The 57,671-nt window shown below is 61.7% G+C and carries 51 protein-coding genes (2 of these 51 only partly in view); 20 read left to right on the top strand and 31 right to left on the bottom strand.

All coding sequences use genetic code 11. The features are described 5' to 3' along the window. Window positions 1-877, top strand: partial view of a 3-methyl-2-oxobutanoate hydroxymethyltransferase gene (gene panB / locus L7A15_RS04300; RefSeq protein WP_237208372.1) — the 3' portion only. It extends 11 nt beyond the left edge of the window; 877 of the gene's 888 nt are visible here — the last part of the coding sequence; the start codon falls outside the window, past its left edge; the stop codon is at window positions 875-877. 285 nt (window positions 878-1,162) lie between these two features. Here the strand turns inward: panB and L7A15_RS04305 are convergent, their stop codons facing one another. Next, window positions 1,163-1,363, bottom strand: coding sequence for an SPOR domain-containing protein (locus L7A15_RS04305; protein WP_135011355.1), 201 nt, complete (start codon window positions 1,361-1,363; stop codon window positions 1,163-1,165). Window positions 1,364-1,491: 128 nt separating this feature from the next. Here L7A15_RS04305 and map point away from each other — a divergent pair, with 128 nt between their 5' ends. The 9 genes from map to L7A15_RS04350 all read left to right on the top strand — a co-directional run bounded on the left by map (window position 1,492) and on the right by L7A15_RS04350 (window position 12,592). After that, window positions 1,492-2,397: a type I methionyl aminopeptidase gene (gene map / locus L7A15_RS04310; RefSeq protein WP_237208373.1), complete on the top strand. Its 906-nt coding sequence runs from the start codon at window positions 1,492-1,494 to the stop codon at window positions 2,395-2,397. A gap of 48 nt (window positions 2,398-2,445) precedes the next feature. Further along, window positions 2,446-3,261: a polyphosphate--glucose phosphotransferase gene (gene ppgK, locus L7A15_RS04315; protein WP_237189628.1), complete on the top strand. Its 816-nt coding sequence runs from the start codon at window positions 2,446-2,448 to the stop codon at window positions 3,259-3,261. Window positions 3,262-3,495: 234 nt separating this feature from the next. Beyond that, window positions 3,496-4,749 carry a glycosyltransferase family protein gene (locus L7A15_RS04320; protein ID WP_237208374.1) on the top strand — a complete coding sequence of 418 codons (1,254 nt, stop codon included), beginning with the start codon at window positions 3,496-3,498 and terminating at the stop codon, window positions 4,747-4,749. Then, window positions 4,746-5,954, top strand: a complete 1,209-nt coding sequence (locus tag L7A15_RS04325) for a glycosyltransferase family 4 protein (protein ID WP_237208375.1) — start codon at window positions 4,746-4,748, stop codon at window positions 5,952-5,954. The genes L7A15_RS04320 and L7A15_RS04325 overlap by 4 nt, the downstream gene beginning before the upstream one ends. Beyond that, entirely contained in the window at window positions 5,954-7,081 is a 1,128-nt protein-coding gene (locus L7A15_RS04330) for a glycosyltransferase family 4 protein (protein WP_237208376.1), read from the top strand. Before L7A15_RS04325 ends, L7A15_RS04330 begins: the two co-directional genes overlap by 1 nt. Further along, entirely contained in the window at window positions 7,074-8,873 is a 1,800-nt protein-coding gene (locus L7A15_RS04335; protein WP_237208377.1) for an ABC transporter ATP-binding protein, read from the top strand. The genes L7A15_RS04330 and L7A15_RS04335 overlap by 8 nt, the downstream gene beginning before the upstream one ends. Window position 8,874: 1 nt before the next feature. Continuing rightward, window positions 8,875-10,068, top strand: a complete 1,194-nt coding sequence (locus L7A15_RS04340) for an aminoglycoside phosphotransferase family protein (RefSeq protein ID WP_237208378.1) — start codon at window positions 8,875-8,877, stop codon at window positions 10,066-10,068. Further along, complete coding sequence (locus L7A15_RS04345; RefSeq protein ID WP_237208379.1) at window positions 10,065-11,150, top strand: phosphotransferase family protein; 1,086 nt, start codon at window positions 10,065-10,067, stop codon at window positions 11,148-11,150. Before L7A15_RS04340 ends, L7A15_RS04345 begins: the two co-directional genes overlap by 4 nt. A gap of 104 nt (window positions 11,151-11,254) precedes the next feature. After that, window positions 11,255-12,592: a UDP-glucose dehydrogenase family protein gene (locus L7A15_RS04350; protein WP_237208380.1), complete on the top strand. Its 1,338-nt coding sequence runs from the start codon at window positions 11,255-11,257 to the stop codon at window positions 12,590-12,592. 89 nt (window positions 12,593-12,681) lie between these two features. Here the strand turns inward: L7A15_RS04350 and nrdR are convergent, their stop codons facing one another. Both nrdR and hisD read right to left on the bottom strand, forming a co-directional pair. After that, complete coding sequence (gene nrdR, locus L7A15_RS04355) at window positions 12,682-13,158, bottom strand: transcriptional regulator NrdR (protein WP_237189620.1); 477 nt, start codon at window positions 13,156-13,158, stop codon at window positions 12,682-12,684. An 18-nt stretch (window positions 13,159-13,176) separates the two neighbouring features. Next, window positions 13,177-14,544 (bottom strand): histidinol dehydrogenase, encoded by a 1,368-nt coding sequence (gene hisD, locus L7A15_RS04360; protein WP_237208381.1) that lies wholly within the window; start codon window positions 14,542-14,544, stop codon window positions 13,177-13,179. 317 nt (window positions 14,545-14,861) lie between these two features. Between hisD and L7A15_RS04365 the strand changes: the two genes are divergently transcribed. From L7A15_RS04365 to L7A15_RS04385, 5 genes are all read left to right on the top strand, one after another. Further along, the gene (locus L7A15_RS04365) at window positions 14,862-15,464 is read left to right on the top strand and encodes an alternate-type signal peptide domain-containing protein (protein WP_237208382.1); all 603 of its coding nucleotides are present in this window, start codon (window positions 14,862-14,864) and stop codon (window positions 15,462-15,464) included. Between the two features lie 11 nt (window positions 15,465-15,475). Continuing rightward, complete coding sequence (locus L7A15_RS04370; protein WP_237208383.1) at window positions 15,476-16,222, top strand: hypothetical protein; 747 nt, start codon at window positions 15,476-15,478, stop codon at window positions 16,220-16,222. After that, window positions 16,219-17,565: a hypothetical protein gene (locus L7A15_RS04375; protein ID WP_237208384.1), complete on the top strand. Its 1,347-nt coding sequence runs from the start codon at window positions 16,219-16,221 to the stop codon at window positions 17,563-17,565. The genes L7A15_RS04370 and L7A15_RS04375 overlap by 4 nt, the downstream gene beginning before the upstream one ends. Beyond that, window positions 17,562-18,200 carry a signal peptidase I gene (locus tag L7A15_RS04380; RefSeq protein WP_237208385.1) on the top strand — a complete coding sequence of 213 codons (639 nt, stop codon included), beginning with the start codon at window positions 17,562-17,564 and terminating at the stop codon, window positions 18,198-18,200. Before L7A15_RS04375 ends, L7A15_RS04380 begins: the two co-directional genes overlap by 4 nt. A gap of 61 nt (window positions 18,201-18,261) precedes the next feature. Then, a complete protein-coding gene (locus L7A15_RS04385; RefSeq protein ID WP_237208386.1) occupies window positions 18,262-18,939 on the top strand; it encodes a hypothetical protein in 678 nt (225 codons plus the stop codon). Here the strand turns inward: L7A15_RS04385 and L7A15_RS04390 are convergent. Continuing rightward, complete coding sequence (locus L7A15_RS04390) at window positions 18,936-19,358, bottom strand: MmcQ/YjbR family DNA-binding protein (protein WP_237208387.1); 423 nt, start codon at window positions 19,356-19,358, stop codon at window positions 18,936-18,938. The genes L7A15_RS04385 and L7A15_RS04390 overlap by 4 nt on opposite strands. Before the next feature lie 197 nt (window positions 19,359-19,555). Here L7A15_RS04390 and L7A15_RS04395 point away from each other — a divergent pair, with 197 nt between their 5' ends. Further along, window positions 19,556-20,122 carry a DUF4126 domain-containing protein gene (locus tag L7A15_RS04395; RefSeq protein ID WP_237212314.1) on the top strand — a complete coding sequence of 189 codons (567 nt, stop codon included), beginning with the start codon at window positions 19,556-19,558 and terminating at the stop codon, window positions 20,120-20,122. A gap of 169 nt (window positions 20,123-20,291) precedes the next feature. Here L7A15_RS04395 and L7A15_RS04400 read toward each other — a convergent pair whose 3' ends face one another. Continuing rightward, window positions 20,292-20,900: an NAD(P)-dependent oxidoreductase gene (locus tag L7A15_RS04400; protein ID WP_237208389.1), complete on the bottom strand. Its 609-nt coding sequence runs from the start codon at window positions 20,898-20,900 to the stop codon at window positions 20,292-20,294. A gap of 120 nt (window positions 20,901-21,020) precedes the next feature. Here L7A15_RS04400 and L7A15_RS04405 point away from each other — a divergent pair, with 120 nt between their 5' ends. Beyond that, window positions 21,021-21,443: a winged helix-turn-helix transcriptional regulator gene (locus tag L7A15_RS04405; RefSeq protein WP_237208390.1), complete on the top strand. Its 423-nt coding sequence runs from the start codon at window positions 21,021-21,023 to the stop codon at window positions 21,441-21,443. Window positions 21,444-21,535: 92 nt separating this feature from the next. Here the strand turns inward: L7A15_RS04405 and dnaE are convergent, their stop codons facing one another. From dnaE to dinB, 23 genes are all read right to left on the bottom strand, one after another. Continuing rightward, window positions 21,536-25,024, bottom strand: coding sequence for a DNA polymerase III subunit alpha (gene dnaE, locus L7A15_RS04410; RefSeq protein WP_237208414.1), 3,489 nt, complete (start codon window positions 25,022-25,024; stop codon window positions 21,536-21,538). A gap of 128 nt (window positions 25,025-25,152) precedes the next feature. After that, the gene (locus L7A15_RS04415; RefSeq protein WP_237208391.1) at window positions 25,153-26,112 is read right to left on the bottom strand and encodes an RluA family pseudouridine synthase; all 960 of its coding nucleotides are present in this window, start codon (window positions 26,110-26,112) and stop codon (window positions 25,153-25,155) included. After that, window positions 26,112-26,675: a signal peptidase II gene (lspA, locus tag L7A15_RS04420; RefSeq protein ID WP_237208392.1), complete on the bottom strand. Its 564-nt coding sequence runs from the start codon at window positions 26,673-26,675 to the stop codon at window positions 26,112-26,114. The genes L7A15_RS04415 and lspA overlap by 1 nt, the downstream gene beginning before the upstream one ends. 147 nt (window positions 26,676-26,822) lie before the next feature. Further along, window positions 26,823-27,509, bottom strand: coding sequence for a DivIVA domain-containing protein (locus L7A15_RS04425; RefSeq protein WP_237188931.1), 687 nt, complete (start codon window positions 27,507-27,509; stop codon window positions 26,823-26,825). 359 nt (window positions 27,510-27,868) lie between these two features. Continuing rightward, window positions 27,869-28,171 carry a YggT family protein gene (locus tag L7A15_RS04430; RefSeq protein ID WP_336603491.1) on the bottom strand — a complete coding sequence of 101 codons (303 nt, stop codon included), beginning with the start codon at window positions 28,169-28,171 and terminating at the stop codon, window positions 27,869-27,871. Between the two features lie 11 nt (window positions 28,172-28,182). Continuing rightward, window positions 28,183-28,650 (bottom strand): cell division protein SepF, encoded by a 468-nt coding sequence (locus tag L7A15_RS10775; protein ID WP_423817284.1) that lies wholly within the window; start codon window positions 28,648-28,650, stop codon window positions 28,183-28,185. Window positions 28,651-29,078: 428 nt separating this feature from the next. Then, the gene (locus L7A15_RS04440) at window positions 29,079-29,891 is read right to left on the bottom strand and encodes a YggS family pyridoxal phosphate enzyme (RefSeq protein ID WP_237188929.1); all 813 of its coding nucleotides are present in this window, start codon (window positions 29,889-29,891) and stop codon (window positions 29,079-29,081) included. A 2-nt stretch (window positions 29,892-29,893) separates the two neighbouring features. Continuing rightward, window positions 29,894-30,700: a polyphenol oxidase family protein gene (locus tag L7A15_RS04445; protein ID WP_237208394.1), complete on the bottom strand. Its 807-nt coding sequence runs from the start codon at window positions 30,698-30,700 to the stop codon at window positions 29,894-29,896. Between the two features lie 99 nt (window positions 30,701-30,799). After that, complete coding sequence (gene ftsZ / locus L7A15_RS04450; RefSeq protein ID WP_237188927.1) at window positions 30,800-32,008, bottom strand: cell division protein FtsZ; 1,209 nt, start codon at window positions 32,006-32,008, stop codon at window positions 30,800-30,802. A gap of 193 nt (window positions 32,009-32,201) precedes the next feature. After that, window positions 32,202-33,116 carry a cell division protein FtsQ/DivIB gene (locus L7A15_RS04455; RefSeq protein WP_237208395.1) on the bottom strand — a complete coding sequence of 305 codons (915 nt, stop codon included), beginning with the start codon at window positions 33,114-33,116 and terminating at the stop codon, window positions 32,202-32,204. Next, window positions 33,116-34,606 carry a UDP-N-acetylmuramate--L-alanine ligase gene (gene murC / locus L7A15_RS04460; protein ID WP_237208396.1) on the bottom strand — a complete coding sequence of 497 codons (1,491 nt, stop codon included), beginning with the start codon at window positions 34,604-34,606 and terminating at the stop codon, window positions 33,116-33,118. The genes L7A15_RS04455 and murC overlap by 1 nt, the downstream gene beginning before the upstream one ends. Further along, a complete protein-coding gene (murG, locus tag L7A15_RS04465; protein WP_237208397.1) occupies window positions 34,603-35,700 on the bottom strand; it encodes an undecaprenyldiphospho-muramoylpentapeptide beta-N-acetylglucosaminyltransferase in 1,098 nt (365 codons plus the stop codon). Before murG ends, murC begins: the two co-directional genes overlap by 4 nt. A gap of 90 nt (window positions 35,701-35,790) precedes the next feature. Beyond that, window positions 35,791-37,560: an FtsW/RodA/SpoVE family cell cycle protein gene (locus L7A15_RS04470; protein ID WP_237208398.1), complete on the bottom strand. Its 1,770-nt coding sequence runs from the start codon at window positions 37,558-37,560 to the stop codon at window positions 35,791-35,793. A gap of 135 nt (window positions 37,561-37,695) precedes the next feature. Further along, window positions 37,696-39,231, bottom strand: a complete 1,536-nt coding sequence (gene murD / locus L7A15_RS04475; RefSeq protein WP_237200935.1) for a UDP-N-acetylmuramoyl-L-alanine--D-glutamate ligase — start codon at window positions 39,229-39,231, stop codon at window positions 37,696-37,698. Continuing rightward, a complete protein-coding gene (gene mraY, locus L7A15_RS04480; RefSeq protein ID WP_237208399.1) occupies window positions 39,231-40,349 on the bottom strand; it encodes a phospho-N-acetylmuramoyl-pentapeptide-transferase in 1,119 nt (372 codons plus the stop codon). Before mraY ends, murD begins: the two co-directional genes overlap by 1 nt. A 21-nt stretch (window positions 40,350-40,370) precedes the next feature. Beyond that, a complete protein-coding gene (locus L7A15_RS04485; RefSeq protein WP_237208400.1) occupies window positions 40,371-41,966 on the bottom strand; it encodes a UDP-N-acetylmuramoyl-tripeptide--D-alanyl-D-alanine ligase in 1,596 nt (531 codons plus the stop codon). A 14-nt stretch (window positions 41,967-41,980) separates the two neighbouring features. After that, window positions 41,981-43,678: a UDP-N-acetylmuramoyl-L-alanyl-D-glutamate--2,6-diaminopimelate ligase gene (locus tag L7A15_RS04490; RefSeq protein WP_237208401.1), complete on the bottom strand. Its 1,698-nt coding sequence runs from the start codon at window positions 43,676-43,678 to the stop codon at window positions 41,981-41,983. Window positions 43,679-43,824: 146 nt separating this feature from the next. After that, entirely contained in the window at window positions 43,825-45,675 is a 1,851-nt protein-coding gene (locus L7A15_RS04495; protein WP_237208402.1) for a peptidoglycan D,D-transpeptidase FtsI family protein, read from the bottom strand. Between the two features lie 116 nt (window positions 45,676-45,791). Then, a complete protein-coding gene (locus L7A15_RS04500) occupies window positions 45,792-46,430 on the bottom strand; it encodes a hypothetical protein (RefSeq protein ID WP_237208403.1) in 639 nt (212 codons plus the stop codon). After that, window positions 46,427-47,422 carry a 16S rRNA (cytosine(1402)-N(4))-methyltransferase RsmH gene (rsmH, locus tag L7A15_RS04505; RefSeq protein ID WP_272878643.1) on the bottom strand — a complete coding sequence of 332 codons (996 nt, stop codon included), beginning with the start codon at window positions 47,420-47,422 and terminating at the stop codon, window positions 46,427-46,429. Before rsmH ends, L7A15_RS04500 begins: the two co-directional genes overlap by 4 nt. 56 nt (window positions 47,423-47,478) lie before the next feature. Next, window positions 47,479-47,913, bottom strand: a complete 435-nt coding sequence (gene mraZ, locus L7A15_RS04510; RefSeq protein ID WP_237188916.1) for a division/cell wall cluster transcriptional repressor MraZ — start codon at window positions 47,911-47,913, stop codon at window positions 47,479-47,481. A 287-nt stretch (window positions 47,914-48,200) separates the two neighbouring features. Beyond that, window positions 48,201-48,605, bottom strand: a complete 405-nt coding sequence (locus tag L7A15_RS04515) for a DUF3040 domain-containing protein (protein ID WP_237188915.1) — start codon at window positions 48,603-48,605, stop codon at window positions 48,201-48,203. Window positions 48,606-48,762: 157 nt separating this feature from the next. Beyond that, window positions 48,763-49,989 carry a DNA polymerase IV gene (gene dinB, locus L7A15_RS04520; RefSeq protein WP_237208404.1) on the bottom strand — a complete coding sequence of 409 codons (1,227 nt, stop codon included), beginning with the start codon at window positions 49,987-49,989 and terminating at the stop codon, window positions 48,763-48,765. 199 nt (window positions 49,990-50,188) lie between these two features. Between dinB and L7A15_RS04525 the strand changes: the two genes are divergently transcribed. Beyond that, window positions 50,189-51,301 (top strand): polyprenyl synthetase family protein, encoded by a 1,113-nt coding sequence (locus L7A15_RS04525; RefSeq protein WP_237208405.1) that lies wholly within the window; start codon window positions 50,189-50,191, stop codon window positions 51,299-51,301. Window positions 51,302-51,385: 84 nt separating this feature from the next. Here L7A15_RS04525 and L7A15_RS04530 read toward each other — a convergent pair whose 3' ends face one another. Next, entirely contained in the window at window positions 51,386-51,727 is a 342-nt protein-coding gene (locus L7A15_RS04530) for an Rv2175c family DNA-binding protein (protein WP_237188690.1), read from the bottom strand. A 158-nt stretch (window positions 51,728-51,885) separates the two neighbouring features. Between L7A15_RS04530 and L7A15_RS04535 the strand changes: the two genes are divergently transcribed. Beyond that, on the top strand, window positions 51,886-53,283 hold the full coding sequence (locus tag L7A15_RS04535; RefSeq protein WP_237208406.1) for a serine/threonine protein kinase: 1,398 nt from the start codon (window positions 51,886-51,888) through the stop codon (window positions 53,281-53,283). Between the two features lie 108 nt (window positions 53,284-53,391). Here the strand turns inward: L7A15_RS04535 and L7A15_RS04540 are convergent, their stop codons facing one another. Together L7A15_RS04540 and L7A15_RS04545 are read right to left on the bottom strand one after the other, a co-directional pair. Next, window positions 53,392-54,753, bottom strand: coding sequence for a class II 3-deoxy-7-phosphoheptulonate synthase (locus tag L7A15_RS04540; protein ID WP_237208407.1), 1,362 nt, complete (start codon window positions 54,751-54,753; stop codon window positions 53,392-53,394). Window positions 54,754-54,937: 184 nt separating this feature from the next. Further along, window positions 54,938-55,714 (bottom strand): lysophospholipid acyltransferase family protein, encoded by a 777-nt coding sequence (locus L7A15_RS04545; RefSeq protein WP_237208408.1) that lies wholly within the window; start codon window positions 55,712-55,714, stop codon window positions 54,938-54,940. A gap of 201 nt (window positions 55,715-55,915) precedes the next feature. On the opposite strand from L7A15_RS04545, the gene L7A15_RS04550 reads away from it, so the two are divergent. Next, window positions 55,916-57,671, top strand: partial view of an AMP-dependent synthetase/ligase gene (locus L7A15_RS04550; RefSeq protein ID WP_237208409.1) — the 5' portion only. It continues 308 nt past the right edge of the window; 1,756 of the gene's 2,064 nt are visible here — the first part of the coding sequence; its start codon is at window positions 55,916-55,918; the stop codon falls past the right edge of the window.

Here is a 57,671-nt window from a genome sequence, read left to right on the forward strand (position 1 = left end):
AGAAACAGCGCCCTACGGCACCGCCGCCCCCGGGAACCCAGCCCCCGCCGCCCCGACCGAATCAGGGAGCGTCCTGGACGTCAAGAAGGTCCGCACCATCCACCTACAGCAGGCTAAGGAAGCCGGTGAGAAATTCGCCATGCTCACCTGCTACGACGCCCTGACCGCCGCCGTCTTTGACCAGGCCGGTATTGACCTGCTCCTCATTGGTGATTCGGCGGGCAATAACGTGCTGGGGCATGATTCCACCCTCACTATTACCGTCGATGAGATGATCCCTATGGTCAAGGCGGTGTCTTCTGCTGCCCGCCGGGCCCTGGTCGTCGCTGACCTGCCCTTTGGCTCCTATGAGCAGTCCCCCACCCAGGCTGTGGCGACGGCTATCCGCTTTATGAAGGAAGGCGGCGCTCACGCTATCAAGATGGAGGCTACCGCCTACCACACAGAGCATGTGCGTGCCATGGTGGCTGCCGGTATTCCCGTGATGGCCCATATTGGTTTTACGCCCCAGTCTGAGCACACCCTCGGGGGTTTTAGGGTGCAAGGACGCGACGGCGGGCAGGTTCTCAAAGACACCGCCCTGGCCCTGGAGGAGGCGGGGGCTTTCTGCCTGCTGATGGAGATGACCCGCTCGGATGTGGCTGCTGAGATTAACCGGGCTGTGCGGATCCCCGTGATTGGTATTGGCGCCGGTGGGGACGTGACCGGGCAGGTTTTGGTCTGGCAGGACGCCTTTGGGTTACGGCAGGGCAAGATGGCCCGCTTCGTCAAGCAGTACGCCAACCTTTTTGAGGTTCTGAGCGAGGGCGCAGCCGCCTACCGGGCAGACGTACGCTCAGGAGCCTACCCGGCAGCTGAACACCGATTCGACAGTTAAAAATTCTGCGTTGCCAAGAGCTAGAGGAGTCGCTAACCCGGGGCTCGCGCTCGCTGCCGACCCTCTCACGGGTTCTCTAGCCGGCTCGCAGGCTCGCCAGATTCGCACCAAGATTTATTTTCCTCGCGCGCTTGGAATCTCGGTGCTCATCACACGTGATTCACGCCCCGCCTTGCAGCGGATTACGTTCGCTCTTGCGTGCTTCGCACCCGCTCACTTCATCGAGCCAGCAGCTTCGCTGCGAGCCCGGGTTAGCTTTCTCGACGCTAGTGAAAAATTCCTTCCTTACCAGGCGTCCTTGCCTTCGTCCCATTCTTCGTTGCGCTTCTTCGCCTTTTCCATGGCCTGCTCTGCTTCTTCGCGGGTGGCAAAGGGGCCCCAGAGTTCGGTAATTTTTGACTGCTGGCCTTCTTCGACCTGGCCGGTACTCAGGTTGTACCAGTACTGGGTGTCGTGGGGGCCAGGGGTGTAGTCATTCAGTGACACAGATAGTCTCCTTAACCTATCCTCAATCATGTTGCACGCACCACTCTACGCCCCGATAGGCAAAAGATACAGGTTTTGGCACCGGGTGCAGGCCCCCGGCCCACAGGTAAGCCGATAAGCTAGAGAGCATGTCGACAACAACTGTAAGCCACAACCTCCCCGCCGAACCGGGCAAAGCCCCCGTAGGCAACCTGACGCCCGGCGTCGTCGCCCCCATGCGCCCGGTACCCGCGCACATCATCCGCCCCGAATACGTCGGAAAACCCGAAGCCAACGAAGGCCAAGGATCCAACTTCTACACCGCCGAAGAAATCGAGCGCGTCCGCGCCGCCGGAAAAATCGCAGCCGGCGCCATCGTCGAAGCCCAAAAAATCGCCGTCCCCGGCACCACCACCAACGACATCGACGTCTTGGTGCACGAATACATCTGCGACCACGGGGCCTACCCCTCCACCGTAGACTACCGCGGCTTCACCAAGAGCGTCTGCACCTCTCTCAACGAAGTCATCTGCCACGGAATCCCCGACACCACCGTGCTCGAAGACGGCGACATCCTCAACCTCGACGTCACCGCCTACCTCGACGGCATGCACGGCGACACCAACCGCACCCTGCTCGTCGGCGACGTCGACGAAGAATCCCGCCTGCTGGTCGAACGCACCGAAGAAGCCCTCAACCGGGCCATGAAAGCCGTGCGCCCCGGCCGCGAAATCAACGTCATCGGCCGCGTCATCGAAAAATACGCCGCCCGCTTCGGCTACGGCGTCGTGCGCGACTTCACCGGCCACGGGGTCGGCCGCGAATTCCACTCCGGCCTGATTATCCCCCACTACGACGCAGCCCCGGCCTACAATACCGTCATCGAAGAAGGCATGATCTTCACCATCGAACCCATGCTCACCCTCGGCACCATCGAATGGGACATGTGGGAAGACGACTGGACCGTCGTCACCCGCGACCGCAAGCGCACCGCCCAGTTCGAACACACCATGGTAGTCACCGCTGACGGCGTCGATATTCTGACCCTTCCCTAAAACACAATCCCCCGGCACACGCCGGGACGACCTCACAAGGAGCACCCCATGAGCGAGAGCACCGCAGCCCAGGTAGCCGCCCCCACCCCCGCCGACCTCCGGATCGGTATCGACATCGGTGGCACCGGCATGAAGGGCGGTATCGTCGATACCCGCACCGGTGAGCTGGTTGGCGAACGCTTCCGCATTCCCACCCCCCAGCCCGCCACCCCCGAAGCCTGCGCGGCTGTCGTGCGTGACATCGTGGACGAGCTCCAGGGCCGGGAAATCGCCCCGGAACCTACCTCCTCTGTGGGTATCGACTTCCCCGCCATCGTCAAGAACGGGGTCACCCTCTCAGCTGCTAACGTCGATGAATCCTGGATCGGCGCCGACCTGGAGGGAATCATGAGCGAGGCCCTGGGCGGGCGGGCCGTCCACGCCCTCAACGACGCGGACGCCGCCGGCCTGGCCGAAGCCGTCTTCGGCCAGGGCAAGGGCAAGGACGGCCTCATCGCCGTCATCACCCTGGGTACCGGTATCGGTTCAGCCCTGATCATGAACGGCCAGCTCATTCCCAACACCGAACTGGGCCACCTGGAAATCGACGGCCACAACGCCGAATCCCGCGCCTCAGCCCGCGCCCGGGAAATCCACGAACTCTCCTGGAAGAAGTACGGCAAGCGCCTGCAGCGCTACTTCTCCCATGTCGAGTTCCTCTTCTCCCCCGACCTCTTCGTCATCGGTGGCGGTATCTCCAAGAACCCGGAGAAGTTCATGCCCTACTTCGAAGATGAAATCCGCACACCCATGGTCATGGCAACCCTACGGAACAACGCCGGTATCGTCGGCGCTGCCCTCTGGGCAACCCAGCAGGAAAAATAACCCCTACATTCCTATGATGAACCCCACAACCTAGGTGGGGTTCCCCCTGAGTCACAGACGGCCCCGCACGTCAACCCGCCCTGTGCGGGTCTGATGGGCAGGGCCGTCCTTGCGTCTACCCGGCCTTTCCTTCAGCTTTCATTTTTCTTTAACAAAGCAACCATAAAGTAGAACCCTGATTCCAGATAGTTCTGCCCTGACCACCCGGCTGGGCCCTGCCAGAAACCTGAGCCCATGACTCACTCCCGCCCTGTAGATACCGCATATGAGCCGGTGCGTGTTGTGCTCTACAGCCATGATTCGCAAGGCTTAGGGCATGTGCGCCGCAACCTCTCTATTGCCCACCATATTGCCCAGACCGTCCCGGCCCTCACCGGGCGTCCTGTAGCTGGGCTGTTGGTTTCCGGCCTGCCCCACGCGGCAGCCTTCCCCCTCCCTGCCGGGTTTGACTGGGTCTTTATTCCGAGCGTGCATAAGTCCAAGGGCGAATACGCCTCCCGGTCCTTGGGCACCACCACCAAGCTCTTGGTCAAGCTCCGCTCCCAGCTCCTTGAGGCCTCCCTGCTGGGCTTCGCCCCGGACGTAGTAATTATCGACCGCCATATTTTTGGGGTCATGCGGGAGCTCCAGGGGCCCCTGGCCACCCTACGGCAGCAGCACCCCAAGGCCCACATCGTCCTGGGCCTGCGGGAAATCCTGGACGCCCCCGAGGTCGCCCACGCTGAATGGTACAAAAACGGGGACCCGCTCGACCTGCGGGAGGTCATTGACTCCCTCTGGATTTACGGCGACCCGGCTATCCACCACCCGGTCAGTAGCGGGGAGATTCCGGACGTTCTGGCCGATAAGGCCCGCTTTACCGGCTACCTGGCCCTGGGCCGGGAACTCACCGAACCTTCGGGCCAGGCCCACCCGGAGAACCCCTTTATCTTGACCACGGCAGGAGGCGGGGAGGACGGCTTTGCCCTGCTAGATACCATGGTTCAGGTTGAGCCCCCTGCCGGGTACGACCACCTGGTGGTAACCGGCCCCCAGCTGGCCGCTGAACGGTTCCACCACCTGGTGGAGCAGGCAGCCCCCGGGGTTCAGGTCATTCACTCCCTGCCCGGGCTCAGCCAGCTCATTGGGCAGGCCTCCGCCGTGGTCTGTATGGGCGGGTACAACACCACCAACGAGGTACTGGCCACCGACACCCCCGCCCTCATCGTGCCTAGGGAGACGCCCCGCACCGAGCAGCTGATCCGGGCCCGGGCCCTGGCAGCCGCCGGGGTAGCCGACTACTGCCGGACGGCAGACCTCACCGTAGAGCGGGCCCGCACCTGGGTTACCCAGGCCACCGGCCGGGTGGTAGACCGCACCCACATTGAACGAGATGGCCTCTGGCGCACCGCAACCCTGGTGGCCGAAATCCTTGCCGCCCAGTCCCACGACCAAGGGGTACCTACCCCGTCACTTACCGAACCGATTACCCTCCAGGAGGACGCATGACCCGCATAGGCTACATTCTCAAGGTCTACCCCCGTTTCTCAGAGACTTTTGTGGTCACTGAGATTTTGGCGCGGGAAGCTGCCGGTGAGGACCTTTCCATTTACGCCCTGCGTCCGACCACCGACACCCGCTTCCACCCCGAACTGGCCCGGGTGCAGGCCCCCGTCACCTGGATCCCCCGTTCCTCCCAGTCAGCCCGTTTCTGGGAGCAGGTCGCCGCCTCCCTGACGGACGAGGATATGCAGCAGCGGTTCGCAAGGATCCTACCCCAGCTCCTGGAGCTATCAGCCAGCGACGTGGCCCAAGGGGTGGCCCTGGCTGCCCGGGTTCGCAAGGACGGTATCACCCACCTGCACGCCCACTTCGCCTCCCTGGCAGGACGCATGGCCTGGGTCGCCTCCCAGCTGACCGGGATCCCCTACACTGTCACCACCCACGCCAAGGACATCTTCCACGAGTCCGTAGACATGACCTGGCTACGGCGAATCTGCGCGGACGCTAGGTCAGTCATTGCAATTTCTGACTACAACCGCGCCTACCTGGAGCGCGTCCTTGAGGGCACCGGGGCCAATATCGTCTTGCAGTACAACGCCCTGGAACTAGACCGCTTCCCCTTCCAGCTGCCCCCCGTTCCGTCTGCAGGCCAGCCCCTGCAGATCGCAGCCGTCGGCAGGCACGTCCCCAAGAAGGGCTTTGCCCAGCTACTGGACGCCCTGGCCCTGCTCGACCAGCGCGGGGTTGACTTTAGGCTAACCCTGGGCGGCTCCGGTGAACTCACCGGCCAGCTCAAGCGCCAGATCACCCAGCTAGGACTAGAGCACAAGGTCACCCTGCCCGGGCCCCTCACCCAGCAGGAAGTCCGCCACCTACTCGCTAACGCCCACGTCTTTGCTGCCCCCTGCGTCCCCGCCGAGGACGGCAACGTCGACGGCCTACCCACCGTCGTCCTCGAAGCCATGGCCTGCGGCACCCCCGTGATCGCCACCCGCGTCACCGGCCTGCCCGAGGTCATTCACGACGGCCGCACCGGCCTGCTCCTCGAACCCTACGACGTCGAAGCCCTGGCAACTGCCCTAGAAGATCTTGCCGCTGGCCGGGTTGCCAGCCGGGACCTAGCCACCGGGGCCCGAGCCCTCATCGAACAGAACTTTGACAGCCGCACCCAGGCTAAAGCCCTAGCGGCCCTGGAGAAAGAAGAAAACTAATGCGTATCGCCTACGTCTGTGTTGATCCCGGTATTCCGGTCTTTGGCACCAAGGGCGCCAGCGTCCACATCCAGGAGGTCGTGCGGGAGTTCCTGGCCCTGGGGCACGAGGTCAAGGTCTTTGCTGTGCGTTCCGGCAAGCAGGTTCCAGCCGACCTCGCCACCCTACCCACAGCCTTCTACCCCATCAGCACCAAGGAGGCCGCCGAACGGGAACTAGCCCAGCAGGAGGTAGCCCAGCGCATAGTGGATGACATCCAGGCCTGGGGGGCCAACCTCATCTACGAACGCTACTCCCTCTTCTCCACCGTCATCGCTGACTCCGCCACCCCCGGCGTCCTGGAAATCAACGCCCCCCTCATTGACGAGCAAATCCAGCACCGCGTCCTGGTCCACCGGCAGGCCGCCGAAGAAGCCCTGGTGGCCCAGCTGAAGGCAGCTACCCTGGCCTACGCGGTCTCCGAGCAGGTCGCTGCCTGGGCCCAGCAGAAAGCAGACGGGGTCACCGTCCCTGCCATTCCCAACGGGGTCAGCACCAGCCGGATCACTCCCTCCCCCGAAGAGGACGGAGCCCCGGTCGTCACCTTCGTCGGCACCCTCAAGCCCTGGCACGGGGTCACCGACCTGATCACCGCCGCCTCCCTGGCCCGCCAGCCCTGGCGGCTACGCATCCTAGGCGACGGACCCGAACGCGAGAACCTGCAGGCCCAGGCCGCCGAGCTCGGCCTGGACGTCGAATTCTCCGGGGCCCTAGCCCCCGAAGACATGCCCGCCGCCCTGGCAGGCTCCGCCCTGGGCGTGGCCCCCTACCCGGCCCCGTCCGCCAGCGACGACCACTACTTCTCCCCCCTCAAGGTCTACGAGTACCTGGCCGCTGGCCTACCCGTCGTCGCCACCGCCATCGGCCAAATCCCCGACATTATCGAAGGGGCCGGTACCCTGGTGCCCGGATCCGACGCCCCCGCCCTTGCAACCGCTATCGACGAGCTGGCAGCTAACCCCCAGCTCAGGGAAACCTACGGCAGGCAGGCCCGCCACCTGGCCGAAACCAAGCATTCCTGGGCCCAGGTTGTCGAACAGGTCTTTGCCCTAGCCCATGTACCGGACGGTGAGGTAGCCCGTGGCTAAACGCATTCACAAGAAAGCCCTGCGCCGCACCCTCGAACTCATCGGGCCCGACATCAAGCCCCAGCGCACCCTGGCCGCCAGCGGCACCCTGGCCCTCCTCTTCGAGGTAGCCTTCCGCGTGCTCGAACCCTGGCCCCTCAAAATCGTGGTGGACGCCCTCTCCGTCAGCCTGGGTGCCCAGCAAACCGGCCCAGCCGCCTCCTGGACCCTCCTGATCTGGTGTGCCCTGGCCCTGGTCGGAATCGTCGGCATGCGGGCCCTGTCCAACTACCTGGCCACCGTCGCCTTCACCCTGGTTGGCTCCCGGGCCTCCACCCTGCTGCGTGCCCGCGTCTTTAACCATGTGCAGGGCCTGCACCAGGGCTTCCACGCCCGCAACCGCTCCGCCGATACCGTCCAGCGAATCGTCGGTGACGTCGCCAAGCTCCAGGAAGTAGCCGTCACCGCCGGCCTGCCCCTGATCGCCAACATGCTGACCCTGGTGGTCATGCTGGTGGTCATGCTGGTGATCGACCCCATCCTCTCCCTGGTGGTGGTTATCGCCCTGGTCATCTTCCCCCTCATCTCCCGGGGGACGGCCAAGAAAATTGCCCAGGCCTCCCGCAAGACCCGCAAGGCCGAGGGCCAGCTAGCCAATACGGCCCAGGAATCCCTCTCCTCTATTAAGGTGGTGCAGGCCTACGGGCTGGAAGACCACATCGGCCAGCGGTTTGTCTCAGCCAATAAGAAGTCCCTCAAGGACGGCGTGCGGGCCAGGCGGCTGGCCGCCCGGCTTGAGCGCGGTACGGACGTGATCGTCGGTGTCGCCACGGCTGCCGTCATGCTGGGCGGGGCCTGGCGGGTCATGGAAAACCACATGACCATCGGCGATTTGGTGCTCTTTACCACCTACCTCAAAACCACCATGAAACCCCTGCGTGACATGGCCAAATACACTGGCCGTATTGCCCGGGCAACCGCTAGTGGCGAGCGCGTCGCTGACCTGATGGACATTGAAAACGACCTGGTGCAGCTGGCTGAGCCTGAGAAGCTGGGCCAGGTTGAGGGCCGACTGGTCTTTTCTGATGTCTATACCGAGTATGAGGGGCACCCGGTCTTGCGGGGGCTGAATCTGACGGTTGAGCCCGGTGAGTTTGTGGCTGTGATTGGCCCCTCGGGTGCGGGTAAGTCTACCTTGGTGAGCCTGTTGGGCCGGTCTCAGGATCCGGTGTGGGGTACGGTCAGTATTGACTCGACGACTATTGCCACTACGGATATGGAGGAGTTGCGGTCTAATATTTCGCTGCTGCACCAGGAGGCTGTGCTCTTTACTGCCTCGATCCGGGAGAATATCCGCTATGGCCGTTTTGACGCGACCGATGAGGAGATTGAGGCAGCTGCCCGGGCGGCCCATGCTGCCCCCTTCATTGAGAAGCTCCCTGATGGATATGACACCATGGTTGGTGAGCGGGGCGGTACCCTGTCGGGTGGTCAGCGTCAGCGTATTGCGATTGCCCGGGCCCTGCTGCGGAATACCCCGATTGTGGTGCTGGATGAGGCGACGACCGGCCTGGACCCTGAGTCTGCTGGCCTGGTCATGGACGCTATCGAGCAGCTGGTTGAGGGGAAGACGACCCTGGCGGTTACCCACGATACTGAGGTTGCCCTGCGGGCTGACCGGGTGGTCTGGTTGCAGGACGGCCGGGTTCAGCTCGATGGCTCCCCGGCTGAGTTGTTGAAGTCTTCGAAAGTGTTTAGGACCTGGGTGTCTGCTGGTGAGCAGAACCCTCATGAGTTGCGAGTGGAGGTCTAAAGTGGGTGTTTCTGCTACTGTTGCAGCCCTCGATGCCCTGCTGGATCCTGGTTTCCTGGCTGAGCTCTTGGGCCAGTCTGTGGAGCTGACCAGCCTGCGGGTCAAGCCCGGCACCTCCCTGCTTGCTGGGCTGCGTCCCGTCCCTGCCTCCTTGGGGTCTGCCGGGGCGGACGGCGTCGGGCAGACTGGTGCTGGCCAGGACGGGCCTGCCCCGGCCTGGGTGCGTCTGATGTGGCCTGCTGGGGCCGGTAAAACCTCCCGGCACCAGGCCAAGGCTGAGGCCCTGGGGCTGGCTGCCCCGGTCTTTACCCCGCCCCTCCCCTTCCTACCAGGGGCCCTGCTGCAGGTGGGCCCCCTCGCGGCTGACCCCAAGCTGATGAAGCCCCTGGCTGACACCGGCGTCCTGGCCCAGCCTGAGGCCCGGGTTCTGCGCTATAACCCTGCCCGCCGGGCCGTCGTTGCCTACCAGGACCAGGAAACCGGGGGCACCCGGGTGGTGCGGGTCCTGGCCGGGGGTAAGCTGGCCGATACCGCCGTCCACCAGTTCCTGGCTGCCCACCTGCCCGTCCCCGAGCTGCTACCTGCCGATTCGGCTACGGGCCTACCTGCCCTAGCCTTTGTGGGAGACAGGGACCTGTCAGGGGGCCAGACCCCTGAGCAGGCTGAGGCTGCCGGGGCCCTCTTCGCCCGGCTTCACGCTGTGGAACCCTCAGCCGACCTAGCCCGGCACCTCGCTGGCCGGGAATCCGACGGGGCCCAGCAGTTGCAGATCCACGCCAGGGTGCTTGAGCCCCTGGCCCCGGATCTTGCTACCCGCTGCCTCACCCTGGCAGGCCGCCTACCTGCCACAGCTGGCCAGCCCGTGCTTATCCACGGGGACGCCTCCCCCGACCAGGTGCTCACAGAGGGGCAGGGGGTAACAGCCCGCTACTGGCTCACCGACTTTGACCGGGCCCACCTGGCCCCACCAGCCACCGATCTAGGCTCCTACCTGGCCACCAGCGACCCGGTCGCCGGGGCCGCCTTCCTGGAGGGCTACTACGGGGCCGGGGGACGCCCGGTGGCCGGGGACCAGATTCAGCTGGGTACCGCCCATGCCCTGGCCCACCGTCTCACCGAGCCCCTGCGCACCGGCCGTCCTAGCTGGCGGCAGGAGATTGACCACCGACTCACCCAACTTGAGGAGCTGCTATGACCCTCTCCCCTGCCCTGGCAGCCGTCCGCGCCGCCCATGCAGACCAGACCCCCGGGCCTGTGCGCCGGGCCTGGCCGGGAGCCGACGGCACCCTCACCGCTGAAATCGTGGACGGCAACGGCCACCTTCGCGCCGCCACCGTCGACGCCACCGGCTCCCTCCACCTGCTTGACTCCGGCCAAGACCGCAAGCTCCCCGAACTTGCGCCTGACCTGGCCGCCCCCGGCGCCAGCCTGCTGGTCCACCGGGCCGGTAAGCGGGCCGTCGTCAAGCACCCCGAGAAGGTCACCAAGCACCTCAAGGCCGCCAAGGTACCCGGCGTGGTTTTAGCCACCCAGGCCGTAGGCTTTTTAGCCTCCGACGTTGGCTTCACCACCGCCCAGGTCATCCAGGTCACCGAAACCTCCCTAGCCACCAGCCTGCTCCCCGGCACCACCCCCTACGAACTCGCCGAGCAGAGCATAGGGGCCTGGCAACAGTTCGCCACCCTCTGGCCTAGGTTCCTAGCAGCTGGGGCCTACTACCACGCGGCAGGAGGCACCATACCCGGCCCCGGCGGGCCCTTCCGCCCAGCGGAGCACGGGGCCGCCCAGGAGAAGGCCGTCCTTGACACCTGGCTCGCCCAAGCCCGAACCCACGGATCCATCAGCGGCCCAGGAATCGACCCCAGCGACCTCGACGACCTCACCGCCAGTGCCACCTCCACCATGGCCCGGCTCCTGTCAGGCCCGCCCAGCCCCACCGCCCTACTCCACCGCGACCTTCACGATAAGCAACTGCTCTGGGACGGCACCCACCTCGGAATCCTGGACCTCGACACCGCTGCCTGGGGCGAACCCGAACTCGACCTCGGCAACCTCATCGCCCACCTCGAACTCAGAACAGTCCAGGGCAAAATCAGCTACGACACCTACCTCGAACAACTCGAACACGTTCAAGGCATGGCCGTCAACACCGTCAAAAACCGGGAAAGACTAGCCCTCTACACCCAAGCTGCCCGCATACGCATCGCCTGTGTCTACAGCTTCAGACCCACCTCAGCCGACTGGCTCGGAAACTGGATCACCAGAACCCTCACCTAGACCCGGCACCCACCACCCCAGCGGGGTTAGAGCCATCACACCGACAAACTCAACCCCGCGTCTTATCATTTGAAATAACTCCACCACTTTAAGGAACCAAAACCATGAAAATCTCTGTTATCGGCTGCGGCTACCTCGGCGCCGTCCACGCAGCAGCAATGGCCCACCTTGGCCACCAAACCCTGGGCGTCGACGTCGACGCCACCAAAATCGAAGCCCTTTCAGCAGGCAAGGCCCCCTTCTTTGAACCCGGCTTCCCAGAACTGCTCCAAGGCGCTCTCAACGCCGGTACCCTCAGCTTCGCCCTGGCCCCCGCCAGCGAAGAACTTGCGGACGTCGACGTCCACTTCATCGCCGTCGGCACCCCCCAGTCTGAAGACGGCAAAGCTGCCAACCTGACCTACGTCGAGGCAGCCCTCGACATGATCCTAGCCGCCCTCCCCGAAACCGGCCCCACCGAAGACGGCACCCCCCGCACCGTCATCGTCGGCAAATCAACTGTGCCCGTTGGCACCGCCGCCCGCCTGGCCGAACGAGCCGAAGCCGCAGGAGCCGTCCTCCTCTGGAACCCCGAGTTCCTGCGCGAAGGCTTCGCCGTCAAAGACACCCTGCACCCCGACCGCCTGGTCTACGGCCTGCCCGACACCCCCGCCGGAATCCGCGGAGCCGCCGCCCTCGACTCCGTCTACGCCCCCCTCCTGGCCGAAGGTATCCCCCTCATCAAGACCAACTACCCCACCGCTGAACTCGTCAAGGTAGCAGCCAATTCCTTCCTGGCCACCAAAATCTCCTTCATCAACGCCATGGCAGAACTTTGCGAAGCCACCGGCGGCGACGTCAGCGAACTCGCCCACGCCATCGGCTACGACGAACGCATCGGCAACAAGTTCCTCAAGGCCGGTGTCGGCTTCGGCGGCGGCTGCCTGCCCAAGGACATCCGCGCCTTCATGGCCCGGGCCGAAGAACTCGGCGTCTTTGACGCTGTCTCCTTCCTCCGCGACGTCGACGCCATCAACCAGCGCCGCCGCGACCGCGTCGTCACCCAAACCATCCAAGCCTTCGGCGGAAACATGGACCTAGCCCGCGTCACCGTCCTCGGGGCCGCCTTCAAACCCAACTCAGACGACATCCGCGACTCACCCGCCCTCGACATCGCCGTCCGCCTGGCCGAAACCGGGGCATCCGTCACCATCAGCGACCCCGAAGCCCTCCACGGAGTTGCAGCCCGCTACCCGGCCCTCACCTGCGTCCGCGACCCCTACCAGGCCCTCGAAGGAGCCCAAATGGTACTGCTTCTCACCGAATGGGGAGAATTCCTCGAACTAGACCCCGCCCGGGCAGCCACCCTCGTAGAGACCGCCCGCATCATCGACGGCCGCAACGCCCTCGACCGCGACGCCTGGCAGGCCGCCGGCTGGGACTACCAGGGCCTCGGCCGCTAAACCCCACCCCACACACCAAGGACGCCCACCGCTTCAGAAACAGCGGTGGGCGTCCTTCATTTCAATATCTAGCTACTGAGGCTCTAGGCCTACAAGAGGGTGGGCTGCTCCCCCGCCCCCAGGCCCGCCTCCCGCAGGGCGGCAATGGCGCGTTCAAAATCGTCCAGGGACTCAAAGGCCTGGTAGACACTGGCAAAACGCAGGTAGGCGACGGTATCAAGCCGCGACAGCGGCTCCAAAATAGACAACCCCACCTCGTGGGCGTCAATCTCAGCCAGGCCCTTAGCCCGGATAGCCTCTTCAACCTCCTGGGCCAGCTTGGCCAGGTCGTCCTCCCCCACCGGGCGGCCCTGGCAGGCTTTTCGCACACCAGAAATAATCTTGGCCCGATTGAAGGGTTCAGTAACCCCGCTGCGCTTAATCACTGACACTGCCGTTGTTTCAACGGTCGTGAAGCGCTTGCCGCAGTTGTTGCACTGGCGGCGGCGGCGAATGGCCGAGCCGTCGTCAGTGGTGCGGGAATCAACGACGCGGGACTCAGCCTTGCGGCAGAAAGGGCAGTTCATGTGGTTCCTCCTCGGGGCCTAGGCTCCGCTGGTTCGCACGGTGATAGCCTCCCCGTGGGCGGGTAGGTCTTCGTCATGGGCAACAGCAACAATGGCCTCGCCGATTTCAGCCAGCGCCTCCTGGCTGTAGTTGATCAGCTGCACAGCCTTCATAAAGACGGTGGTGTTCAGCCCCGAGGCGTAGGCGGCTGACCCGCCGGTGGGCAAAACATGGTTGGAGCCGGCCGCGTAGTCACCCAGGGGCACCGGAGAGTAGGGGCCGATGAAAATAGCCCCGGCATTGCGGACCCGCCCGGCCACCTCTTCTGCCTTCTCAGTGTGAATTTCAAGGTGCTCGGCGGCGTAGGCGTCAGCCACCGCGATGGAGGCCTCAAGGCTGTCGGTGAGCACCACGCCGGACTGGGGGCCGGTCAGGGCGGTGGCAACGCGCTCGCTGTGCTTGGTGGTAGCAGCCCGGCGGGTGATAGCTTCTTGGACGGCGGCGGCTAGGGCCGGGCTGTGGGTAATGAGGACGGACCCGGCGTTGGGGTCGTGTTCGGCCTGGGAGATCAGGTCGGCGGCGACGTAATCGGGATTAGCGGTGTCGTCGGCAATGACGGCGATTTCAGTGGTTCCGGCTTCGCCGTCCACACCCACGACGCCTTGGAGGGCCCGCTTGGCCATGGCAACGAAGATGTTGCCGGGGCCGGTGATGGTATCGACGGGCTCAAGAACCTCACCGGCGTCGTCCAGGCCGTAGGCCATGGCACCCAGGGCACCAGCCCCGCCGATAGCCCAGATTTCGGTAATACCCAGCAGGCCAGCGGCACCCAGGATGGTGGGGTGGGGCAGGCCGCCGAATTCCTTTTGGGGCGGGGTGCAGAGCACAATGGAGCCGACGCCTGCCGCTTGGGCGGGAACGGTGTTCATAATGACCGAGGAGGGGTAGACGGCCAGGCCACCGGGTACATAGACGCCGGCGCGGCGCACGGGGGTCCAGCGGTTGGTCAGGACGGCCCCGGGGGCAACTTCGATAGTCTGGTCTGCAGGGCGTTGGGCGGCTGCAAAGGCCCGGGTGCGTTCGATAGCGATTTCAAGCCCGGCCCTGACCTGGGGGTCCAGGGAGGCGACGGCGTCGTCAATGGCACTCTGGGGCACACGCAGGACCCCCTGCTCTACTCCGTCGAAACGGGCGGAGAGCTCCCGCAGGTAGTCAGCGCCGCGGGCCTGTACGTTCTCAAGGATCTCATGGACGGTAGTGAGCGCGTTCCCTACGAACTCTGTGGTTTGGCGCGGGACGAGACGGCGCAACTCGGCATAGGTATGGGTGCTGCCGCGCAGGTCAATGGTGCGCAGGGTGAAGTCGGCGGGAACTGGGGAGGTCTGGGTGTTTTCTGATGTGCTCACCCTCCTAGTTTACAGCCGACTGTGCCACTTACTCCCGAATGTGGTAGTTAGACTGCCCCATTCGGGAGTAAGTGGCACATTCGCCAGGTGCTCTTTTCTGACTAGCCTCTATGACGACTCTGTGACTTAACCCATGAGACCCCTCTCACATTAAAGTGAGACGGGCATAAGTAGCCCCTTATACTCAAAACTGTCTGGAAATCCCAACAGGTAGGAGCAAGGTAGCTCCGCCTAACACGTTTCCACCTCCCCCGCCCCGCGTCACACCCAGCCCAGTAGCGTACATGTGGCGCACCCTATCACTGCAAGGACACACCATGAAGCGTTCCCTCAAGGCCACCCTCGCAGGTGGCGCAGCCATCATCCTTCTTGCCGGCGGCGCAGGCACCTTTGCCCGCTGGTACGACACCTCCGAGGTCGGCCAGACCACCATCACTACCGGCCAGCTCTCCCTCTTCACCGGAGCCGGAATGTGGAAAATCAACACCGCCACCAACCCCCAGGTCAGCTGGCCGTTTGACCCTGCAACCGACAAGATCGTCCCCGGTGACGTGCTCACTTACACCACCACCGCCACCCCCACCATCATCGGCAAGAACCTGGTTGCTGAGCTCACCGCCTCAATGGACGGCACCGGCCTTGAGGACCTCATTAGCCCCCAGCCTCAGCCCGGCAAGATCCACTACACCGCCGTCGTCACCGATGATCAGGGAACCCCGGTCACTACCCTCACCGAAAAAAATTCCGGCACGACCTACAATGTCACCCTGACCCTGACCTTCCCCGAATACACCAACACCACCGAGGCATCAGCAGCCGGCACCAACACCCCTGATGACACCTGGTACGGCCAGCTGATGCAGGATAAGACCATTAATCTGAATGCCCTGAAGGTAACTGTTACCCAGACTAATCGCTAGTCTCTAACCCCATGCCCCCGCAAGCCCGTCAGCCCTTGAGGCCGGTAGCCTGGCGCCTACGTCGTGCCCTGATTGCTACCGGCCTGGGGGCTGTCGTGCTTTTAGCTGGGGTTTCTGGGGAGACAACCCTGGCCCGGCTGGCTGATTCCCAGCAGGCCACAGGCCCCCAGCAGCTCACCACGGGGGCCCTCAATCTGGAGGTTGGCGCTTTCACAGGAGGCAGCATCTACGGGGTGCAGGCCCATCCTGTTTCTGCCCAGCGGTCGATTCCCCAGGCTACCTGCCAGGTTCTTCCCGCGCCTCGGGAAGCTGACTCTTTCCCGGATCTTTCTGGGCTCACAACACCTGGAACTCGGGTGCAGGATGTCTGCTCGCTGCCCAATTCAGCCACGGCCCTGACCCTCTCGGGCGGGGATCTTCTTGCCCTCACCTATGAGCTCACCCTCACCGCCGAGGGTCAGAACCTGACCGGCCACCTGGTCCTGACCCCAGAAGATTCCCAGCTACCTGCCCCCTACCAGATCCTGGGTGCCCGGCTGGTTGCCCAGGGGCAGGACGGCGGCCAGGCGGCCAAGGCTGGGGACGACGGCATCGTCCGCCTCCCCTTTGGCCCCGGTGAGGGAGCCCCCAGAACCTTTACCCTGACTGTCCTGACCCGGGTAGCCGGCTCTGCTGCGTCCGCTGAAGAGCTAGCTCACTTGACCCAGCAGACCTGGGTGCCCCGGTTCAGGGTCTATGCAGAGCAGGATTCCCGATGAAAAAACGTGCCATTCTTGCCCTTGCCGCCCTGCTCCTGGTGGCTGCCCCCACCGGGGCGGGAACCGACGCCAGGTTTGCCACGCCCCCTACCACCCTGGGCGGGGAATTGACCCTCACCACAGACCAGCACGGGGTAAGTACAGACCTCGATCCCACGACCTTTCTCCCCCAGTCCCTGACCTCAAGCCCGGGAATTGTGGTCACCAGTCAAGCCACTACCGGGGATATAGCCCTGCGCATCAACGACCTTACGGTGAGTCTTCCTGAGCAGCAGGCCGGTTTGCGCAACTCCCTCTGGAAAGACATGAGCCGGTACGGCATGACCTACTCGGTCTACCTCACCACAGACCTGGCCCCCGGCTCCTGCGCCGGGGTAGAGCATTCACCAGGTGCCCAGCGCATTACCCCCGTCTACCAGAGCCTTGACCTTTCCCAGGGACCCCAGGCCCTCCCCCTTGAGATCTCGCCGGGCCCCCTGATGGCGGCCCAGGGCGTCCTTCACCTGGCCCCGGGGCAGGGGATCAAGCTGTGCCCGGTGGTGACCGAGCCGAAAAATACCTCCCCCGAGGCCCTGCTCTCCTTCTATCTTGAACAGTTGCTTGAAGCCCTCACCACCACGGTCACGGTTGAAACAGCCCTGCCCGGTGCGGCCCCGCTCACCCCTCAGCCAGCCCCCGGTATGGCTGATGTAAGGTGGTCTACTTCAGCTTCGGCCTCCGTCACCACAGCCCTAAACCTTCCTGCAATCCAACCCCAAACCGGCCCGGCCCACCACGGTTTTGAAAATCGCAAGTACGCGGCAACTGCCCGCTATGACGTGCTGAAATGGCGCTGGCCTACTTCCTGGGCAGTGGACGGACGTCCGCGCGGCAGCACCCTCTACGGGGTTCAGGTTCTCTACCGCCCCACAGGAACAGACAAGCCCTTCACCCCGCTCTCAGGTTCAATTGACGCTTCGGCAGCCTTCACCCGGGTTGTGGACCAGGCCGACGGTATCTACCGGCCTGAGCAGTATGTAGCCTGGGCTACTGAAGATTGGCGACGCGGGGCGGTGGGCCTGCACCTGGCCAACTGGGCTGATCTGGGTTCCCCCCTACCGGCCCCGTCCGGCCAATACAGCTACGGGCTGGACCTCAAGTTCCGCTTTTTGATTGCGGACGCCGGGGGCACGGACTCGGGCTACTACATAGATTCCCCCTTCTACTACCAAACCCAGCAGACCTTCCGCCGGGCCAAGCCCACCCTGGCCACAGATGAAGTCAGCCAGAGTTATCAGGTAGTTGAGGTCCCTGCTGAAAGTAACCTTCCCGACTACTACCAGGGGTGGGGGGTCAGCCGGTGAGGTTCCTGAAAAGCAGCCGCACTTCTGCCCCGGCACCTCAAGAAACCGGTGACCAGGCACCGGAGCAGACCGGGGCGAAAGGCCCCCTTGCCCGCCTGGCCAGCGTCCTGACCCTGGTGCTGGGTCTGGCCGTCCTAACCCTGCTGTTCTTAACCGTGGCTTTGCCCGCCCTGCTGGGCTGGGTGCCACTCACCGTCCAGAGCGGGTCCATGGAGCCTACCTACCCTGTTGGCTCCCAGCTGGTGGTCGCCCCGGTGGAGGGCCAGGCCCGTAAGGAATTGGTGACAGGGCAGGTCATTACTTTTATGCCCAACCCTGATGATCCTACCCTGGTCACCCATCGGATTCAGTCGGTGGCTGTCCAGGCGGACGGGCAGGTTGCCTACCGCACCCGCGGGGACGGTAACCAGGTGGATGACCCGGAGCCGGTCTACGACAAACAGGTGCGGGCGGTGGCCAAGTACCATGTGCCCTATATGGGGTATGTTGCCCAGTGGCTGGATCCGGCCAGTAAGCGGACGCTAACCATGGTGGCTGTTGCCCTGCTTGCGGGCTATGCCCTCTATCAGGTGGTAGCTGCCGGGGTTGAGAAGGCCCGGCGGGCTGGGACGGCGCAGGAGCAGAGCGATGCTTGAGGCTCTGTTTCTGACCCTTGGTTCCCCTCTTGAGGTGTGCCCGGCGGGGAATCTAGCTGATGTGGTTGTTACTGATTCGTCCGGCCAGCAGGCGGCCCTGGGCCCTGAGTTCACGGGGCTGGAACTTACCCTGGGTCCGCTTGCCCCGGGCAGTTCACAGGATTATCGCCTGAGCCTGGTGAATACCAGTGAGCTGAGCACCTATGAGCTGGTGGTGACGCTTGAGGGTGTTGAGGTCCCGCAAGTACTGGTGACCGGAGCCCACCCCTTGCTGGTTGAGGCTGGGCTTTCAACCGGGGAGACCAGGCAGTTTGCTGGCCCCGGCCAGGGGGTTGCGGTGTCCCAGTCCTTGGGGAGCCTGGGCCCGGGCCAGAGGGCTGATCTGGTGCTTGATTTTGCCTTGGGTGCCTCGCCGGTTCTTTCCCGCGATGGGATGGATGAGCAGGCGGTTTTTGAGGTTGGCCTGGGGGCTACCGTGGATTGCCGGCAGGGTGTAGAAGGCCAGGACGAGGTGGAGTCGGGCGGGGATATGCCCGGCGGGAGCCAGCCTGTTGGCGGCCGGGTGAGCGATCGGCCCGTGGATGACAGCCAGGCGGCTTTGGATTCCCAGGCTAGCACCGGCCCGCAGTCCTTGGCCCGCACAGGCATGTCTTCCCTAGCCCTGGTGGGGCTGGGGGCTGGTCTGGTGCTGGTGGGCCTTGCCTGCCGGGCGGGTGGGCGGCGGTCTTCTGCTTCTTAGGCGGGGTTGGCTGGTAGCTGACTGTTGAGCTGGTGGGCAATGGCCTGCCAGCCGAGCGGACGTTTGCTGGCTGGGAGTTTGTCGACGATGGTGAGGTAGGATTCGGCAATCAGTTCTGCCAGGAGGTCTTGGGTGAGGTCTTCGCTGGTGGTGAGGGTGTACCAGTGGGTTTTGTTCATGTGCCAGGCTTCTTGGGCTGCCGGGTGGGTTTCGATGATGGCGGCGACGTCTGCCGGGTCGGCTTTGAGGTTGACCAGTTGGGTGCCGTCCTTCTCGGCCAGCACCATGAACCATTTGCCGCCGACGCGGGCAGCTTCGGCGTCGCTGCGGGGGCTGAAGCGGTAAATTTCAGCCCCGGGTAAGGCCAGGGCGTGCGCGGACGCTGCTTCATAGAGGGCGCGGGAAGTGGTAAGGGGCATAGTCTCCAGTGTAGCGCTCCGTCTCATCCCCGGGGGCTTCCCGCCAAACCATGGTGGGAGGAACCAAGTCCTATGAGATGGAGCCCAAGGGTAGGAAACCTGCACTCCCAACCGCTACCTATTCCGCTCAATCACGAGTTCAGAGACCACCAAAGGCTTATGCCCCACCCGGTAGACTGGGGTCCATGGAAACCCTCATGCTCACCCTGAGTTCCGGCGCTGTCAGTGGGATCCGCCCCTACCTAATGCTCCTACTCCTGGGTCTTTCTGGCCGCTTCTTCGGCCTGGATATCGTCCCGGCCGCCCTGCAACGCACCGACGTGCTCGTCATCGCGGGCATCCTCGTCCTCGTAGATTTTGCCGCCGACAAAATTGCCCTCTTTGACTCCTTCTGGGACACCGCCCACACCATCATCCGCCCCGTCGCCGGCGGCGCTATCGGCTACCTCCTCAGCGGAGAAACAAGCACTACCAACGCACTCATTCTCGCTGCTGTCGGTGCCGCCAGCGCCTTCGGCGTCCACGCCACGAAAACCAGTGCCCGCGCCGTCGTCAACCTCTCCCCCGAGCCTGTCTCTAATATCGCCGTGAGCACCGGTGAAGATATCGCCGCCTTCTTCTTCGGTATCTTCGCCCTCATCCTTCCAATTCTGGCTGGCTTCGTCGCTCTCACCGTCATCATTCTGGGGGTCTTCATTACCGCCTACCTGGCACGCCGCGTCATTCCCCTGCTCAAAAAGCGGAGGGAAGGACGAACGGCCTAGCTGCCCCAGGCGTCCGGCGGGAAACTTAAACGAACTGCGGGGTTTCTTTCGAGGTGCGGTAAGAATCACCGCGTTTCGAAAGAAACCCCGCAAGTCACGATTCAGGCGCAATAGGTATCGAGCACATAGACCAGCGCACGAAAACCACACGCCCTAGGCGCCAGGTAGCCTACTTACCCTGGGCTGCTGCCTCATCAGCTGAAGCAACGGTGAAGCGGGTACCTGCGTGGGCCGGGATTTCGATTTCGTCAATGGCGGCAACCGCAAAGTCCTGGGTGGAGACAAACATGCCGGCGGGTACATCCAGCTCGGTGCGGTAGTCACCGGTGCGGACGCCGGGGGCAATCATGGGTGAGGGGGCCAGCATGGTCCAGTTCAGGCCGGACGCAGCCCGGTAGTCGCCCAGAATCTCAGCGAAGGTCTTGGCTTCGGGCAGGTATTCGGCGGGGAAGTCGGGGCTTTCCAGCAGCAGGCCCTCGCCAGCGTTTAGGGAACCAGCGCCGCCAACAACCAGGAAACGGCCGGTGGGGGCAGCGGCGATCAGGGCGCGGTGGGCGGCGATAGCGGCGGAGTAGTCGTCGCGGCTGGCAACGGAAATGACGGTGGCATCTGAGGAGTTAATGACCTCTACCAGGGCCTCGGTGTTGGCCAGGTCGAGGGCCTGGGTGCCTGCTGAGCCGCTGCGGGTATAGCCGGTGACCTTGTGGCCGCGCTCCTGGGCTTCTGCAACGATTGCTGAGCCGACCATACCTGCTGCGCCAATAACTGAGATGTTCATGGGGTTTCTCCTTGATGAAGTGGTTTTCTGTATCGAACAGTTCTATAGTATGTTTTAGAAACTAATTACCTCAAGGTAACTATTAGAAGATGATAAAAAAAAATTTCCGAAAGGCCACCCATGACATCATCGCCCCAGGTCAGCGCGGACGTCTGCCCCGGCTCCCAGCCTCTAGAAGAGCAGCTGCCCGCCAACGTCCTGAGCCAGCACTGCCCCTCCCGCACCGTGCTGCGCCACCTGACTGACCGGTGGACGCCCCTGATCGTCACCGTGCTGTCAGCCGGGGAGCCGGTACGCTTCAAGGACCTCAAAAACACTATCGAGGGTATTTCCCCCAAAGTTCTAACCGAAACCCTGCGCTCCATGGAACGCGACGGTCTCCTCACCCGCCACCTCACCGCCAGCGTCCCCCCGCGCGTAGACTACCAACTCACCCACTTAGGACGCACCACCGTCGAGCCCCTGGCAGCCGTCCGCATCTGGGCCGAAACCCACCTTGATGAGGTGCTAGCCAACCGCGAGCGCTACGACTCCCAGCTTTAACGAACTGCGGGGTTTCCTTCGAAATGCAGCAGGAAGCACCGCATCTCGAAGGAAACCCCGCATGTCACCATGTGGAATCCGCTTCTAGCCTCTTAGAAGTCCAGGCAGGCCGGGCCAAGCAGCACCTTCAAGTCCCCAAACAGGGCCGGGTTGGGGGTCACCCGCAAATCAGCCCCCAGCCTCAGCATGACCCGCTTGGTACGGGTCATCAGTGCAATGCGCACCTCGGACTCCCCCTTGTGATTCTTGAGAATATCCCGCAACTGGTGCAGGGTTTCTTCGGTGGCCTTGTACTCGGGCACGACGATGGTGACCGGCCCGCCGGTACCGTCGGCTGAGATCTCCGGTATGTGTAGCTCCTGGGCGCTCAAGGTGACAGAACCATCGTCGCGGCGTTGCAGGCGGCCCTTGATGGTGCAGATGAGGTCTTCTGCCAGGACGCCAGCGATTGGCTCGTAGGCCCGGCCGAAGAACATGACTTCCATGGAGCCGGTGCGGTCTTCGATTTCGAGGCGGGCGTAGGGGTTGCCGGAGTTCTTGGCAATTCGGCGGGAGACGCTGGTGATCATGCCGGCGACGGTGACAATGGCGCCGTCGGGCTTGACTGAGTCTTCTGACACTAGGCCCTGGATGGTGGAGTCGGAGAGGGCGTCGAGGGCGTCTTCGAGGCCGCGCAGGGGGTGGTCGGAGACGTAGAGGCCCAGCATTTCGCGCTCGAAGTTGAGTTTGTCGCGTTTTTCCCATTCGGGGACGTCGGGGACCTGGACGGCTAGGTCGTTGGCCGGGTTGTCGTCTTCTAGTCCCAGCCCGCCGAAGAGGTCGAACTGGCCAGCGGCCTCCTGGCGTTTGACGGAGACGGTGGCGTCGATGGCTTCTTCGTGGATCATGGACAGCGGGCGACGGTCGTGCCCCAGGGAGTCAAAGGCCCCGGCCTTGATGAGGGAGTCCACGGTGCGCTTGTTGCAGACGACCATGGGCACCTTGGCCAAGAAGTCGTTGAAGTTCTCGTAGCGCCCCTTTTCCTCGCGGGTGTCGACCATGGCTGCGACCACGTTGGCACCCACGTTGCGGATCGCGCCCATGCCGAAGCGGATGTCGTCGCCGACGGGGGTGAAGTTCAGGGCGGATTCGTTCACGTCGGGCGGGAGTACCGTAATTTTCATGTGGCGGCACTCGTTGAGGTAGAGGGCGAGCTTGTCCTTATCGTCGCCGACGGACGTGAGCAGGGCGGCCATGTATTCCTGGGGGTAGTGGGCCTTGAGGTAGGCGGTCCAGTAGGAGACCAGGCCGTAGGCTGCCGTGTGGGCCTTGTTGAAGGCGTAGTCGGAGAAGGGCAGCAGAATATCCCAGAGGGCCTTCACTGCCCCTTCGGAGTAGCCGTTATCAATCATGCCCTGGTGGAAGGTGGCGTACTGTTTATCCAGTTCCTCCTTCTTCTTCTTACCCATAGCGCGGCGCAGAATATCTGCCTCACCCAGGGAGTAATTAGCGACCTTCTGGGCAATCGCCATAACCTGCTCCTGGTAGACGATCAGGCCGTAGGTGGTATCGAGAATCTCGGCTAGGGGCTCTTCGAGCTCCGGGTGGATGGGGGTGACTTCCTGCAGGCCGTTCTTACGCAGGGCGTAGTTGGTATGGGAGTTAGCGCCCATGGGGCCGGGGCGGTAGAGGGCCAAGACCGCCGAAATGTGTTCAAAGTGGTCAGGCTGCATGAGCTTGAGCAGCTGACGCATGGGCCCGCCGTCGAGCTGGAAGACACCCAGGGTGTCGCCCCGGGCCAGGAGTTTGTAGGATTCGGCGTCGTCCAGTTCCAGGGTTTCAAGGTCTAGGTCTTCGCCGCGGTTGAGCTTAATGTTCTCAATGGCGTCCGAGATGATGGTCAGGTTTCGCAGGCCCAAGAAGTCCATCTTGATCAGCCCCAGCCCTTCACAGGTGGGGTAATCGAACTGGGTGATCACCTGGCCGTCCTGTTCACGGCGCATAATGGGGATCACGTCAATGAGGTCGTGGCTTGACATAATGACGCCCGCCGCGTGAACACCCCACTGGCGCTTGAGGCCCTCCAGGCCCTTGGCTGTTTCAAAGACCTTGGAGGCATCCGGGTCGTTCTCAATCAGGTCGCGCAGTTCCTGGGCGTCGTTATAACGCTTATCCTCGGGGTTGTAGACGTTGGCCAGGGCAATGTTCTTACCCATGACGTCCTCGGGCATGGCCTTGGTCAGGCGCTCGCCGGTGGAGAAGGGGTAGCCCAGCACACGGGAGGAGTCCTTGAGGGCCTGCTTGGCCTTGATGGTGCCGTAGGTGACGATCATGGCCACCTTGTCTTCGCCGTACTTCTCGGTCACATAGTGAATCACTTCAGAACGGCGGCGATCATCGAAGTCCACGTCGAAGTCGGGCATGGAGACGCGGTCGGGGTTGAGGAAGCGTTCGAAGATCAGGTCGTGTTCCAGCGGGTTCAGGTCGGTGATACGCATGGCGTAGGCGACCATGGAACCTGCGCCCGAGCCACGCCCCGGGCCCACGCGGATCCCGTTCTTCTTGGCCCAGTTGATAAAGTCAGCAACGACGAGGAAGTAGCCGGGGAAGCCCATCTGGGCAATAATCCCTACCTCGTACTCGGCCTGCTTGCGGACCTCATCGGGCACGCCCTTGGGGAAGCGGTAGTGCAGGCCGCGCTCCACCTCCTTGACGAACCAGGATTCCTCGCTCTCCCCCTCTGGCACGGGGAAGTTGGGCATATAGTTGGCCTTGGTGTTGAACTCAACATGGCACCGCTCTGCGATTTCCATGGTGTTGTTGCAGGCCTCGGGGTAGTCGCGGAAGAGTTCGCGCATTTCAGCCGGGGACTTGAGGTAGAAGTTATCGGCGTCGAATTTGAAGCGCTTGGGGTCCTGCAGGGTGGAGCCCGACTGGACGCACAGCAGGGCGGCGTGGGCCTTGGCGTCCTCTGCGTGGGTGTAGTGGAGGTCGTTGGTGGCCACCAGGGGCAGCTTGAGTTCCTTGGCGAGTTTGATGAGGTCAGCCATGACATTCTTTTCAATATCAAGGCCGTGGTCCATCAGCTCACAGTAGAAGTTCTCCTTACCGAAAATATCCCGGTAGTCGCTAGCTGCCTGCAGGGCCTCCTGGTACTGGCCCAGACGCAGGCGGGTCTGTACCTCCCCCGAGGGGCATCCGGTCGTGGCAATCAGGCCCTTACCGTAGGTCTGCAGCAACTCCTTATCCATACGAGGCTTATAGAAATGCCCTTCCAGCGAGGCCAGCGAGGACGCCCGAAACAGGTTGTGCATACCCTGGGTATTCTCAGCCCACATGGTCATGTGGGTATAAGCACCACCACCGGAAACGTCATCACGGCCACCCTCACCAAACTTGACGCGGGTGCGGTCCTGGCGGGCAGTACCCGGAGTCAGGTAGGCCTCCACCCCAATAATGGGCTTCACCCCGGCATTATTAGCCTTATTCCAAAAGTCAAAGGCCCCAAAGAGGAAGCCGTGGTCGGTGGTCGCCAGGGCGTTCATCCCCAGCTTCTTGGACTGCTCAAACAGGTCCGTCAGACGGGCAGCACCGTCGAGCATTGAATACTCGGTGTGCACATGCAGGTGGGTAAAGTCAGCGGTGGTCACGGTACTGCCTCTCTAACGCTTCTTCTTCAGCAAGTCTCTGGGCTTCTGAGCCCTGGGCTCAAACTCTAGGCTCTAGTGATTTAGGAGCCGAAATTACCCTCGCGCAGGGCCTCTAGGGCGTAGGCCAGATCCTGCGGGTAGGGGCTTTCAAACTCGACGCGCTCGCCGGTCGTCGGGTGCGTAAAGCCCAGGCGGTGGGCGTGGAGCCACTGGCGGGTCAGCCCCAGGTGGGCGGAGAGGGCCGGGTCAGCCCCGTAGGTCAGATCTCCGGCACAGGGGTGGCGCAGGGCAGAAAAATGCACGCGAATCTGGTGGGTACGGCCAGTCTCCAGGTGTACTTCTACTAAGGACGCCGGCCCAAAGGCCTCCTGAACCTCATAGTGGGTGATGGCCGGTTTCCCGTCCTCGTTGACCGCGAACTTCCATTCGCTGCCCGGGTGCCGCCCAATCGGGGCGTCAATCGTCCCCTTGAGAGGGTCAGGCAACCCCTGAACCAGGGTGTGGTAGACCTTGGTGACTGTCCTGTCCTTAAAGGCATTCTTCATCACCGAGTAGGCCTGCTCGTTCTTGGTCACTACCATCAGGCCCGAGGTGCCCACGTCCAGGCGGTGAACAATGCCCTGACGCTCAGCCGCGCCACTAGTAGCAATCTCAATCCCGGCGTGCTTGAGGGCCCCGACGACGGTCGGCCCGTGCCAGCCCATGGACGGGTGGGCCGCAACCCCGGTCGGCTTATCCACCACTACAATGTCATCGTCCTGGTAGACAATCGAAAATCCATCAACCTGCTCAGCCTCGATCCGGGTCAGGTCGCGCGGAGGGGCACCAGTTGCCCTCACCTGCTGGCCCTCAGCGGCCTTTGATGAGGCCTTAGCCTTCACCGGCCGCCCCTTCGGGTCACGCAGCTGAACCTCCCCGTCCTTAAACCAGGTGCTCACCGTTGCCCGCGACTGCCCGCTTACCTCAGCCAGCAGGGAATCCAACCGGGCCCCGGCCTGCTCAGCCGACACCACGAACTCAAGCTCAATCAGCTCACTCACTAGGGCTTCTCCTCACTTACCGCAGCCTTAACCTCCCGCTGACCATCCAGGCGGAACCCCAAAAAAGTCAGCAGAACAATACCGGCCATTGACACACAAATAGCAGCGTCCGCAATATTAAAAATCGCAAAGTTAGGCACTGAAATATAATCCACCACGTGCCCCACCCCGAAGCCCGGGGCCCGGAACAGGCGATCATGCAGATTCCCCACAATACCGCCAGCCAGGGTAGCCAAGAGAATCACCCAGGGAAGGGTACGGGCCCGGACGACAAAGGAGCAGGCAACCAGGGCGCCCAGGGTCGAAATCAGAGTGAAAATCCAGGTTGAACCCTCACCCATCGAAAAAGCAGCCCCCGGATTCAGGTAGTAACGCCACCAGAGCAAACCATCAACCACTGTGATTGTTTGCCCCACCGTCATGTTTGTCTCTACCAGGTGCTTCACCCACTGGTCAGCCCCATACACCAGGGCAAACAGCGAAAGGGCCAGAACAGCCTTCGCTCCCCCAGACACCGTCCGCACCGGAACGAGACTTATCTGACCATCAACTGGCTTAGCCACAACCCACCGGCCCTTCCTCAACAAAAAACTCTGCACACCAGCTTATCGCGAATGCTCGCAGACCGGGAACAGAGAAGACCTATCTTAAACATCTCAGGCGGCATCTTCACCAGAAGATACCGCCTGAGTAAAAGTTAGATTCAGGGCCTAGTTGTTGCCGCTAAAGACGCCACCGCGCTGGGCGTTGAAGCTACCAAAACCGGAAGCATGCTGGGGTGCAGAACCCTCAGCTACAGGGCCACCCTTGGGCTCAAGGCTGGTGCTCTCTTCAAGGGTTGAGAGCTGCTTGTTCAGGTAGTCACGCAGGGAGGTGCGGTACTGGGACTCGAAGGTCCGCAGGTCAGCGACAGACTTCTCCAGCTCAGACTTGGTCTGTTCCAGATCGCCCAGAACCTTGCTGGACTCAGTCTTAGCTTCAGAGATCAGCTTGGATGCTTCCTCACGGCCCTCGGTGATGAGGCGTTCGCGTTCGCGCTTACCCTCGAAGACGTAGTCGTCGTGGACCTTCTGGGCCATTGCCAGCAGGCCGGTAGCACTGGATGAGCCCATTGCTGCTTCGGGGGCAGGAGCCGCAGGTGCTGCGGCTGCCACAGGAGCGGGAGCTTCAACGACAGGCTCAGCTGCAGCAGGTGCGGCTGCTTCAGCGGGGGCCAGTGAAATCTGTGCTTCTGCTTCTTCAAGCTGACGCTTGAGGCTTGCGTTCTCCGCATTCAGGCGACGAAGCTCAATAACGATTTCGTCCAGGAAATCGTCAACCTCTTCAGGGTTGTAGCCTTCCTTGAACTTAGTCGGCTGGAAGCGCTTATTGATGACTTCCTCAGGCGTGAGTGCCACGACTTTCACCTCTTACTTCTTAAAATCTCTTGTTTCACCCTGTAAGTGCCGGTGCTGGATGCAGGTGTGCATAGGTCCTAGACGGCGGCTATATGAACAGCCAAAGACTCAAAGGAAGAAATCACTCAGAACTCCAGGGTGAAGAGCCTGCGCGATGTCTTCAGTCACCTTAGGTACGCGGTCTAGACCTGAACGTCCCCCTTTTTTAGCACAACATAAAATTACCTGGAATTAGGCAAAGTTTCAACGGTCTGATGCCTTTTTCACAAAACTTATGTCAAACGTGTTGCCTACATAGTTTCTACTGCTGGGGCAGATAAGGGGCCCTACCGCGCAGCAGGGCGCGTTAGCCATATCACCTAGGAGAAAATAACTGTGAGGTTCAACAAGACCTGGTACAGGAAATAGAGGGCCAGCAGAAGCACCATGAAGCCCAGGTCCAAGGAGATACCTCCCAGGTTGAGAGGACGGATGTACCGGCGGGCCAGGTTCATCGGCGGGTCGGTGACGGCGTACACAAAGGACGAGGCCACAAGCACAGCCCCGCGCGGACGCCAGTACCGGGCAAAGGTCTGAATCCAGTCGAGTACCAAGCGCACCATAAACATGACGATCAGTAGGTACACTGCGATGGAAAGCAAGGAGAACAGGTAACCCAGCAAGACGCTAACCCTTAGAAGTGGTTGAAGGGGGTGACGTCGTCGCCGTCCAGGGCGACAGGAACCTCGGTACCTTCAGCGCCGAGAACCTCAAGGTTTGCCGGGGTGAGAAGGAAAACCTTGTCGGTGACCCGTTCGATAGAGCCGTTCAGGGCGAAGGCAAGGCCAGAGGAGAAGTCAATGAGGCGCTTTGCATCTGCCTCCCCCATTTCGGTGACGTTCATGATCACGGGAATGTTTTCACGGAAGGATTCACCGATGATCTTGGCGTCATTGTAGGAGCGGGGGTGGATGGTGGTAATCTGGCGCAATTCTTCGCTGCTTTCTAGGGTGAAGGACGGGGTCTTGGCGGGGGCAGGGCGGCTGCTAGCCGGGGCTGCCTGGGGCTCTGCGACGGACCGGGCCGGTACCTGGACCGGCTGGCTGGGGGCATTCGACCTGACAGGCTCGAACTCCAGGTCGTCCTCGTCAGGTCCTTCCACGAGGAGGTCTTCCGGGGCCAGGGCATGCCCTACCGGCTCCTGTACCGCCGGGCGGGCGGGGGCTACCGGTTCTAGTCCGAGTAGGACGTCTCGCTGGGCTGAGGTTTCTTCAATCCTCTGCTGGTAGGCAGGGTCGTAGTCTGAATGGTCCATGTAGTCCTTGTCGCTCTCTACTGACTCATAGACTGTTTCTTCGTACACGGTGTGAGGACGGCGGGCGACGGCCTGCCTCTCTACTTCCTCATCGGAGTGGCTGAGGCCCAGGTAAGCCAGTGCCTGTTGAATTGTGCGAGCCATGTGCGCCCTCTCTGTGAACTGCCCGTGCTAGTTTCGTGGCCTTGTGGGGTGGAGGTGAGTATCCACCTGAAATTTAACGGTATCAAATGTTGCTTGTCTTTTCGAAGGCCCCGCGCGGGGCCCAGGAAGCCCTAGGCCTGGTGACGGGCCCCCATAATTTGGGAGCCAATCCGCACCGTCGTGGCCCCCCATTTCACAGCCTCGGCCAAATCGTGGCTCATACCCGCAGAAATTTCGGTGGCTTCGGGGTAATTCTCGGTCAGGAGCTGGGAGTAGCCGTAGAGACGTTCAAAGGCGGCGCCGGCGTCCTGCCCGAGGGGGGCTACTGCCATCAGCCCGCCGAGGGTTAGCCCCGGCAGGGAACTGATGAGCTCCGCTATCGACAACAGGTCGGCCGGGTCTGCTCCCCCTCGGGCCCCGAGGGCCGCCTGGCCTGCGGTAGCCTCGACGGTCTCGTCCAGACCCACCTGGATCAGGCACCGAAGCCCCCCGCTCGAGTGGGCCGCCGGAGCTGAGGCCTCACCTGCCTCCCAGCGGGCAAGCCGCGTGAGGTAGGCCTTGGACAGGGCCTCAGCCAGCTGGGGCCGGTCAACGGACTGCACCTCGCTGGCATACTGAACCACCGACTTAGCCTTATTGGTTTGCAACTGGCCGATAAAGGACCAGCGCAGGGGATCTTCAGGGCCAGTGTAGTGAGCCAGTTCAGCGGCCTTACCGGATGCCTCCTGGTCGCGGTTCTCCCCTACCCGACGGACCCCCAGGTCATACAGGGCAGCGGCATCTGAGGCCGGGAAGAACTTCGTCACCACGATCAACTCGGGTTGAGCAGAATCGGGGGTACGGACGCCGGAAGTATCGTTGGCGGCTTCAACAAGACGGGCTTGCACGGCACGCACATTGGCAGCAAGCTCAGCCCGACGTTCCTCAGTGACAACGAGAGACATGGTTACTCCTCTGTTTTCTCTTCTATGCCGGGTGCCTCAACCCAGACCAACCCTGCGATACGTCCGGCAGCTTCGCCCCGCTGGGTGTGGCCCCGGTGGGAAAACAACTCAGGCGTTTCAAAGGTGCAGGCAGCAAGTTCCTGGGAGATTGAAACAACCGCAGGCAGGTTTTTCAGGACGGCCACAGCCCCAGCAGGTAGGTCTAGCCCGCTGGTGCCCCAGGAGGTCTCAGACTTCACCTCAGGAATCAAGGCTACCGACTCACCTTGCATCTGCTCAGGTACTTCATAGCAGCGACCACAAATGGACGGGCCGATCCAGGCCTTGATATGGGTGGCCCCACGGGACACCAAATCTGCGATTTCAGCTTGGATAACACCATCGAGCAAGCCCCTGCGTCCTGCATGGGCAACACCCAGAATCGGGGCACCTGTCTCCTGGTGTTCCCCCACAAAGACCAGAGGGATACAGTCGGCCACCATAATGGCAAGCGGCTGACCGAAGCTCGACGCAGCGTCAGCTTCCGGCGCTGCTTCCCGCACCGCCTCAGGGCTAATACCCGAAGGTGGCTGGCTGCCGTCGGCGTTGAAGACGGTTGTTCCGTGAACTTGATTCAGGTAGGTGAAGCCGCAGCTAGCCCCGGCACCCAAGAGGGCTTCTTCCAAGGCCGCCCTGTCTGCCAGGGTACCTGGCGCATCGTCGCCCACATGCAACCCAAGGTTGCCAGCCCCCACGGAGGTAAAACCAACACAGACGGTTGAACCGTCGCGTGTGGTAACCCTCGTGTGGGAAAAGAGGAGTTCTTCCATGCCTACTTGTTGTCCTTACAAAACTGAAGGGGTGAAAGCTTAGATGAATAAGCTTTCACCCCCTAGCCTACCCGGACGGGCCGGGGCGGGCTTTAGGTTTTACTTCAGGAAGTCGGGGACGTCCAGGGTATCGCGGCGGGTAGCCGGGGAGTCCTCAACAACCGGGGGAAGGTCTACGTCGAAACCGGCGTTGGTGGGTACGTCGTTGCCACCGTTGTTCCAGCTGTTGCCAGCGGGGGCGGCACCAAAACCACCAGCTGCTGCGGGGGCAGCTGAGGAGCTACCACCGAAGGTCTGCTGGGTACGGGTTGCCTGGGCGGCTGCACCGTTGTTGTTATTAGCGTTGGTTTCAGGGTTGACGGAGTCGAAGCCAGCGGCAATGACGGTTACGCGGGCTTCATCACCCAGGGCGTCGTCGATGACGGCACCGAAGATAATGTTTGCGTCGGGGTGGGCAACTTCCTGAACCAGGCGGGCAGCTTCGTTGATTTCGAAGAGGCCGAGGTCTGAACCACCCTGGATGGAGAGCAGGACGCCGTGGGCACCGTCGATGGAGGCTTCCAGCAGGGGGGATGCGATAGCCAGCTCGGCTGCCTTGACTGCGCGGTCTTCACCGGAGGCGGAGCCGATACCCATCAGGGCTGAACCTGCACCCTGCATGACGGACTTGACGTCAGCGAAGTCGAGGTTGATCAGGCCGGGGGTGGTGATGAGGTCGGTGATGCCCTGGACACCGGAGAGCAGAACCTGGTCTGCTGACTTGAAGGCGTCGAGCATGGAGACGTTGCGGTCTGAGATGGAGAGCAGGCGGTCGTTGGGGATAACGATCAGGGTGTCAACCTCGTCGCGCAGGGCAGCGATACCGGTTTCAGCCTGGTTGGAACGACGACGGCCTTCGAAGGTGAAGGGACGGGTAACAACACCGATGGTCAGGGCACCCAGGGAGCGGGCAATGCGGGCGACGACGGGGGCGCCACCGGTACCGGTGCCACCACCTTCACCAGCGGTCACGAAGACCATGTCAGCGCCCTTGAGGACCTCTTCGATTTCCTGTTCGTGGTCTTCAGCAGCCTGACGTCCAACGTCGGGGTTGGCACCTGCACCCAGACCACGGGTCAGCTCACGACCAACGTCAAGCTTGACGTCAGCGTCAGACATGAGCAGGGCCTGAGCGTCGGTGTTAATGGCGATGAACTCTACACCGCGGAGGCCAACCTCAATCATGCGGTTGACAGCGTTGACACCGCCGCCGCCGATACCGACGACCTTGATTACTGCCAGGTAGTTCTGGGGAGCTGCTGTATCCATGGATTCCCTACTGTTTGTGTTTACATCAGACCAAATCCAACCTTAGATTGAAGGTTGAGACTTGGAATAAACCTATCTATCAATCAATGAAAGATTACCAAGTACGCGGGGCTATTGTCGCCCCGGTTTGAGAAATGGACTTATATTTTCAGGAAAATACCGGAAAACTAGAAAGTTCTACTTCAAGTTGAAACTACTTGACTGTTGGAACCAGAGGACTTGAAACATCATAGGTTTCTACAGCCTGCTGGGAACCAACAGAGTCCATAAGCTGAACCAATACTTTAGCTTTAAGGTCGCTTTGGTCGGGTGTCCCCCAGATGACCTTAGTGCCATCAGTCATAGTCAAGGCAATACTAGAGGCCGAACTCGCCTCAGCCTTCGCAACCTGGCTCAAGATAGAACCAGGAAGGTGGGTCAGCACCCCGGTCACCGTCGCAAAAGCAGTGGTCTGAACGATGTCCATGCCACCTGCAACCAGGGGAACACCGGCGGCCTCAGGCGAGGCTGCCCGGCCCAGAATCGCCCCGTCATGATCTACCAGGACGTACTTGCCGTCCTGCTCAACTACAGCCACCGGCACCCGTTCGTGGAGCTTCACCACAAGATCGTGGGGAGGATGTGCTTCCAGGCTGATACCGTACAGCAGCTCTTCGTTGCCCACAATCTGGGCAACATCAGACTCAGTGATACGGGTCAGGGGGATACCTTCTAGCTGCCGGAGCTCCTTCTCCAGGGAGGGCTGGTCCAGAAGGTGCGCCCCCTCCACCGTGATGGTCCGGGTAGCCAGCAGGGGCGAATAAAAGACAACACCCACGAAGAGGGCAACAAACAGCAGGGCACCGAGACTGGCGTATCCAATCTTCTTCCAAGCACTCCCCCGACGCGGGCGCAAGGGGATCGGTGCGTTCTCCACCCTCGCACTGGCGTCCGCGTCTACGTCCTCGGCAGCGGCGTGAGCCTGCTGCCACTGGGCGAAGCGGCTGTTAGCCCGGATATCCACCAGGTTATCTTCCCGGCTATCCAGCTGGGAGACCTTGGAGGAGTTAAGACGGACCTTCGGCTTTTTCCGCTGGACGGGCTCGCCTGCCTGGTTCTCTTCGGCCACTAGTTGCCAGCACTCTCTTTGGCAGCCAAACCTTCAACCAGCTGGGCCCCCAGGGCGGTAACGTCGCCAGCACCCACGGTCATAATGATGTCACCCGGCAGGGCTGAATCAATCACAGCGGCCATAGCCTCAGTCGTGGAGGGGGCATAGTGAACCTCCGAGTAACCGGCCTCAGTGATCAGATGGCTGGTGACCCCTTCCATGGGCAGTTCCCGGGCAGGGTAAATATCCAGCACATACGACCGGTCTGCCTGGGACAGGGACTGGGCAAATTCAGCGGCAAATTCCTTGGTGCGGGAGAACAGGTGGGGCTGGAAAATCACATACAGGTTGTGGCCTGCAGCGACCGTTCGACCGGTTTCAAGCGCCCGGTGGACCTCGGTGGGATGGTGGGCGTAGTCGTCAAAAACCTTGACCCCGGCAGCCTCCCCGCGCAAGGTGAAGCGGCGGTCAGTACCAGAGAAACGGCCAAGGGCGGCCACGGCTTCCTCAGGAGTTACCCCCGCAATGAGGGCGCAAATGAAGGACGCCGTCGCGTTCAGCTGGTTATGGATACCCGGCACAGGCAGGGTCAGGGTGATATGCCCCTGGTGGCGCTCTCCCCCAACGGTAAAGTCCCACACCAGGTTTGAAGAGCAATCAGTGCCCTCAGAGGTGATACCCGTCAGCTGGACCATAGCTGAATCGCCCTCACCGTAGGTCACCACCTGGATGCCAGCGTCCAGGGCCCGGGCAGCAAGGTCAGCAGACCCCTGGTCATCTGAGCAGGTTACAAAGACGCCGCCAGGTGCCATAGATGAAATAAACCGGTTGAAGGCTTCAAAGACTCGTTCCGGGGTTCCATAGAAGTCCAGGTGATCCGGCTCGGCATTGGTAATCACCGCAATTTCAGGACGGTAACGCACAAAGGAGCCATCAGATTCATCCGCTTCAGCCACAAACCAGGATTCTGGCTCTGCAGCCCCCAGGTAGGCGTTGGTGTTATACCCGGCAATGGTTGACCCCACAGCAAATGAAGGAGCCAGGCCCAGGCCGTCCAGCATCACAGAAATCATGGAGCTGGTAGTGGTCTTCCCGTGGGTGCCAGCAACAGCAATCACCTTAGAATCCCGCATGGTAGCGGCCAGAGCCTCAGAGCGGTGCAGAACCGTCAGGCCCTGAGCCCGGGCAGCAGCCAGCTCCGGGTTCTCTTCCTTAATGGCGGTCGATACCACCACGGTATCCACACCCTCAATATTTTCTGCGCTCTGGGGTACCGAAATTTTTGCCCCCAACTGGCGCAGGGCGTCCAGGGCGGCACTCTCAGCCTGGTCAGAGCCGCTGACGGTCATACCGGCAGCCAGCATCAGCCGGGCAATAGCCGACATACCGGCACCACCGATACCCACAAAGTGCACGGCCCCCAACTGATCCAGGGCAGGACGCTCGGGGAAAGGAGGGTTCAAGGGTGCGGGAAGATCAATTGAAAGATCCATCATTGAGGTGCTCATGCTCGGGCCGCCTTCAAAATTTCATCTGCCATTACATACGCGGCATCGCGGATACCGTGCTGGTAGGACTTTTCTGCCATCTCGGAAAGTTTAGAAGAATCAGCCAGAAGGGCCGGAACATTAGCCCGGTACCAGTCGGCTGTAAAGTCAGAATCCTTCACCAGGATCCCTGCCCCAGCTGCAACCAGGGAAGAAGCATTCAACGCCTGCTCACCGTTACCAACGGGCAGGGGGACAAAAATTGCGGGAATACCGACAGCCGCAACTTCGCTGACGGTAGCGGCACCAGAACGCACCACCATCAGGTCAGCGGCCGCGTAGACGTCCTCCATGGAGGTAATAAACTCAACCTGCTTGTAGCCAGCCGCCTGACGGAGCTGACCGTCAGCGTCCTTAAGGGCCTTATCGCGCCCGGTGATGTGAAGCATCTGATACCCGGCAGCCGCGATCTCATCAATAATCTCAGCCACAGCAGTATTCATGCTCAGGGCCCCCAAGGACCCTCCGGTGACAACGACCGTCGGCTTGTCGACGTCCAGCCCCAACCGGGTTCTGGCAGCTTCCTGCTCTGCTGCCCGGTCGAGGGTAGCAATGTTCTGGCGCATCGGCATACCCACCGTACGGGCCCCCGGAAGCGGGGTCTCAGGGAAGGCCGTGGCCACTAGCGCAGCCTTCTTGGCACCCACCTTATTCGCCAGACCAGGCTTAGCGTTGGCCTCATGAATAATCACGGGAACAGCCAGCTTATTCGCTGCAAGGTACATGGGAGTGCAGACATAGCCACCAACTCCCACCACAACGTCCGCGCCAACCTCCGTCAGGATCTCCTGGGCCTGCTTGACCGAACGGGCAAAGGCCAGGGGGAACTTCAGGGCAGCCATATTCGGACGGCGGGGGAAGGGAACCCGAGGGATAAAAGCGATCTTGTACCCTGCTTCAGGAATCAGACGGGCTTCCATGCCGTCCTCGGTGCCCACAGTCACGATTGAAGCCTCAGGCTTCCGATCCTGAATGGCTCGCGCCATGGCCAGCATCGGGTTGATATGCCCGGCCGTGCCACCGCCAGCGAGCACGATAGTCGGTGCCTCAGTCATAAGTATTCACTCCCTCGGGGTATAGGTGCCCCTTCATTTTAGCCGGGGTTGGGGCTGAGCACACATTATCCCCTGGTTCAGTGAGCCTTCTTACCCCTGACGGTCGGTAGGTAGTTGCCGGGCCTTCCGGATGGTCCGCAGGCCAGCAGGGACCCGACGTTCAGCGGGGGCAGCAGGGCCTTCAGGACGCGCCACCGGGGTAGCGGGAGCCTGCTGGGCCGGGGTTTTCCCGGCCTTCTGGGAGGACTGCTGCTGGTAGGCCTGTTGGGCTTGCTGCACCTGGGCGGACGGCCTAGCCCCACTCACCGAACTGGATCGCCGCGCCTTGGCCGCTTCAACACTTTCAGTAGGCGTGGGCACCTGGGAGCGACGGACAGTAGCAGAACTAGGACGGGTATGGGCCGCTGAAGCCCGAACCGGCCGGGGCGAAGCCGTCCGGGGCTGCCGGTTATCCCTACCATCGACCAGCTGGTGGAAGCTGCTCATCAGTTTATCCAGGGTCCACCCGGCACCATCAGGGTCCCGGTTAATGACAGCCTGCTCGGCCTCAGCGAACTCTGCGATCCGCTGACGGCGGGCCTTATCCCTAGCGTCCTTGGCGTTGAGGGGGGCACCGCTCTCCCCCATAATCGGGTTCAGCGGGGTCTGGCGGGCAAAGGCAATCAGGATGCCCAGGCCCGCGAGAGAAGCAACCAGGGAAGAACCACCGGCAGAAATGAAGGGCAGGGGAACACCGATCACGGGCAAAATCCCCACCACCATACCGATGTTCATCAGGGCCTGGCCGGTAATCCAGGCGATCAAGCCTAAGGTTGCGTAGCGGATGAAGAGGTCAGATGACCGGAGCATAATCCGGATAGAGCAGTAAATAAGGGTCGCGTAGAGAACCAGCACAGCCAGGCCCCCCACCATGCCCAGCTCTTCACCAATCACAGCAAAAATGTAGTCGTTGTGGGCCTCAGCCAGGTAGTTGTACTTCTGCCGGGACTGGCCCAACCCGACACCCCAGAAACCGCCGGTAGCCAGGGCTGCCAGACCTGAATTAGCCTGGTCACACGAAGCCTCAACACATTCCTTCCAGAACAGGAAGGTATTGAGGATACGCTCAAGTCGATTGGAACTCATGATCACAAGAACCAGCCCGGCCAAGGCCGCGAGGCCCATCACCGATATCACCAGTTCCCTGGCGGGTTTGGCCGCAAGAAAAATAGCGGCGAAGAAGATACCGTACACCAACACGGTACCTGCATCGTGACCAGCCAGAATCAGAGCAATCACCAGGCCAAAACCCAAGATAGCGGGCATCAGGCCCTTATACATATTCTGGGCCGGGGTGCCGCCGTCCAGCCGTCCCTGCCGGGAATAGACTGAGGCCAACCAGAGAATCATGATGGGCTTGACGAATTCAGAGGGCTGAATGGAATAGCCACCGGGCAGGGGCAGCCAGTTCCGGTTACCCTTGATGTTTTCGCCCAGGAAAATCACCGCAGTCAGCAGGATAACCCCAAACCCTAGCAGAACCGTCAGCGTCAGGGGCCTGCGATACCAGGCCACCGGCACCAGGTACCCCACCACCAGCATGAGGACGAAACCGGCCACCCCAAAAATGGTCTGAGACTTGGCCTGGCCGAAGGGGCTGGCACCCAACGAAATCTGTTCAACGCTGGACGCTGAGAGCACCATCATGATGCCGAAAAGAGTCAGTAGTAGAGCCGTTGCGGTGAGCACAATCGGCACGTCTGTGAGCACCATGGTACTCAGACGAATCTGGGCATCTTCCCATGTGTGAACCAGCCACTTCCAGCCCCGGCGGATACGGCCGGGCTGACGTCGGGAATCTGATGATTGGGCAACGCTCATGGGCTCTGTTCTCTTCTCTACGGGGTTGGTCTTCGTGGGTGAGGACGGGGTCGCCCCGGGACGGTGTTGAACGGTGGGTCGTCAGTTGCAGGAGGGGAAACCAGCTCTAGCACTGATTTCCCCTCTCGGTTCACATTATGAATTGAGCTGATTGACCAGGTCGGTGACAGCGTCAATGAAGGAGTTGCCTCGATCTGCGTAAGAGACGAACTGGTCCATGGACGCTGCGGCCGGGGCCATCAGCACAGTGTCGTTTTGCTCGGATAGCTCATGGGCCTTGGCAATCGCCAGTTTCATGACGGCCCGTCCGTCCGTTTTATCAGCCAGGAGGGCACTTTCGGTGATGTTGTGGACCGGAACCTCAGGGGCGTGCTCTGCCAAAGCTGAGATGAGGGCGTCCGTGTCAGTGCCGATCACCACGACGGCCTTGAGGCGGCTCTTGTGCTCCAGCACCAGCTCGTCGTAGGTCACGCCCTTGGAGAGGCCACCTGCTACCCAAATGACGGGGTTGAAGGAGGCCAGGGAGGCGTTGGCCGCGTGCGGGTTGGTGGCCTTGGAGTCATTGACCCACAGGACACCGTGGGTGTTGGCTACCAGCTGGATCCGGTGGGCTCCGGGCTCATAGTTCTGCAGGCCAGCTTTGACGTCTTCAGGGGAAATCCCGGCGGCCCGGGTCAGGGCCGCTGCCACCAGGGCGTTTTCGACGGTGTGCTTGGTCGGCAACTGGCCGGTGTCAGCCACCTCAGCCAGTTCCAGGGCCTGGTTGCGGCGGTCGTCCAGGAAGGCCCGATCGACCAGCAGACCATCAATCACACCAACCATGGACAGGGAGGGGGTATCTGCCCAGAAGCCAATGGCCCGGGCCCCCTCGACCACGTCAGCCTCCTCGACCATACGGACGATCTCGGGCTGGTTCGCGTTGAAGATGCAGGCAACCTGGGTGTGCTCGTAAATCCGGGCCTTATCGGCCAGGTAGTTCTCGTAGCCCTCGTGCCAGTCCACGTGATCTTCTGCCACGTTCAGGACAACAGAAGCCAGGGGGGACATGGAGTAGGTCCAGTGCAGCTGGAAGCTGGAGAGTTCAACAGCGAAGAAGTCGTAGTCCACCGGGTCGCGCAGGGCGTCCAGAATGGGGGTGCCGACGTTGCCAACCGCCAGGGCCTTATGGCCAGCAGTTTGCAGGATGGATTCGGTCATGCCCACGGTAGTGGTCTTGCCGTTCGTGCCGGTAATGGCCAGCCAGGGGGCGACCTTGCGTCCCTCACGTTCCCTCAGGCGCCAGGCCAGTTCAACGTCGCCCCAAATCTGAATCTTCTGGGCAACAGCATCAGCCAGAATCCCCAGGGTGGGGGGCAGGCCAGGTGAGGTCACCACCAGGTCGGCTGGCTCGCCGTCCACCAGGGGCAGGGAGTCCATGGCGCCGGGGCCCAAAACAGAACCGGCAGCACCCACAATCTTCAGGGTGTCAGCCTTACCCCGGGTGGCCTCAGAGTCTGAGCCATCCACCACGATCACGCGGGCACCCAGCTCAATTAGGGTGTCAGCGGCCGAGAAACCAGAAATACCCAAACCTGCGACAACTACCCGCAGGCCAGCCCAGTCAGACTCCCAGCGAGTCAGCTTTTCCAGGCGCTCGTAGCCGTAGACGGGATTAGCGTTTGTAGCCTGCATTAGAGGGCACCTCCAGTTGCCAGGAGCCAGTCGCCGTAGAAGAGACCAAGGGCTACAGCCACGAACAGGCCAGCAACAATCCAGAAGCGGACTACAACGTTGACTTCGGTCCAGCCCTTCAACTCAAAATGGTGCTGCAAGGGAGCCATACGGAAGATTCGCTTGCCACCGCTCATCTTGAAGTACCCAACCTGGATGATGACAGACAGGGCAATCATCACAAAGAGGCCGGCGATGATGGGCAGCAGCAGCTCGGTGCGGGTCAAGATAGCGAAGGCCGCCAGGGCACCACCCAGACCCAAAGACCCGGTATCCCCCATGAAAATAGTCGCAGGCGAGGTGTTCCACCAGAGGAAACCAATCAGGGCACCAATCAGGGAAGCCGCCAGCATAGCCATCTGGTCAGGGGCAGGAGTGTCGTAGCAAATTGCTTGAACAGTGGAAGGATCGCACAGGTGCATGTTCTGCCACATGGAAATCAGCAGGTAACCACTGAAGACCATAATGGCAGCACCGGTTGCCAGACCATCCAGGCCGTCGGTCAGGTTCACGGCATTAGTGGTTGCTGTTGCAATCAGGTTTGCCCACAAAATAAACAGGATCGCGCCCACAACCGGCCCTGCAAAAGCCAAATCCAGCCAGGAAATATCGCGGGTGAAGGAGAGCTTCATGCTAGCGGGAGCCCACCCGTTATCGTCCTTAAGGAATACCGCGCCCAGGGCAAAGAGGGAACCGATGAGGCCCTGAAGAATAATCTTTCCCTTAGGGGTCAGGCCCTCGTTCTGCCTCTTCCAAATTTTGGAGAAGTCATCAATAAACCCGACACCGGCCATCCCCAACATGAGGAACATAGCCAGCAGCACCGAGGCTGAGGGAACGCCGCTCGCACCGGTGACAAGGGAAGTCAGGGCAAGAGCCACGAAGAAGCCCGCGACGGTAGCTGCCATCATCATGACGCCGCCCATGGTGGGGGTGCCCCGCTTGACCTGGTGGGAGGTCGGGCCATCCTCACGAATGAACTGGCCAAATTGCTGTTTGACCAGCCATTTTGTGTAGAGCGGGGTGCCGCTGATCGAAATGATCAGGCCAAAAGCTGCAGCCAACAGGATTGAAATCATGTGGTGTCTTTGCCTTCCCTCTTATGCGTTGGTGGGAGTTTGGGAATCGGTGCCGGTTTCAGCGCCACTAGTTGAGTTTAGCGCCTGAACAAAGTCTCCGGCGCTCAGCCAAGCGCCTGAATCGCTAGTTTGAGCGTCGCCGTCCGTGAGGTTTCCCTCATAGTCGGCAACCTGTTGGCCTAAAATTCCCAGGCCAGCACCGTTGGATGATTTGAAGAGCACAATATCGCCCGGTTCGAGGGCGCCTTTGAGCAGCTCAAAGGCCTCGTCGGCAGTGGCAACCCAGGTCGCTTCGTTCCCCCAGGAGCCTTCCAGGTGGGCTGTGTTGTAGATGGGCTTGGCGATGTCGCCCACGGCAATCAACTTGGAGATGTTGAGGCGCACGGCCAGCTGGCCGATGCGGTCGTGTTCGGCCAGGGTCTGGTCACCTAGTTCCAGCATGGCCCCCAGGACGGCCCAGGTGCGGTTGGTGGAGGGCAGGCGCCCCAGCTGGGCTAGGGTTTGCAGGGCAGCCGTCATGGATTCGGGGTTGGCGTTGTAGGCGTCGTTAATGACGGTGACGCCGTCGGCCCGGTCGGTGCGCTGCATACGCCACTTGGATGCTGCCCCGCTTCGAGACAGCTGGGTAACGATTGATTCTGGGGCAATACCCGCCTGGTAGGCGACGGTTGCAGCGGCCAGCAGGTTGTAGACGTGGTGTTCACCGATCAGCTGGGAGGCCACCTCGAAGGTCTGCCCCTCGGGGAAGGTCAGGGTAAAGACAGGCTTGCCCTCGTCGTTGGTGGTCAGGTTGCTGGCGGAAATCCGGTTTTCGGCGACGCCGGGGTTGGCGGAGGTGGTGACCTCAGCCTCGCGGCCTTCAACCCCGAAGTAGGTGACGGGGGTAGAGGCCCGGTTAATCATGCGGCGGACGCGGTAGTCGTCGATATTGAGGCCCAGGCCCAGACGCACGCCTTCTGCCATTTCGCCCTTGGTGGCCTCAATGTTATCGACGCCCCCGAATTCACCGGCATGGGCAGTTCCGACCTTGAGGACGATGCCGTAGTCAGGCTGAATCATGTCGGTCAGGTACTTGATGTTGCCGACGCGGTCAGCCCCCATCTCAATGACCAGGTAGCGGGTATCGTCCTCGGCCCGGAAAACGGTGAGGGGGACGCCTACCTCACCATTAAAGGATCCGATGGGGGCTACGGTCTTGCCTTCGGCCCCGAAGATGGAGGCCAGCAGGTCCTTGGTGGTGGTTTTACCAGCTGAGCCGGTGATACCAACGACGGTCACCTCCCCCTTCTCCCGCAGGCGGGCGACGATGTAGGCGGCGAGTCGTCCCATAGCCAGCACGACGTCATCAACCAGAACTGAGGGGTAAACCTGCCCTTCGGCGTCCTGAACCTCACGTTCAACTAGAGCTAGAGATGCACCGGCATCAAAGGCCATAGGGATAAAACGATGACCGTCCGTTACCTCACCCGGCTTGGCCAGGAAGAGGCACCCCTTCCCCACTTCGCGGGAGTCAGTGGTAGCAGACGTGCAGGTCAGGGCAGAAGCAGTCGCTTCATCAAGGCCCAGCAGGGTGCCAGAGGTGGCTTCTGCAATCTCTAAAGCTGAAAGTTCAATCATAGGTTTATCTTCGGTTACTTCTGGTGGTTCTGGTAGGCGGGCAGGACGCTGAACCCGGCAGCCATCAGGGCGCGGGCAGTTTCAATCCGATCGTCCATCTCAATATCAGTTCCGGCGACGTCCTGGGCCACCTCGTGGCCGCGTCCTGCCACCAAAATTGAATCGTGGGGGCCAGCCAGGGCAATAGCCTCATCAATTGCCCGGGTGCGGGGCTCAATGTTGAGAACCTGCTGTGCCCGGGCACCAGCGGCAACAGCGTCCTGGGCACCCCTGGCAACAGCCTCCCGGATGGGGGCAGGGTCCTCCCCGTGGGGGTCATCGTCCGTGACAATCACAAGGTCAGAGTAGGTCGCGGCAATCTCGCCCATCAGGGGGCGCTTGGTTTGATCACGCTCACCGGTTGCACCGAACACAATGATGACCTTGCCGTCAGCTGAGGCCGGTTCAATCGCTTTCAGGGCTCGTTTGAGGGCGTCGGGGTTATGGGCAAAATCAACCAGGGCTGTGGGCTCGGTAGAGATGAGCTGCATCCGTCCGGGAACAACCGGGGTGAGGGTTTCTGGACGCGCCAAGAGTTCAGTGATCTTGCTCCGTTCCATCTCGTTGGCAGCTGATTCGAAAACCATGAGGGCAGCGAGGGCCGCGTTGGATACGTTGAAGTCTGCAGGGAGGTGGGTTGAGCTCTTCAGCTCGAAGCCGTCGCCCCGGCGCAGGGTAAAGGCATGCCCGATACCTTCGCGGGCTACCTTGATCAGAGCCCAGTCCTGCTGGCCGAGGGCAGGGGCCCCCGTGAGGTCCTCCGAGTAGCCAGCGCCGAAGTTGGTGGCCAGGCGGACGACGGCCAGGGCGCCCAGCTGCTCAACAGCGAGGTCTGCCATCTTCTGACCCCACTCGTCATCAACGGTAATCACGGCGCGGCGGGTGCGCTCAGGGGTGAAGAGCTGGGCCTTGGATTCAAAGTAGCTCTGCATGGTGCCGTGCAGGTCCAGGTGGTCCTGGGTGAGGTTGGTGAAGCCCGCAACGTCGTAGCGGACGCCGTCCACACGGTGATAATCCAGGGCGTGGGAAGAAACCTCCATGGCCGCGCTGGTAATGCCCTGTTCCCGCATGAGGGCAATCAGGGAATGGACATGCGGGGACTCTGGGGTGGTGAGCTTCGAGGGAATCGCCTGCCCACCGGCTAGGATTTCGATGGTACCGATCAGCCCGGTGGTGTGGCCCAGGGCCTGCATGATTGAGTTGGTCATGTAGGTGCTGGTGGTCTTCCCGTTGGTGCCGGTGACGCCAAAAAGGCGGGGCGCTCCCCCACGTTCGGGCTGGGAGTTATAGATGCGGGCGGCCAGGGGGCCGATTGATTTCCGCACCTGGTCGGTCACAATGACACCACAGTCTTCAGGCAGGGTCCCTGCCTCCTGGGCAATCTTCAGACCAGCTGCGTCGGTCAACATGGCAACAGCACCAAGGTCGAGGGCTGCGGGCAGGAAGCTGGCACCGTGGGCGCGGGCCCCGCCGAGGGCAACGTAGAGGTCACCGGGCTGGACTTCCCTGGAGTCAAGGGTGATACCGGTGATTGGGCGGTCTGTTTCCTGGGCTATCTGAGCTTGGAGCCCAATGTCAGCCAACCAGGTTGATACTTCTGCAACAGACCGAGGGGCGGTCTGGGCAGGACGCAGGGTCTGGGCATTACCTTTTAGTTGGGGTTTCTCAGTCACGGTATCCCTCCAAGGTGTTAGGAACGGTGCAGGGGCCTTGGGGTGGCCTGTTCTTCTGCCCGTTGGCTGATTTGGTGCGGTGGTGTCTGGGGGCTGCAAGGACTGAGGATGCGGCCCGCTGTGTGGGTGATGTAATAGGGTCTACTTTAGCCGTTTTCATCGTGCCCTTCGGCAAATTTGGGGGTTTCCTGGGGCTCCGTGGTAGAGCGGGGCACATTGTAGATGTGCAGGGTTTTCTCCATGATTTGCGCAAACTGGGCGGTTGTTCCGGCGGTTCCAACTGCTGCTGCGGTGGTTTGCGGACGGTGGATGGTCACCGAGACCAGGAAGCGGGGGTTCTCGGTGGGGGCAACACCGACGAAGGAGGTCGTCCAGCCGTCATAGGTGCTTGACCCCTCGCCTACGTTTTCTGCGGTACCGGTCTTACCGGCCACACGGTAGCCGTTGACCTGGGCTGTTTTGGCACCGGCCTGGTAAACCACCGCTTCCATGACCTGCAGGGTCTTCCGGGCAGTCGCTTCGCTGATGATGCGTGTGCCTTCGGCAACGGGGCGGACTTCTTCTGTTCCGTCAGCGTCAATGACCGCGTCGATAATCCGGGGCTTGAGCATGACCCCCTTGTTTGCAATGGCCTGGTAAATCATGGCTGTTTGCAGGGCTGACTGGGCCACACCCTGGCCGAAAAGCACCGTGTACTGCTGGCGAATATCCCAGTCCCGCCAGTCATAGATGAGACCCCGGGATTCTCCGGTGAGCTCGATTCCGGTGTAGTCACCGATACCGAATTTTTTGAGCCAATTGTAGCGTTGTTCTTTACTGAGCTTGCTGCCCATCATGACGGTGCCGGTGTTCATTGAGTCGGCAATGATGCCAGCTACCGTGCGTTTCTGGGCAGGGTGGACGAAGGGATCGGTAATGACCTGGTTATCGATATGAAGTTCGGCAGGAACGTCGTAAACCGTTTCAGGCTGGGCGATACCTTCTTCAATGACGGCTGCTGTGGTCAGGATTTTTTCGGTTGAGCCGGGTTCGAAGACCTGGGTGATAGCCCTCGGGTTCATGTCTGCCAGCTCAAATTCTTTGGCGCCGGGGTCCATGGTGCTGGAATCGGCCATGGCCAAGATGGAGCCGTCGCGGATATCCATGACGATGACGGTGCCCCATTCAGCTTTGAGCTCCTGGGCGCGGGCAGCAATGATCTGCTGGGCAAAGTATTGGACGTCCTGGTTGATGGTCAGGCGCACATTTTTGCCGTTTTGGGCTGGGGTGATGGATTCGTTGCCGATGGGGATACGGATGCCGTCAGCTGAGATTTCGTAGGTTCGGCTGCCGTCGACACCGGCCAGTTCCTTTTCCATGGTGCGTTCGATGCCCACGGAGTTGTTGGTGGTGCGGGTCTCGGTGGTGCTGCCTTCTACGGCTTCTTCGACGACAGAGTAGCGTCCTACCACTGACCCGGCGACCATACCGTTGGGGTATTTACGGTCTGACAGGATTTCCCCGTAGATGAAGGGGGCTTGCAGCTCGTCGACCTTGTTGAAGACCTCAGGGGTGACGTTTTCTTTGACGATCCAGTATTGGCGGTCCCCGTCGAGTGCTGCTTTGACGTCGGCGTCGTTCATTTTGAGAATGTCAGCGAGTTCGTACACCAATTCGGTGGGGGTCACGGTCACTGTTTCCTGGGTGCCGGGGATTCGGCGTTCGAAGGAGGAGACGATGCTCTGGTCCACGGTGATGTTGTAGCGTTGGACGCTGCGGGCCATGACGTTCCCGTTGATGTCGAGGATTTCACCGCGGAGGGCGGGGATGGTGTGGATGCGGGTGCGGTGGGTGCGGGCCTTTTCGGCCAGGCCGTTGGGGTCCAGGCCTTGGAGGTAGGCCATTTTTGCGCCGACGAGGCCGAGCCCGGCAAGGCCGAGGGTACCTGCGATGAAGCCGCGGCGGTTGATGCCGCGTTGAATTTCATCCACGGGTGTTGGACGCTGCTTCCCGCTCAAGGGGCCCCCTTTGGTCATGGTTCTGGTGGGTGAATCGTCAGGTCTGCGTTAGTTTTTGCTGGTGAGAACTCACCAGGTGCCTACCGTTGGGGCAGGCACCTGGTGGACGCTGGTGGCTACTGGCCGCCCTGGCTGGGTTGCGGAGCCGGTGCGCTGGATTCAGCTGATGCTTTGGCTTCGGCTTCTTTCTTGGCCTTAGCTTCCTCTTCTTCCTTCTTCCTTTGCTCTTCGGCCCTCACGCTTGCTTCTTCGTAGGCCTTGGTATCAGCCAGGGCAGGAGGGGCGATGAGGTTTTTGGTGGTGGGGTCTTCTCCGGTGACGGCCTGGGGGGTACCGGAAATTTCGCCGGTTTCTAGGTCGATGGTTGCCTGGCTGGAGGCGGCGACGAGGCCTAGTTGGCTGGCCCGGATGGCGAGGTCTTGGGGGGCCTGGTGGAATTCGATTTCCTGGGCCAGGGCTTCGTTACTTTGGACCAGGGCCCTTTCCTGGGCACGGAGTTCTACGAGTTCGTACTGCCGGGAGGCCATGGTGATGCTGAGGCCAAGGACGACGATCAGGGAGAAGAGCAGGGCGCCGAGGCCGAAGAAGACTCGCCAGCGGTTGTCGTAGGAGCGGACGTAGCGGGCGCGGGAGAGGGGACGACGGTGGGGGCGGCTGGCGCCCTGGGCGTCGCCTTTAACCAGGGTCAGCTTGGGTTTGGTGCTGCCCTGGGTGGCTTCTCCGGTGGAGTGGGGGAAACGGGGTTCCGCGCTCATCGTGGTGCCTTAGTGGTCTTGATTTTTTCTGCGGCTCGGAGCTTTGCTGATGCGGCTCGTGAGTTCTCTTCGATTTCTGCTTCTGTGGGGGGTTCTGCCCCGCGGGTGATGATCTTGAGTTCGGGTTTGTGTTCCTCAAGTTCGACGGGGAAGCCCTTGGGGGCGCTGGAGGTTGCACGGGTGGTGAAGGCCCGTTTGACGATTTTGTCTTCGAGGCTGTGGTAGCTCATGGCGACGCAGCGGCCCCCCAGGTTGAGGGCGTCGATGGCTGCGGGGATAGCTCGTTCGAGGGCGTCCAGTTCGTGGTTGACCTCGATTCGCAGGGCCTGGAAGGTGCGCTTGGCCGGGTGGCCGCCCTTGCGCTGGGCGGCGACGGGGACGGCCTGCTGGATGACTTTGACGAGTTCGCCGGTGGTTTCAAAAGGACGCACGGCGCGGGCCTCAACAATTTTTGAGGCGATGCGGGCAGCGAACTTTTCTTCGCCCCATTGACGGATGATGCGGCGCAGGTCGTGCTCGTCATAGGTGTTGACGACGATGGCTGCAGTTAGGTCGTCGGCGGTGTTCATGCGCATGTCCAGGGGCGCGTCATAGGAGTAGGCGAACCCGCGTGATCGTTCATCCAGCTGCATGGATGAGACGCCCAGGTCAAAGAGGATTCCGTCCACTTCGCTAACGCCGGCTTCCTCCAAGGCGCGGGGAATCTCGTCGTAGACTGCATGTACGGGGATGAAGCGGTCACCAAAGCGGGCAAGGCGTTCCCCTGCCAGCTTGTGGGCCATGAGGTCGCGGTCAATACCAATCAGGGTGAGGTCTTCAAAGCGTTCCAGCATTGCTTCTGAGTGACCCCCCATGCCGAGGGTACCGTCAATGACGACGGCGCCGGGGCGGGAGATTGCGGGCGCGAGCAGGTTGAGGCAACGGTCGAGCATGACCGGGATGTGCCTGTCTTTGGCTTCCTTGCCGGGTGAGAGGTCCTCTACCTGAGTCAAGGTGCGCTCCTCTGATATGGGTGGTTTGTGCGAACAGTTGGGGGTTGGCCGGGGCGCTACAGGAGCAGGCCGGGAAGGAGTTCTTCGTCGGTGTCAGCGAAGCTTTCTTCCTGTTCAGCTAAGTAGGTTTCCCAGGCGTCGGTGCTCCAGATTTCAGCCCGGGAGCCTGCGCCAATGACGGTGAGCTCTTTTTCAAGCCCGGCATAGTCCCTCAGATTCTGAGGTATGGTGATGCGTCCCTGCTTATCTGGAACCTCGTCTGATGCTCCCGATAGGAACACACGAATGTAGTCTCGGGCCTGCTTTGAGGAGAGCGGTGCCGTGCGAAGCTGCTCGTGGATGCGTTCAAATTCTGCCAGCGTGAAAACGTAGAGACAGCGTTCCTGCCCGCGGGTGAGCACGAGTCCCTGCTCCAGCTGCTCCCGGAACTTTGCAGGAAGGATGAGCCGCCCTTTAACGTCCAGACGCGGGGTGTGAGTCCCGAGGAACATTCCACCACCGCCTCAATTGTCATGCTTTAGAATCTCCCGGCTGACAGGAGAAACTACATCAGTGTTGTTCTATCCCCTCCACTTTACTCCACTCCGCCCCACCGTGGGCACCGAAACCCCCATATTTACCTGCTTTTTGAGTGTTTTCACACGGTTTTTGATGGTGGGGTAGGTATCCGGGGTATCCCCTACCAACCCCTCAGGAGCCCTAGAGACGCAAAACTGCCCGGCCTGAGACCGGGCAGTGGCAGAAAGTGGAGGGGGAAACCACCCCAGGGGGCGTGGGATTAGAAGCGAGAGCCACCCTGACGTTCATCCCACTTGTCTTCAAGATTGCGCATAAAACTTGAGTATTTTCCGGACTGCCCCTTGGATGAGGTGGGGGCAGATGAGGCGCCAGAGGCGGCGTGGCCAGCTACCTTGGGGGCGGTCGTTGCCCAGTAGATACCGCCGCAGGTAATCAAGAAACCTAGAACTCCAACCACAATCAACTTGGTGGATACCCCGGCAATGAGCACACCCAAGCCAAGCACAGCGATGAGAGCACCAATCACCAGATTGCGGGGGGAGGCCTTGGGGGCACGGTCAAGGACGGGCTGGGACCCTGTCATGGTCGAACTAAAAACCGGGTCGTCATTGAGCTGTTTCTCAAGCTGGGCAAGTAGTGCTTGTTCCTGCTCTGATAGCGCCATGGGGGGCCTCCTAGTCCTCGGTGCAAGAGCGGCAATGTTCTTGCTGTCGTATGGTGGGGGCCATGCCTGACCCGGCACCTACCCTCCTATCTTACATTTTTCAGGTGCCTGCTCCACACCGGGAGCCTGAATTTTTCAGGAGCAGCCCTGAACCGATCTAGCTGGATTCAGCCTCCCCCAGCGCCTCCGGGGAAGCCGCATCAGGGAGCAAACGGGCCGGCAGTAAACCGGCAACCCCAAATTTCTGGTGGATAGAATCCATAGCCCGTTCTGCCCCGCCCCACCGTTGTTGCCGGTCAGCGGTGTCCGGGTCTAAATCCTCGCCGAGCAAGGAAAGCTGGATGCCAGCGTCCTCACCTTCGAGTTTCTCAGCCCGCACCCCCACCAGCCGCAGGGGCCGGGGAGCCACCCCGTCCCCGTCCACCACGCCCAGGGTGTGAAGATGGGCGAGCGCAGCGCCGTACATTACCCTTCCCGATGAGGTTGGCTCGGGCAGGGGGCAGGAGCGGGTGATGGTTTCAAAGGTGGAGTACCTGATTTTGAGGCTGAGTGACCTAGTTTGACGGCCTGCAGCGCGTAGTCTTTGCCCTACCTGGAGGCAGATGGAGTACAGCTCAGCCGATATGATACGGGCATCGCTCTGGTCGACGGTAAAGGTGTGTTCGGCTCCGATAGATTTTTCGATCCGTTCGGTAACCACCTCGCGCCGGTCAATGCCCCGGGCCATCTCGTAGAGGTGCAGACCGCCTGCCTCCCCGAAGCGTCCCTGTAGCCAGGCTAGGTCGTACTCCCTCAGGTGGGCGACCTGGCGGATACCTAGGCCGTCGAGGTGGGCTGCAGTTTTTGCGCCGACTCCCCAGAGTGTGCCTACGGGGAGGGGGTCGAGGAAGTCCTGGACGCGGTGGGGCGGCACTACCCACAGGCCGTTGGGTTTCGAGCCGGTTGAGGCCATTTTGGCGACGAATTTGGTGGGGGCTATACCGGCTGAGGCTGGCAGGTGCATTTCAGCTGCGATTCTCTCGCGCACCTTCTGGGCAATGGTGACCGGGTCACCTTGATGCTTCACGGCCCCGGTCAGGTCCAGAAAAGCCTCATCCACGCTGACCTGTTCCACCTTGTCGGTGACGTCCCGAAGAATTCCCATGATTCTGGCCGAGTACTCACGGTAGTGGGCAGAGGGCTCCACCACAATAGCTCCGGGGCACAGGTGCAGAGCCCTCACCAGGGGCATGGCTGAACGCACCCCGTACCGGCGGGCCTCATAGGAGGCAGAAAGGACGACGGACCGGGGAGCCTTGCGAGCCACAATAATTTTCTGCCCCCGCAGGTGGGGCTGGGTGAGAAGCTCCACGTTAACGAAGAAGGCATCCATATCAAGGTGCATGATGATCCGCCCCTTGTTCACCCGGCCCTCCCCTGCCGTCCCCCTACCCTGAGCACCCATCTGCACCTCCCGGTTCCCCCTCCCCAAGCAGGTAATCGAAAATATGTTCTAATACTATCCTAGGGTATCTATCCACGCCCCGCCACCCTTTTCTCGTTAGACTAGAAACCACAGCAGATACGCCCAACCCAAGGACGCCATGACCACCCACCCTGCCCCCGTCTTTCCCGCCGACGAATCCACCCGCTACCTTGAAGCTCTAGAAGAGAGCATGAAGGATTTCTTCGCCGAGCAGGGAGAAATCATGGCGCAGGTATCCACCGAAACCCTCCCCCTCCTGGACTCCATCGCCGCCCTCTCCACCGGCGGCAAGCGCCTGCGAGCGCTCCTCGCCTACTGGGGCTATCGCGGTGCCGGTGGGGCTGAACTCTCTGAGTCAATCATCAAGGCTGGCCTGGCCATTGAGCTTTTCCAGACCGCTGCCCTGATCCACGACGACATTATCGACGCCTCGGACACCCGACGCGGCGCCCCGTCCGTCCACCGCCGCTTTGAGGCCATGCACACCGACCGGGGCTACAAGACCGACCCGGCCACCTTTGGTGTCTCCAGCGCAATTCTGGCCGGGGACCTGTGCCTGTCCTGGTCAGAGATGGTTTTTTCCTCCATTCCTGAACTCACCGCCCGCAGTGAAGCCCGCTTCATCTTTGACCTCATGCGCACCGAGGTCATGGCAGGTCAGTACCTCGATATTGTTGGGGAGGTCGTTCCCGAAGAGGAGCCCCAGGCTGCCCTGGAACGGGCCCTCAACGTCATCCGCTACAAGTCAGCCAAGTATTCCTGCGAGCACCCTGTCGCCCTGGGCGGGTCCCTGGCCCTCGGCCAGGCCCACGGCCAGGAGTCAGAGCTTGTGGCCGGTTACCGGGCTTTTGCCCTTCCCTTGGGTGAGGGGTTCCAGTTGCGCGACGACGTCCTGGGTGTTTTCGGCGAGCCTGAAACCACCGGCAAGCCCGCCGGTGATGACCTGCGCGAGGGTAAGCGCACCGTCCTGACGGCCTTCACCGCCATGAAAACCACCGAGGCCTCCCGGGCCCACCTCGAAGCCTCCCTCGGTAACCCCGACCTCAATGCGGCGGCCATAGCCGAGCTGCAAGAGCTCATGCGCACCAGCGGGGCCCTGGACGAAGTTGAGGCCCTGATTGCCCTCAAGAGTGAGCAGGCCTTGGCTGCCCTAGCGGCCCTACCGGTTGAGGACGAGGTCCGTGCAGCCCTGCACGCCATTGCGCTTAAGGCCCTGCACCGGAGTCACTAGGCAGTCGCAACCCCAGGAAACTTCCTGGGGGAACACAAAAGACCCCGTCCTGGTTCTCCAGGGCGGGGTCATCTGTTTCTGGGGCTACCAGGCCAGGGCTGAGGCGCGGCGGCGAATTTCAGTCTTACGGCCATCGATCAGGGCGTCAATGGGGCGGCCGGGCAGGGAGTCATCGGCGGTGTAGAGCCAGACGATGGATTCCTCGGCGGTGAAGCCGGCATCGGTCAGGACGCTGATGGTCCCCTTCAACGGTTCAAGGACCCGGTCTTCACGCATGAACAGGGCAGGCACCTTGCGGACGCCGGTCTCGGGGTCCCGCAGGGCCAGGAGGGTGCCGTCAGCCAGCAGGTTATGGACCCGGGTTACTTTGAGGTCCAGGGCTTCAGCGATATCTGGGATCGTCAGCCAGTCGCCCACCAGATCCATTACTTCTTGTGTAGTTTTTTCTTCAGTCACCCCTCTATTGTGCCCTAGAACCTGCCCCGGGGAAACTAGCAACCACCAGATAAAACCGGGGAAGGCACGTCCGGCTTCATTTTTCTCTAAGGGAACTCCCAGGGCTTTGCCCCTACAATAGTGGGGAGATGAGTGAACAGAGAACCACCCCCGCCTCGTGGCTGACCGGCCACGCCTTCGCTGACCGTTATGCCCTGGGCGCCCCGATTGCGCGTGGGGGCATGGCTGAGGTTTTCCATGCAGTGGACTTGTGGTCAAATCACCCGGTGGCGGTGAAGGTTCTGCTCCCCCACCTGGCCCATGACCCAGCCCAGCAGCAGAAATTCTTCCGGGAGGGCAACGCCCTGCAGAAGATTAAGCACACCAATGTGGTGGGTGTGGTTGCCTCCGGGAGCGAGGTGGTGCGGGGCCAGGAGGTCATGTACCTGGTGCTCGAATACGTTCACGGTTGCACCCTTCACCAGCTCCTGAAGCTCCGCCCGGTCCTGTCTGTGGCAGAGATGCTGGACATCATGGTCCCCATTGTTGAGGGCCTGTCTGAAGTACACGCCCACCGGCTAGTTCACCGGGATTTCAAGCCCGCTAATGTCCTGCTCGATGAGTCGGCATGCACGATTAAATTGTCAGATTTTGGGCTGACCCGCCGGGCTGACCAGGACGGCACGGGCGAGTTGATGGGCACCCCCGCCTACGTTGCCCCCGAAATTTTAGATCCCCGGGCGACGCCGGGCCCGGCTGCTGATGTCTTCGCCGTCGGCGTCACCATGTACCGGATGCTGACCGGCCGGATGCCCTTTGAGGGGCTAGAGAGCGACCAGCAGGTGCTCTACCACAACACCAACACCGATATCCCCTCCATCACGGCTATCCTTCCGGGGGTTTCGTCCGATGTTGCTGGCATCATCAGCTGGTGTACCCGCCGCAACCCGGCTGACCGCCCCCAGGACGCCACAGAGCTTTACCGGGCTCTGACGGAATGCCAGGAGAAACTTTCGCCTGCCGAAAGATCCTACCGGGCTGAGTCGGCTGACCACCCGGTCACGACCCTGTGGGAGGATGTCGCAGAAATCGCTGAACGGTCGGGGCGAACAAGGGTGCTGAGATCTACCCCGATTTCTGCCCACGGCCAGGCCACTGACCTCATCGACGACAACAGCGACTGGCCGCAGGTGACCAGCGACCATGACAGGGCCGCCCAGCGTGCCGCCGATGAACCGGCCGACATCTACGAGCCCACAGACATATCGGTGGGCCCACCAACAGCAGCCGATGCAGGCTACGACAGCATCAGCGGGGCCTACCGCAGGCCCCGCCCCACCGGGGGCAGCCAGCAGGCTCAGGCGTCCTCGGCAGGTTCCGGCCCCCACCCTGCCCCGTCCCAGGTGCCCATCAATCCCCGGTTAGCACCCGAGCCCTGGCGTCCTGCCCCCACCCCAGCCCTGCTCACGGTCTACGCCGTGCTCTTACTCCTGGGCTTTGTCACAGCTAGCTTCCTGGGCTGGTGGCTGGCAACCTTCCTCATCTAAACCACCCCAGCTGTCATTACATAAAGCCGCGGCGGGTGCCTCCCGAAGAATAATCTTCAGGACGCACCCGCCGCGGCTGTCTGCTCCCAGCTAGGCCGGGGCAAGGGGTTAGCGCTTGGCCAGGTACTCAGCTACCTGGAAGGCGATTTCCAGGGACTGCTGGTGGTTCAGGCGGGGATCGCAGAGGGTCTCGTAGCGGTCTGCGAAAGCGGCCTCTTCAATGGGGTCAGAGCCGCCCAGGCACTCGGCAACGTCGTCGCCGGTCATCTCAACGTGGATACCGCCGGGGAAGGTACCCAGGGCCTCGTGGACCTCGAAGAAGCCCTGAACCTCGTTCATGACGTCGTCGAAACGGCGGGTCTTGTAACCGGAGGGTACAGAGATGGTGTTGCCGTGCATGGGGTCGGTAACCCAGACGACCTTGGCGCCTTCCTTCTGCACACCCTCAACGATGGCAGGCAGGTTCTCACGGATCTTACCTGCGCCCATGCGGGTGATGAAGGTCAGACGGCCGGGCTCGCGGTTGGGGTCCAGCTTGTCGATCAGGGCCAGAGCGTCGTCGGCGGTGGTGGTGGGGCCGAGCTTGACGCCAATGGGGTTGCGGACCTTAGAGAGGAAGTTGACGTGGGCGTCCTCCAGGCCACGGGTGCGCTCACCGATCCAGAGGAAGTGGGCGGAGGTGTCGTAGGGCAGGTGGGTGCGGGAGTCGATGCGGGTCAGGGCACGCTCGAAGTCCAGCAGCAGGGCCTCATGGCCGGTGTAGACGTCGGTGGTCTTGAGCGGGCCAAAGTCGGTTCCGCAGGCTTCCATGAACTTGATGGCGCGGTCGATTTCACCGGCGATAGCCTCGTAGCGGGCGTGGGCTGGGTTGGAGGTGAAGCCCTTGTTCCAGGAGTGGACGGAGCGCAGGTCAGCGAACCCGCCCTTGGTGAAGGCCCGAATCAGGTTCAGGGTGGAGGCGCTGGTGTGGTAGCCGCGCAGCATACGGTTGGGGTCGTGGACGCGGGACTCGGCGGTGAAGTCGAAGCCGTTGACCATTTCGCCGCGGAAGGAGGGCAGGGTGACGTCGCCGCGAGTCTCGTCGTTGGAGGAGCGGGGCTTAGAGAACTGGCCCGCCATACGGCCCATTTTGACGACGGGCATGGAAGCCCCGTAGGTCAGGACGACGGCCATCTGCAGCAGGGTACGCACCCGGCCGGAGATCTTATCGGCGGTAGCTCCGGCAAAGGTTTCGGCGCAGTCGCCGCCCTGGAGCAGGAAGGCTTCCCCGTTGGCGACGCGGGCCAGGTCGGCACGCATCTGATCTACTTCACCGGCGAACACGAGCGGGGGTACCGCTGCTAGCTCGGCCATGACGGAGGTGAAGTCGGGGTGGTCAGCCCACTGGGGGTGCTGGTCAATGTTCAGGGAGCGCCACTCTTCCAGCTCGGGGAAGTCATGGACGCTGGGGGTGGTACCGGGGTTAGTCACGGGGACTCCTTAGAGGGACGTGGTCGCTAGAAATCGGGGCCTTTGAGTATGGCAGGTAGCCAAGGGCCTATGTATAAACCTATGAGGGGGCTGGTAGGAGCACCAAGCGGTGTTTCAGTATGTGACACCTGGGGTGTCATCAGGGCGTCATCTACCGCGCAGGGCAGGCGGGAGTAGGCAGAACCTAGTGGTTAGGCAGCAGGCGGTTACTGGCCTCCAGGGCTGAAATGTTCTCTTCTGCCATCAGTTTTTTGACGTCAGCCGCGTAGACGGGGGTGATGGGGCGGCCGGTCAGTTCACTGATGCGGGTCATCACCAGGTCAGCCAGTTCCCGCTGGGCCGCGTAGGCGTCGTCCCGCCCCTGGTAGGGGGTGGTGTCAATGGGTTCCCCAATGATGGTGCGGATCTGGATGGGCTGGCCGTCCTTTCGCAGGCGCAGGCGGTTGGATCCGGGGGCCTGCACGTCCTCATTACCTAACTGGGCCACCGGCAGGATGGGAACCCCGGCCTCAATGGCCAGACGGGCCACGCCCACCTTGGCCCGGTAGAGACGGGCATCCGGGCTGCGGGTGCCCTCCGGGTAGATACCCACCAGCTTGCCCTCATGCAGGGCGCTGACGGCAGCTGCCAGGGATTCAGCTGATTTAGCGCCACCAGACCTATCTATGGGGAGCTGGCCCACCGAAGTGAAAAACCACTTCATCACCCGGCCCTTAAGCCCCGGCGTGGTGAAATAATCCGACTTCGCCAGGAAGAAAACCTGCCGGGGCGCAGCCAAGGGCAGAAAAATAGAGTCAATAAAGGAGACATGGTTAGAAGCCAAAATAGCGCCCGTATCAGCCGGGATGTGCTCTACCCCCTCAACCTGCTGGTGGTAGGCCCGCTGCAGAATCGGTTTCAAAAGGGTACGAAGCTGCATATACATATCAGTGGCCTCCGCGCCAGGTAAGTGGGTCTTCATCTAACCCTCTTATTGTAATCCCGCCGTAAGAGCGCCCCCAACTTCCCGCCCCAGCAGGACGGGAGGCATGTGAGGAAAAACTGTGACGCCCAGGGCCGAAAACCAGAAGAACCGCGCTTTACTTTGCTGAACAAGCGGTAAACTTTCAGATAAGGACCACGCAATCCGCGCCCGTCCGTCCTCTGAGGAAGAATAGGCACCGTGAAAGAAATTCACTCCCCCCAGATTGTCACCGTAGACCCATCTGTTAACATCACCGATATGGTTGAGCGCCGCGCCACTGATAGCCGCAAGCCGATTGCTTACCGTGTCCAAAAATCTACCGGTAACTGGGTCAACGTCACGACCGCCCAATTCCGGGACCAGGTGATCGAACTGGCCAAGGGCCTCATCGCCTCCGGTATCGGCCGGGGGGACGTCGTGGGCATCATGAGCCGCACCCGCTACGAGTGGACCCTAATCGACTTCGCCATCTGGTACGCGGGCGCTATTTCTGTGCCGGTCTATGAGACTTCCTCCCCCGCCCAGGCGGCCTGGGCCCTCTCCCACTCCGGCGCTAAGGCAGTCTTCGTTGAGAACTCCAAACTTGAGGGGGTTATCGCTGAGGCCCGCGCCCTGCAGAACCCCGAGCTGAACCTTGAGGCCCTCAAGGACGTCTGGGTCATTGAGGACGCCGTCCTCCCCTCCCTGGTCTACCGGGGCGCAGAAATTTCCGACGAGGTTGTAGAAGAACACCGGTCAGCCGCCGGGCTCGAAGATATTGCCACCATCGTCTACACCTCCGGCACCACCGGCCGCCCCAAGGCCTGCCCTATTACCCATGGCAACTTCGTCCGCCTCTCAGCTAATACCAAGCTCACTATCCCTGAGATTGCCAACGAAACCAACTCAACCCTGCTCTTCCTCCCCCTGGCCCATGTGCTGGGCCGCCTGATCCAGGTCCTGGCCTTTGACTGCGGCCTGGTCGTTGGCCACGCCCCCGACATTAAGAACCTCTCCACCGACCTGGCCTCCTTCCAGCCCACCATGCTCCTGGTCGTCCCCCGCGTCTTTGAAAAGGTCTACGAGGGCGCCATGAAGAAGGCAGAAAAGGGTGGCAAGGTGAACTTTGCCCTCTTCCAGCGTTCCATTGATGTGGCCGTCCGCTGGTCTAAGGCCACTATCGCCGGGAAGGTCCCGGCCAACCTGGCCCTGCAGCACAAGCTCTACGACAAGCTGGTCTACTCCAAGCTCCGCGCCGCCATGGGCGGGAAGGTCAAGTTCGCTGTCTCCGGCGGCAGCCGCCTGGCCCCCCACTACGGCCATTTCTACCACGCCGTTGGTATCCAGGTTGTTGAAGGCTACGGCCTGACCGAAACCACCGCGCCCCTGGCTGTGGGCCGTATCCGCAACTTTGATATCGGCAACGTTGGCTCCCTGATTCCCGGCGGCTCAGCCCGTATCGCTGAAGATGGCGAGCTGGAGTTCAAGGGTATCGGCCTGATTTCCGGCTACCTGGATAACCCCGAAGAGAACGCCGCCGCCTTCACCGAGGACGGCTGGTTCCGCACCGGTGACCTGGCCCGCATTGACGACGACGGCAAGATTTTCATCACCGGCCGCAAGAAGGAAATCATCGTCACTGCAGGCGGCAAGAATGTCATGCCCGTTCCCGCCGAGGACCGCCTGCGCCAGGCCCCCATGGTGTCCCAGGCTATGCTGGTCGGCGACGAGAAGCCCTTCATCTCGGCCCTGATCACCCTGGACCCCGACGTCCTGCCCGACGAGCTCGAACGAATCGGCCTACCCCGTACTCTTACCGCTAAGGAAGCCTCGACCCACCCCGGCGTCCGCGCAGCTATTCAGAAGTTCATCGACGACGCCAACGCCTTTGTGTCCAAGGCTGAGTCGATCCGGGAGTTCCGCATTGTTGATAAGGACTTCACCGAGGCTGAGGGCCACCTCACCCCCTCTATGA

The organism is Rothia nasimurium, from assembly GCF_928391935.1.
GTDB lineage: Bacteria > Actinomycetota > Actinomycetes > Actinomycetales > Micrococcaceae > Rothia > Rothia nasimurium_D.

Coding starts and splice junctions, on each gene's coding strand:
- L7A15_RS04345 (WP_237208379.1), top strand. CDS start 10,065: ATGACCCTCTCCCCTGCCCTGGCAGCCGTCCGCGCCGCCCATGCAGAC.
- L7A15_RS04500 (WP_237208403.1), bottom strand. CDS start 46,430: ATGAGCGCGGAACCCCGTTTCCCCCACTCCACCGGAGAAGCCACCCAG.
- L7A15_RS04375 (WP_237208384.1), top strand. CDS start 16,219: ATGAAAAAACGTGCCATTCTTGCCCTTGCCGCCCTGCTCCTGGTGGCT.
- L7A15_RS04405 (WP_237208390.1), top strand. CDS start 21,021: ATGACATCATCGCCCCAGGTCAGCGCGGACGTCTGCCCCGGCTCCCAG.
- L7A15_RS04515 (WP_237188915.1), bottom strand. CDS start 48,605: ATGGCGCTATCAGAGCAGGAACAAGCACTACTTGCCCAGCTTGAGAAA.
- mraZ (WP_237188916.1), bottom strand. CDS start 47,913: ATGTTCCTCGGGACTCACACCCCGCGTCTGGACGTTAAAGGGCGGCTC.
- L7A15_RS04400 (WP_237208389.1), bottom strand. CDS start 20,900: ATGAACATCTCAGTTATTGGCGCAGCAGGTATGGTCGGCTCAGCAATC.
- map (WP_237208373.1), top strand. CDS start 1,492: ATGTCGACAACAACTGTAAGCCACAACCTCCCCGCCGAACCGGGCAAA.
- L7A15_RS04485 (WP_237208400.1), bottom strand. CDS start 41,966: ATGATTGAACTTTCAGCTTTAGAGATTGCAGAAGCCACCTCTGGCACC.
- mraY (WP_237208399.1), bottom strand. CDS start 40,349: ATGATTTCAATCCTGTTGGCTGCAGCTTTTGGCCTGATCATTTCGATC.
- L7A15_RS04325 (WP_237208375.1), top strand. CDS start 4,746: ATGACCCGCATAGGCTACATTCTCAAGGTCTACCCCCGTTTCTCAGAG.
- L7A15_RS04535 (WP_237208406.1), top strand. CDS start 51,886: ATGAGTGAACAGAGAACCACCCCCGCCTCGTGGCTGACCGGCCACGCC.
- L7A15_RS04440 (WP_237188929.1), bottom strand. CDS start 29,891: ATGTCTCTCGTTGTCACTGAGGAACGTCGGGCTGAGCTTGCTGCCAAT.
- L7A15_RS04330 (WP_237208376.1), top strand. CDS start 5,954: ATGCGTATCGCCTACGTCTGTGTTGATCCCGGTATTCCGGTCTTTGGC.
- L7A15_RS04525 (WP_237208405.1), top strand. CDS start 50,189: ATGACCACCCACCCTGCCCCCGTCTTTCCCGCCGACGAATCCACCCGC.
- L7A15_RS04320 (WP_237208374.1), top strand. CDS start 3,496: ATGACTCACTCCCGCCCTGTAGATACCGCATATGAGCCGGTGCGTGTT.
- L7A15_RS04390 (WP_237208387.1), bottom strand. CDS start 19,358: ATGCCCCTTACCACTTCCCGCGCCCTCTATGAAGCAGCGTCCGCGCAC.
- L7A15_RS04395 (WP_237212314.1), top strand. CDS start 19,556: ATGCTCACCCTGAGTTCCGGCGCTGTCAGTGGGATCCGCCCCTACCTA.
- L7A15_RS04445 (WP_237208394.1), bottom strand. CDS start 30,700: ATGGAAGAACTCCTCTTTTCCCACACGAGGGTTACCACACGCGACGGT.
- ppgK (WP_237189628.1), top strand. CDS start 2,446: ATGAGCGAGAGCACCGCAGCCCAGGTAGCCGCCCCCACCCCCGCCGAC.
- dinB (WP_237208404.1), bottom strand. CDS start 49,989: ATGCACCTTGATATGGATGCCTTCTTCGTTAACGTGGAGCTTCTCACC.
- ftsZ (WP_237188927.1), bottom strand. CDS start 32,008: ATGGATACAGCAGCTCCCCAGAACTACCTGGCAGTAATCAAGGTCGTC.
- L7A15_RS04365 (WP_237208382.1), top strand. CDS start 14,862: ATGAAGCGTTCCCTCAAGGCCACCCTCGCAGGTGGCGCAGCCATCATC.
- L7A15_RS04530 (WP_237188690.1), bottom strand. CDS start 51,727: ATGGATCTGGTGGGCGACTGGCTGACGATCCCAGATATCGCTGAAGCC.
- murG (WP_237208397.1), bottom strand. CDS start 35,700: ATGACTGAGGCACCGACTATCGTGCTCGCTGGCGGTGGCACGGCCGGG.
- L7A15_RS04350 (WP_237208380.1), top strand. CDS start 11,255: ATGAAAATCTCTGTTATCGGCTGCGGCTACCTCGGCGCCGTCCACGCA.
- L7A15_RS04470 (WP_237208398.1), bottom strand. CDS start 37,560: ATGAGCGTTGCCCAATCATCAGATTCCCGACGTCAGCCCGGCCGTATC.
- L7A15_RS04370 (WP_237208383.1), top strand. CDS start 15,476: ATGCCCCCGCAAGCCCGTCAGCCCTTGAGGCCGGTAGCCTGGCGCCTA.
- murD (WP_237200935.1), bottom strand. CDS start 39,231: ATGCAGGCTACAAACGCTAATCCCGTCTACGGCTACGAGCGCCTGGAA.
- dnaE (WP_237208414.1), bottom strand. CDS start 25,024: ATGCTCGACGGTGCTGCCCGTCTGACGGACCTGTTTGAGCAGTCCAAG.
- murC (WP_237208396.1), bottom strand. CDS start 34,606: ATGAGCACCTCAATGATGGATCTTTCAATTGATCTTCCCGCACCCTTG.
- L7A15_RS04545 (WP_237208408.1), bottom strand. CDS start 55,714: ATGAAGACCCACTTACCTGGCGCGGAGGCCACTGATATGTATATGCAG.
- nrdR (WP_237189620.1), bottom strand. CDS start 13,158: ATGAACTGCCCTTTCTGCCGCAAGGCTGAGTCCCGCGTCGTTGATTCC.